This window comes from Pseudomonas sp. F2, from assembly GCF_057174385.1.
This window is the reverse complement of sequence record NZ_CM169904.1, coordinates 3556637-3613913: the sequence shown is the minus strand read 5'-3', so window position 1 is coordinate 3613913 and position 57277 is coordinate 3556637. Positions and strand designations below refer to the sequence as shown.

Here is a 57277-nt window from a genome sequence, read left to right as displayed (position 1 = left end):
GCGTTGTGGATGGGGCCGTCCGGCCTGATCGCGATCCTCGCCGGCTGGTTCACCACCGAGATCGGTCGCCAGCCGTGGGTGGTCTACGGGCTGATGCGCACGGCGGATGCTTCGTCCAATCACAGCTTCATGCAGATGAGCATCACCCTGATCATGTTCGTCGTGGTGTATTTCGCGCTGTTCGGTGCGGGGCTCGGCTACATGATGCGTCTGGTGCGCAAAGGGCCGAAAACCGACGAAGGCAAGGAAACCAACGAAGGTGGTCCCGGCCAGAAACGCACACCGGCGCGGCCGTTGTCCGCCGCCGATGACGAAGGCGCCGACGCTGACTCGCCGCGCAGCCTGGAAAAGGAGATTTGACTCATGGGTATTGATCTTCCGCTGATCTGGGCCGTGATCATCATCTTCGGCATCATGATGTACGTGGTCATGGACGGTTTCGACCTGGGGATCGGGATTCTCTTCCCGTTCATCCCGGGCAAGACCGACCGTGACGTGATGATGAACACCGTCGCCCCGGTGTGGGACGGCAATGAAACCTGGCTGGTACTGGGGGGCGCGGCATTGTTTGGCGCGTTCCCGCTGGCCTATTCGGTGGTGCTGTCGGCGCTGTACCTGCCGCTGATCTTCATGCTGATCGGCCTGATTTTCCGCGGCGTGGCATTCGAGTTCCGCTTCAAGGCCAAGGACGACAAACGTCACCTGTGGGACAAGGCGTTCATCGGCGGCTCGGTGGCGGCGACGTTCTTTCAGGGCGTGGCACTCGGGGCATTCATCGACGGTTTGCCGGTGGTCAATCGGCAATACGCCGGCGGTTCACTGGACTGGCTGACACCGTTCACCCTGTTCTGCGGCGCCGCGCTGGTGGTGGCCTATGCCTTGCTCGGTTGTACCTGGTTGATCATGAAGACCGAAGGCAAGTTGCAGGAGCAGATGCACAACCTGGCGCGGCCGCTGGCGTTCGTGCTGCTCGCCGTGATAGGTATCGTCAGCCTGTGGACGCCGCTGGCGCATCCGGAAATTGCCACTCGCTGGTTCAGCATGCCGAATCTGTTCTGGTTCATGCCGGTGCCGATTCTGGTGCTGGTCACCTTGTACGGGCTGATCCGCGCGGTGGCGCGCAACGCCAACTACATGCCGTTCCTGCTGACCCTGGTGCTGATTTTCCTCGGTTACAGCGGTCTGGGCATCAGCCTGTGGCCGAACATCGTGCCGCCGTCGATCTCGATCTGGGACGCCGCCGCACCGCCGCAAAGCCAGGGCTTCATGCTGGTCGGTACGCTGTTCATCATCCCGTTCATCCTGGGTTATACCTTCTGGAGCTACTACGTGTTCCGCGGCAAGGTCACCCATGAAGACGGTTACCACTAGACTGCCGCCCCGCACACCTGTGGGAGCGAGCCTGCTCGCGATGGCGTCCCTGGCGACGTCATCGCCTGATGGAGGAACGATGCAATGAACGGCAAACATTCCCTGCACGAGATTGAAGAAGCCGAAAAAAAGCCGCTGTGGCAGCGGCTCGGCTGGTTGGCCCTGATCTGGATCGGTAGCGTCGGCGCGCTGTTCATTGCCGCCAGTCTGATGCGCCTGTTCATGAGCGCGGCCGGCCTGACCACACACTGAGACATCCCGTCCCGTTGCCCTTGGGCACGGTTTTATGACCCTCTGTACCGCGGAGGGTTTTTTTTGCCTGATGGTTTACTTGCGGGCTTTGAGAATCACGAATTTCGGCGTGGCCGCCACTTGCTCAACGCCACGGAACAGCCGCGCCAGCTTGCTGTGATAACCCAGGTGCCGGTTGCCGACGATGTACAACGCACCGCCCACCACCAGTGCCTCGCGGGCCTGCTGGAACATGCGCCAGGCGAGGAAATCGCCGACCACTTGCTGTTGATGGAACGGCGGATTGCACAGCACCACGTCCAGCGATTGCGGCTCCTGCCCGGCCAGACCATCGCCGGCGCGCACGATCACTTCGCGTTCGCCGAGCGCGGCGCGCCAGTTCTCCGCAGCCGATTGCACGGCCATGAACGATTCGTCGACCAGCGTGTAGTGTGCGTCAGGGTTGCGCAGTGCGCTGGCGATGGCCAGTACGCCGTTCCCGCAGCCAAGGTCGGCGACCCGGGCGCTGCCAAGGTTTTGGGGCAGGTGCGGGAGAAAGGCCCGGGTGCCGATATCCAGACCTTCACGGCAGAACACGTTGGCGTGGTTGAGCAATTCGATGGCCGGCTCGTCGAGCTGGTAGCGCGACGGGTAGGGCGAGGTCGCCGGGGCTTTGGCTTCGGGTGTCGCGATCAGCAGGCGAGCCTTTTTTACCGCCAGTGAAGCGTGTACCGGGCCAATGTAACGCTCCAGCAGATCACCGGCGGCGCGCGGCAAGTGTTTGACCATGGCCGCTGCCACCACATCGGCGCCGGGGGCCAGTTGCCCTTGCAGACGGATCAGTTGCTCTTCCAGCAGTGCGAGCGTCTTGGGGACGCGGATCAACACCTTGTCGAACGGCCCGACCAACGGCTCACTCGCCGCAATCCCTCGCACGGCATCAAATGCCAGGCCGTTGCGTACCAGGTTCTTTTCCAGACCCTGGAACGCGAGAAACGAATCGCCGCTGCTGCTGACCTGAACCTTGCCCGCCAGACTCGCTGCCAAGGCCCCGAAGCTGTCATTGAGTACCAATACCCGAGTGTCTGCCGCCGGTTGTTGCGCGGCCAGATGATTGAGCAGGTACTCGTCAGCCGCATCGAAGGCTTGCAGAGGTTCATTCTGCTGCTCGGGCTGGCGGATCAGGTCGAGTTGGGCGAAGGGCGTGTCGAGCAAAGGCATGGGGCGGGGACTCTGATTAATCAACGGGTGGCCCGCTGCCTTGGGCATAGCGCGGCGGAACCGTCCGAGTGGACTGCGGCGTGCAGTGCACGTCATCACTCAGGAAGGTCGCAAATGGTACGTTTTTTTCCGGCCGATTGCCCGCGGGATTTAGTGTTAACTGGCGCTGAGCAGGCCCAATTGCTGGGCGGCAGAGACCGCTGAGATTTTGTTGCAAACGTCGAGTTTCAGGATGATGTTCTGCACGTGATAGTTCACCGTTCGCTCGCTCAGGCAGAGGATCCTGGCGATCTCATAGGCTGTCTTGCCAACGGCCGACAGCTTCAACACTTCCAGCTCCCGCGGCGACAGATGGGGTCGGGCTGGTTTTTCCGGTGGTTTGGGCAGGTTTCTGGCAAACAGATTACTAAGATGACTGGTCGCGTAAAACATGTAGCCAAAATGCTCGTACAACTCGAGTGGGCTTAGCGGACCATTTTTTCTGCACAGACTCAGTGTGCTGCACAACCCGGTGGCGTCATGGTGGAACGACTGCGACCAGCCATGCCGCAAACCGTGTTTCTGTTGAGCGCTCCACAATGCTGGTGTCTGCGAGAACAACGCTTCGCTCCAGACAACGGGTTGCATGGATTGGCTGCAATGCGTAACTATCGGGTCGATTTTGCTGTAGCTTTCCTGTTCATAAAGTTTGTTCCATTGCGTGGGGTAGTTATTGATTTGCAAGGCTTTAAAGTCAGCGTTCCGATTATTTGATGTCAAAGAGATGGCGCAAAAGTTGAAGCCTATGTTTTGAGCGAATCTCAGCAGGATCGGATAAGCGGTCTCTATTTCTCTTGCGAAAGTCAGTTGCTTTAATTGCGACTCCTTCCACATTTCCATCACAAACTCTCCGTGAGTCGTTTTACGCGCTGGGCTGTTTGGATCCAATGAATCCATCACGCAACCGAGTTTAGGACATGTCCTACAGTTGGCGTTGAACTTTTTTGCTCTTTGCAGAGAAGTTTGATTGCAAGAATGTTATTAGCCCGGAGTAGAGCGTTGTATTCAATGTGTCATTCAATTTCAGATTGAAATCTGAAAATTTCTCCATTGGTGTATCTGAGTTTGTGTCTCATTGGGTTCGCTAGCTAAATGAAAAGACATTACAAAAACAGTGGTGTTTACAGTGTCAGTTTGCGCGAAACTGTCTGGGTTCTTTACAGTGGAGTGGCCCATGACTGTCAGTGCAGAAAAGTTTACTGCCCAGACCTTGCTCGACGTGCAGCCCTTGACCCCCAGCCTGTTCACGTTGCGCACTACGCGCGATACAGGTTTCAGGTTCCGCGCAGGACAATTCGCGCGCCTGGGCGTGACCAAGGCGGATGGCAGCACGGTGTGGCGTGCCTACTCGATGGTTTCTTCACCCTTCGACGAGTTTCTCGAGTTCTTCTCTATCGTGGTGCCGGGTGGCGAATTCACCAGCGAACTGAGCCGGTTGCAGGTCGGCGATACCGTGCTGGTGGAGCGCCAGGCCTTTGGTTACCTGACGCTGGATCGTTTTGTCGACGGCCGGGATCTGTGGCTGTTATCCACAGGGACTGGCGTGGCACCGTTTCTGTCGATCCTGCAGGACTTCGAAGTGTGGCAGCGTTTCGAGCGAATTATTCTGGTGTACAGCGTGCGCGAGGCAAGGGAACTGGCCTATCAATCATTGATCGCTGAGCTTTCCACACGTGATTACCTGGCAGAGCATGCCCATAAATTACGGTTCATCCCCACGGTTACCCGCGGACAAGGGCCTGGCGCCTTGCACGGTCGCATCACCACGTTGATCGAAAGCGGCGAACTGGAACGTGAAGCCGGCGTGAAACTGACCCCTGAGCACTCGCGTGTCATGCTGTGCGGCAATCCGCAGATGATCGATGACACCCGGGCGTTGCTGAAGAAACGTCACATGAGCCTGAGCCTGACGCGGCGGCCCGGTCAGGTCGCGGTGGAAAATTACTGGTAAAAAAACGGCGCCATCAGGCGCCGTTTTCATTCATGAAACCGTCAAGGCCGATTGTTCTGCGCCTTGAGCAGATCGCGGATCTCGCCGAGCAACTCTTCTTCCTTGGTTGGAACCGGCGGCAGGGAAGGGGCTACGGCTTCTTCGCGTTTCAGGCGGTTGATGGCTTTGACACCCATGAAAATCGCAAAGGCGACGATCACGAAGTCCAGAATGCTCTGAATGAATTTGCCGTAAGCCAGTATCACGGCTGGGGCGTTGCCCTCGGCGGCTTTCAACGTGATGGCCAGATCACTGAAGTCCACCCCACCGATCAACAGGCCGATTGGCGGCATGATCACGTCGCCGACAAACGATGAAACGATTTTGCCGAAGGCTGCACCGATGATGATACCGACGGCCATGTCGACCACATTGCCTTTGACCGCGAAGGCCTTGAACTCACTTAGCACGCCCATAGGTTATTTCCTTGTTACAGATGAGTTTGGTGTACGCAGTGTAAATCAGCAAAACGCGTCCTGCGCGAAACACCTTCTTACAATGCCCGTTTTTATCGACACATGAATCAACGATTAGTTTGCAAAGTGCCACTAAACGCGCGCGAAATACGCCGTAAATCGCTGATCGCAAAGCCATTTTTTTCAATCGTCGAGTTACGAACTTTCTATTTATGTTCACCGCCATAGCCCTCTAGCCTCTGGTTTGCGCACCTGGATGCGCCCAAAAAAACCAGAGGAACCTGATATGAATTCCACTCTTGGACTGGGGGCTTTTCCCCATCGCCGTACTTTCGGCGTGCTCGCCGCCAGCTTGCTGACCTTCTCCGTGCACGCTGCACCCCTGACCCGGGATAACGGTGCCGCGGTCGGCGACAACCAGAATTCGCAGACCGCCGGTGCCACCGGCCCGGTGTTGCTGCAGGATGTGCAACTGATCCAGAAGCTCCAGCGTTTTGACCGTGAGCGCATTCCCGAGCGCGTGGTGCATGCCCGCGGCACCGGGGCTCACGGGACCTTCACCGTGACCAACGACCTCAGCGATTTGAGCAAGGCCAAAGTATTCGCCGCCGGCCAGGTCACACCGGTGTTCGTGCGTTTCTCCGCTGTGGTGCATGGCAACCACTCTCCGGAAACCCTGCGTGATCCACGGGGTTTTGCCACCAAGTTCTACACCGCCGATGGCAACTGGGATCTGGTGGGCAACAACTTCCCGACGTTCTTCATCCGCGACGCGATCAAGTTCCCGGACATGGTTCATGCCTTCAAGCCCGATCCACGTACCAACCTGGACGATGACTCGCGTCGTTTCGACTTCTTCTCCCACGTGCCGGAAGCGACCCGCACGCTGACCGAGTTGTATTCCAATTCGGGTACTCCGGCCAGTTATCGCGAGATGGACGGTAATGGCGTGCATGCCTACAAGTTGGTGAACGCCAAGGGCGAAGTGCACTACGTGAAGTTTCACTGGAAAAGTTTGCAGGGCATCAAAAACCTGACACCTGAACAAGTCGAGAAAGTGCAGGGTAAAGATTACAGTCATATGACTAATGATCTGGTCAGCCATATCAACAAAGGTGATTTCCCGAAATGGGACTTGTACATCCAGGTGCTAAATCCGCAAGATTTGTCCAAGTTTGATTTCGATCCATTGGACGCTACCAAGATCTGGCCGAATGTTCCTGAGCGAAAAGTTGGACAAATGGTGTTGAACCGTAATCCGGCCAATGTGTTCCAGGAAACCGAACAAGTTGCAATGGCCCCGGCCAATGTTGTGCCGGGTATCGAACCTTCAGAAGATCGTCTATTGCAAGGCCGAGTGTTTTCTTATGCCGATACGCAAATGTATCGTCTGGGAGCCAATGCTCTGCAGTTGCCGATCAACGCGCCAAAAGTTGCCGTCAACAATGGTAACCAGGACGGTGCGCTGAACTTCGGCGCCACGCAGTCTGGCGTGAACTATCAGCCAAGCCGCCTGCAACCGCGTGAAGAGCCGCAAAGTGCGCGTTACAGCCAGCTGGCGCTGTCCGGCAGCACCCAGCAGGCGAAGATCCAGCGTGAGCAGAACTTCAAGCAGGCCGGTGATCTGTACCGCTCGTTCAGCCAGCAGGAGCGTCAGGACCTGATCGCCAGTTTCGGCGGCTCGCTGGCGACCACCGATGACGAGAGCAAGCACATCATCCTGTCCTTCCTTTATAAGGCCGACCCGGAATACGGCACCGGCGTGACCAAAGTGGCCAAGGGTGACTTGAGCCGGGTCAAGGCGCTGGCAGCGAAACTGGTCGACTGATCTCGACGCCATGCAACGCGGGGCCTGATGCAGGCCCCGTTCTGCCCCAGGAGAGCATTTATGCGTCCCTTCCTTTTACTGTTGCTCGGTTGCTGGTCATTGACTGCGGTGGCCGAACAGAACCCCGAAGCGATCAAGGCCCAGTTGCAGGATTACTACTTCGATGCCGCCCGGCGTGGTGATGTGCCGATGCTCGAGACCTTCATCGAGTCCGGTTATTCCCTCGATACCCGCGACAGCAAGGGCTACACCGCACTGATTCTGGCGGCGTATCACGGCCAGGGTGCGGCAGTGGATCGTTTGCTGGTGGCGGGGGCTGATGCCTGTGCGCAGGATCAACGCGGCAACACGGCGCTGATGGGCGCGATCTTCAAGGGCGAGATGCAGATCGCCCGGCGACTGATGGCCACCGATTGCAGCCCCGATCAACGCAACGGCGCCGGCCAGACTGCGGCGATGTACGCCGGGTTGTTCAAGCGCATCGAACTGCTCGACGCGCTCAAGGCCAAGGGCGCCGACCTCAATGCCGAGGATCCGCTGGGCAATAGCGCCGCGCGTCTGGCCAACGGCGAAATCCGCACCGCCGTGCCGCGCTGAGCGGTGGTTGCGTTATCATCGCGGTTTTTGTCGGGGGATCCAGATGGCCAAGGCCAAGCGCATGTACGGCTGCACCGAATGCGGCGCAACCTTTCCCAAATGGGCGGGCCAGTGCGGCGAGTGCGGCGCCTGGAACACCCTGACCGAGACCATGATCGAGAGCGGCGGCGCCACGGCGCCCACCGGGCGTACCGGCTGGGCCGGGCAGCAGGCGCAGATCAAGACTCTGGCCGAAGTCAGCATCGAAGAGATTCCGCGTTTCTCTACCGCGTCCGGAGAGCTGGACCGGGTCCTGGGTGGCGGTCTGGTCGACGGCTCGGTGGTATTGATCGGCGGTGACCCGGGCATCGGCAAGTCGACGATCCTGTTGCAGACACTGTGCAACCTCGCCAAGAGCATGCCGGCGCTGTACGTCACCGGCGAAGAATCCCAGCAACAAGTGGCCATGCGTGCGCGTCGTCTCGGACTGCCGCAGGATCAACTGCGGGTGATGACCGAAACCTGCATCGAAACCATCATCGCCACCGCCCGCCAGGAAAAGCCCAAGGTGATGGTGATCGACTCGATCCAGACCATTTTCACCGAACAGCTGCAATCTGCTCCGGGTGGCGTATCTCAAGTGCGTGAGAGTGCGGCGTTGCTGGTGCGGTATGCCAAGCAGAGCGGCACGGCGATTTTTCTCGTCGGCCACGTCACCAAGGAAGGCGCGCTCGCCGGCCCGCGAGTTCTGGAGCATATGGTCGATACCGTGCTGTATTTCGAAGGCGAATCGGACGGGCGTTTGCGTTTGCTGCGGGCGGTGAAAAACCGTTTCGGCGCGGTCAACGAACTCGGCGTGTTCGGCATGACCGACAAGGGCCTGAAAGAAGTCTCCAACCCGTCGGCGATTTTTCTCACCCGTGCCCAGGAGGAAGTCCCGGGCAGCGTAGTCATGGCCACGTGGGAAGGCACCCGGCCGATGCTGGTGGAAGTCCAGGCGCTGGTGGATGACAGCCATCTGGCCAACCCGCGTCGGGTTACGCTGGGTCTGGACCAGAACCGTTTGGCGATGTTGCTGGCGGTATTGCACCGCCACGGCGGCATTCCGACTCACGATCAGGACGTGTTCCTCAACGTGGTCGGCGGGGTGAAGGTGCTGGAAACCGCGTCCGACCTGGCCTTGATGGCGGCGGTGATGTCGAGCCTGCGCAACCGACCGTTGCCGCATGATCTGTTGGTGTTTGGCGAAGTCGGTTTGTCTGGCGAGGTGCGTCCGGTGCCGAGTGGGCAGGAGCGTCTGAAGGAAGCGGCCAAGCATGGCTTCAAACGCGCGATCGTGCCCAAAGGCAATGCGCCGAAAGAGGCACCAGCGGGGCTGCAGATCATTGCCGTGACCCGCCTCGAACAGGCGCTCGACGCACTGTTCGAATAATCTTTCAGATACGCCACATACCCTGTGGGAGCGGGCTTGCCCGCGAAAGCGGTGCGTCAGTCGAAATCAATGTCGACTGACACGGCCTCTTCGCGGGCAAGCCCGCTCCCACAGGGATTTGTAGTGGTTTCTAGATTTCGATCAGTGCGCCCAGTTCGCGTTCAAGCTCGGCTTCGTCAGCCAGGTTGAGCTCGATCAACCGCCGCAAGCGCTGGATCGATTCCAGGCTGATATGCCGGCAGACAAACCCCAGTTGCCCGTGATCCTCATGGGCCAGATGCACATCCATCTGGATATCCACGTCATCGCTCAGATGAATGTCGACGAAGAAATCCTGTTCCTTATCCCCGAGCCAAGGCTCCGGCCGCTCGATCAGCAGCCCCTTGAGGGACAGATCGATCAACTTCACCGGCCATATGAATTGGCCCTGACTCAGCTCGGTTCTGGCATCGAACGCAATACGTTTGAAGCGACGGCGATTGGCTGGTTGTTCGCTCATGGCGCAATCCTCGGAAGCGTTCGCTGACTATAGACCCGACCGGCGGGTGGCTGCCAATCGACAAGCCGTCTAGACCAACGTCGGGGTATGGCCTTTGGCGCCGTAAGCGCTAAACTCGGGGTGGCTGTCTTTCTTGTCCACCCTGGCTGGAATAATAAAATGAAAAATAATAATAGCCTGCTACGCCACTTACCCTGGCTAGTGCTGGCAATCGTAGGAGCGTGCGCCCTGGGCGTAGTGGCATTGCGCCGAGGAGAGGCGATCAACGCCTTGTGGATCGTGGTCGCGGCGGTGGCCATTTATCTGGTTGCGTACCGTTACTACAGCCTGTTCATCGCCAACAAGGTGATGCAACTGGATCCGCGTCGGGCCACCCCCGCCGTGCTCAACAACGACGGTCTGGACTACGTGCCGACCAACAAACACATTCTTTTCGGTCACCACTTCGCCGCGATCGCCGGCGCAGGACCTCTGGTCGGCCCGGTATTGGCGGCGCAGATGGGCTACCTGCCCGGCACATTGTGGCTGATTGCCGGGGTGGTGCTGGCGGGCGCGGTGCAGGACTTCATGGTCCTGTTCATGTCGACCCGGCGCAACGGCCGTTCCCTGGGCGACATGGTCCGTGAAGAAATGGGCCGCATCCCCGGCACCATCGCCCTGTTCGGCTGCTTCCTGATCATGATCATCATCCTTGCGGTGCTGGCGCTGATCGTGGTCAAGGCCTTGGCCGAGAGCCCGTGGGGCATCTTTACCGTGATGGCGACCATCCCGATCGCGATGTTCATGGGCATCTATATGCGCTACATCCGCCCGGGCCGCATCGGCGAAATCTCGGTCATCGGCGTGTTGCTGCTGCTCGGTTCGATCTGGCTCGGTGGGCAGATTGCCGCTGATCCGGTGTGGGCCAAGGCTTTCAGTTTCACCGGTGTGCAAATCACCTGGATGCTGATCGGTTATGGCTTCGTCGCCGCCGTGTTGCCGGTGTGGCTGATCCTCGCGCCACGCGACTACCTGTCGACGTTCCTCAAGATCGGCACCATCATCGCTCTGGCGATCGGTATTCTGGTGACCATGCCCGAGCTGAAAATGCCGGCGCTGACCCAGTTCGTCGACGGCACCGGCCCGGTGTGGAAGGGCGGTCTGTTCCCGTTCCTGTTCATCACCATCGCGTGCGGTGCAGTATCCGGTTTCCACGCACTGATCTCGTCGGGCACCACGCCGAAGCTGCTGGATAACGAAACCAACGCCCGTTACATCGGTTACGGCGGCATGCTGATGGAGTCGTTCGTCGCGATCATGGCGATGGTCGCCGCTTCGGTGATCGAGCCGGGCGTGTACTTTGCCATGAACAGCCCGGCCGCGGTGGTCGGTGGTGACGTGGCATCGGTGGCGCAGATGGTCAGCAGTTGGGGCTTCGCGATCACGCCTGAGGCGCTGCAAGCGGTTGCCCATGACATCGGTGAAACCACCATCCTCGCCCGTGCCGGCGGTGCGCCGACCCTGGCGGTCGGTATCGCGCAGATCCTCCACAGTGTCCTGCCGGGTGAAAACACCATGGCGTTCTGGTACCACTTCGCGATCCTGTTCGAAGCACTGTTCATCCTGACCGCTGTGGACGCCGGCACCCGTGCCGGGCGCTTCATGCTGCAGGATCTGCTCGGCTCCTTCGTGCCAGCGCTGAAACGTACCGAATCCTGGACCGCCAACCTGATCGCCACCGCCGGATGTGTGGCGATGTGGGGCTGGTTGCTGTATCAGGGCGTGATCGATCCACTGGGCGGCATCAACACCCTGTGGCCGCTGTTCGGTATCTCCAACCAGATGCTGGCGGGTATCGCGCTGATGCTCGGCACCGTGGTCCTAATCAAGATGAAGCGCCAGCGCTACATCTGGGTCACCCTGTTGCCGGCCACTTGGCTGTTGATCTGCACCACCACCGCAGGCTTCATCAAGCTGTTCGACGCCAACCCGGCGATCGGCTTCCTGTCGCTGGCCAAGAAGTACAGCGATGCCCTGGCCGCCGGCCAGGTTATTGCGCCGGCCAAGAGCATCGAGCAGATGCAGCACGTGATCTTCAACGCCTACACCAACGCAACGCTCACCGCACTGTTCCTGTTCGTGGTCTTCAGCATCCTGTTCTATGCGCTCAAGGTCGGCATTGCCGCCTGGGGCAAAAAAGAGCGTACGGATAAAGAATCGCCATTCCAGGCCCTGCCGGACGCGTAACCAGAGGATTGCACCATGTTCAATGACCTGAGTCGCCTCGGTAAATACCTCGGTCAGGCCGCGCGCCTGATGGTCGGCATGCCCGACTACGACACCTACGTCGAGCATATGCAAACCAAACACCCGGACAAACCGGTGATGAGCTATGAGATGTTCTTTCGCGAGCGTCAGGAAGCGCGTTACGGTGGCAAGGGTGGGCCGAAGTGCTGTTGAGCTGACAGCCTGCGGCTGATGCAATCCCCCTGTGGGAGCGAGCCTGCTCGCGAATACGGAGTGTCAGTTGATGAATGATTTGACTGACACACCGCTTTCGCGAGCAGGCTCGCTCCCACATTTGTTTTTGTGTTGTTCATTCATTTTGTGAAGGGGATCTGTTTTGTCTTCTCCCATACCCGTAACGGTACTCAGTGGTTTTCTCGGTGCCGGCAAGACCACCTTGCTGCGCCATCTGCTGAAAGCCGAGCACGGTCTGAAAATCGCCGTGATCGAGAACGAATTCAGCGACGCCGGCATCGACACCCAGTTGCTCGGCGACGAGCCGGTGCAAGTCATGACCCTGGCCAACGGCTGCGTCTGCTGCACCATTCACACTGATCTGACAAAGGCCCTGTACCTGCTGCTCGAACGCCTGGACAGCGGCGAAATCGCCTTCGACCGGCTGGTGATCGAATGTACCGGTCTGGCCGATCCAGCGCCTGTGGCGCAAACTTTTTTCATCGATGAAGAGCTGCGCGAGCGCTATCTGCTCGACGGCATCATCACATTGGTCGACGCCGCCCACGCCGACCTGCACTTGACCCAGACCATTGCCCAGGCGCAGATCGGTTTTGCCGACCGCTTGCTGGTCAGCAAGACTGATCTGGTGGATGAGCCGACGTTCAATGCACTGAGCGAACGCCTGACGCGGATCAACCGCCGTGCGCCGATCCGCGTGGTCGAGCACGGCAACATCGATCTGGCGCAACTGCTTGATGTGCGGGGTTTCAACCTCAACGCCGATCTGGGAGGCGGGGTCAGCCTGCGTCCGGTGAGCAAGGCGCCTTCCATCGATCGCATCTCCAGCCTGGTACTGCGCACGGACCAGCCGCTGGATATCGATCGGCTCAGCGAATTCATGAATGAGTTGCTGGAAGAGCACGGCAAGCAATTGCTCCGTTACAAGGGGGTGCTGAACATCGCTGGCGAGGATCGCCGGCTGGTGTTTCAGGGCGTGCTGAAACTCTACGGTTTCGACTGGGACACCGAGTGGGCCGAGGGTGAGGCGCGGGAAAGCGTGATCGTGTTTATTGCCGATGATTTGCCGGAAGAGAAGATCCGGGCGGGTTTTGCCAAGGTGGCTTCTGCCTGATGGTTCTTCGGTGTCAGGGCTGACGCCATCGCGGGCAAGCCCGCTCCCACAGGTTTACAGGTGTACACATGATTTGTGAACGACAATAACCCTGTGGGAGCGGGCTTGCCCGCGATGGCGATTCAACCGACAACGTAATGCTTGATGGTTGGCTCCAGCAGCGTCTGCTCCAGATCATCCAGATGCCGGTTCATCAGTAGACTGGCCTTGACCCCATCTCCACATTCAACCGCCTCAAGCAGCGCCAAATGCTCCTGCCATGCGCAACAACTATGCGTCTGATGCTGACACCGCGCAATCGCCAGCGACGTCAACGGCACCAGGCTGCCAAGGAAATGCGCCAACGGTGCATTCCCCGCCATCTGTGCCAACTGCAGATGAAACTCGCCGGACAAACGAATCGCCGCCGCATGCCGTTCCTGAACCACGGCCAGGCGTTCGCGTTCGACCAGCGTGCGCAAGCGTTTCAAACCCTCCGCTGACGCATTCTGACAAGCCAGACGCACCAGCGTCGCTTCGGTCAGGCGCCGAGCGTGCAGGGTTTGTCGGGTCTGTTCTGCATCCGGTGCGGCGACCCGCGGCCGATGATTGGCGCGCAGCACAATCACCTGCTCATGGGACAACTGCGTCAGTACCCGGCGTACATCGGCGCGGCTGACGCCAAACATCTGCTTGAGGCTGTCTTCGGTGAAGCGGCTGGCCGGGTCGATTCGCCGGTCCAGAATCGCCTCGAACAGCCGCGGGTACAGAGCATCTGCCGGCGCTCGCAGGCGGGAGAAGGGCAGAGGTGCCGACATCTGACGAGTGTGCGGCGACGTGGCAAGACTGTTCATGGCCGGTCTCCAGTGTGAAGCATTCAGTGGCTGAGGTTGTCTTCCGGGATATTCAGTTCGATGCCCATCCGCTGGCCTTCGCGCAGGATGTGCCGACGCATTTCGGCGCTGGCCTGAGCACTGTTCTTGCTGCGGATCGCGCGCACCACCGCTTCGTTTTCTTCCAGGCGCTCGGCCAGATGCTCGGGCGAATTGCGCAGCACTTCGGCGCTTTGCTTGAGGGCATTGCTGGTCTGCTGCACCACGCTCTGGAAAATCGGGTTCGAGGTCAGGGTGAACAGCTCTTCGTGGAAGGCGATGTAGGCGCTGACGCCGGCTTCACTATCGCCCGCTTCAAGGGCTTCGCGCATGTCCATCAGGGTCAGGCGCAACTGCCCGACCTCTTTGCTGCTGATTGACTGCGCGACCAGGCCGACAATGAACGGCTCAAGGGTGTAGCGCAGTTGCAGCACGTCTTCGAGGCTGGCGCCGGCGACCGCGCTGTCGTGGCTCTGGCTGTCACTGAGCTGGGCGTCGAGCACTACCACGCCTTTGCCCGGCATCGAACGGACCAGGCCCAGGGTCTCCAGAACGATCACCGCTTCGCGCAGGCTCGGACGGCTGATGCCCAGTTGTTCGGCCAGTTCGCGCTGGCCCGGCAACATGTCGCCGGAGCGCCACTGACCACGGGCGAGGGCGGCGCGCAGTTTTTCTACGACTGAGTTGACGACGGTTGATGTGGTGATCACTTGTCTAGCTCCGTAAGCCCATAGGGGATGCCGCAAACAAGATCAAAAGATCGCAGCCTGCGGCAGCTCCTGCGGGGTTGAAAATCAGAACTCTTGCTGGTGCGCCGGAGTTCCGGTTTTACGCGGTTGAAAGGTGTAGCCCTGCTGACCGCTGAGTACTTTGTTTGCGCGTTGTACGTCGATGTCCTTTTCCCAGCGGGCGATGGCCACGGTGGCGACACAGTTGCCGATCAGGTTGGTCAGCGCCCGGCCGATGCCCATGAACCAGTCCACCGCCAGCACCAGCACCAGCCCGACCACCGGAATCGCCGGGATCGCTGTCAGTGTCGCCGCCAGAATCACCAGCGCCGAACCGGGAATGCCATGGGCGCCCTTGGAGGTGATCAGCGACACCAGCAGAATCGTCAGCAGGTCGGTCATCGCCAATGGCGTGCCGGTGGCGTTGGCGATGAACACAATGGCCAGCGTCAGGTAGATTGAAAAACCGTCGAGGTTGAACGAGTAGCCGGTGGGAATCACCAGCCCGACGGTCGAGCTGCCGATGCCCAGGTGTTCGAGTTTGCGCATGATCTGCGGCAGCACGGCATCGGAGGAGGCGGTGCCCATGACGATCAGCAGCTCTTCACGCAGATATTTGAGCAATGGCCACAGGCGCAGGCCCGAGGCGCGCATCACCACACCGAGGATCACGCTGACGAACGCGACGCAGGTCAGGTAGAACAAACCGACCAGACTGCCCAGGTGCTGCAGCGAATCGAGGCCGTACTTGCTGGTGGTGAAGGCGATGGCGCCGAACACGCCGATGGGCGCCAGACGCACGATCATGCCCATGATCCGGAAGATCACATGGCTCAGTTCGTTGATCAGTCGCGAGATCCCCGAGGCCGCTTCACCCACCAGATTCAGTGCGCTGCCGAACAACACCGAGAACAGCAGCACTTGCAGGATGTTGTTGTCGGCAAAGGCGCCGAGCACCGAGGTCGGGATCAGGTCCATCAGGAACTGCGTGGTGGTGTGCATGTGCTGGCCGCGTTCGGCGATGTCGCCCATGTCAGCGGCGGACAACTGCTCCAGATGGATATTCGCGCCGCTGCCGATCCCGGTGCTGAACGCGAACACCAGACCGATCACCAACGCGATGGTGGTCAGTACTTCAAAGTAGATCACCGATTTGAGGCCGATACGCCCGACCTTCTTCAGATCCCCTGCGCCGCTGATGCCGCTGACCACCACGCAGAACACGATCAGGCCGATCAGCATCTTGATCAGTTTGATGAAGCCGTCGCCCAAGGGTTTGAGCTGAGCGGAATATTCGGGAAGGGTCAGTCCGCAGATGATGCCGAGCACCAGTCCGAGAACCACTTGGAGGAAGATTGAACGCGAGCACCATCTGAGCATGGGAGGAATCCTGGTCGGTGTCCTGGTTGCCGTGTGCGGAGCACATCAGATTGAGGACTTAATTATTGTGGTCTTACCGGTATGTCCAGTGCAGGCGCAGTCTACGCGCGGGATTTCCTGAAATACAAGGGGCAGGGCGGAAATTGGCATGACCGGTCTGACCAGTGGTGCCCTGCCCGGTAATCCCGTGGATCCCGCGCGCGAAAAACCAGCCCGGCGCTGTTGCGCCGGGCTGGTTTGTACTGACGCTGGCGGATTTCAATCTGCTCAGTAAGGCGCGTTGCGCTTCAGGATATTGAGCTTGAAGTCGAGAACACCGGCGCTGCGGTTCGAGTTGGTGCGGACGAACGTGCCGACTCTGGGATCATGTTTGTTACGACTTTGCTCGGCGCACAACAGCGCGCCGCCTCGGGTCTGGATTCTGACAGTGGGCGTATCCGTGTCGATCTGATCCAGCGTGATGATATTGCCCTTGGCATCGAGCAGGTTGAATGTGGTCTGGTCCCCATCTTCGGTTGCATAAGAGTTCAGGAAGTCTTTTTCTTCACGGCTGATGGTTCTGTAGTAGTACTCGCCCGGCGTAAAGATATAAATAGTGTAGTAGTCATCAAGGCAGCGGAAGTAAAGGGTCAGTGCGTCCGGTGCAACATCTGGCTTGAGAAAGAGATAGTTTGAAACATCCAGGTGGTGGGAAAACGTAAAGGCTTCATAATCGGGACGTGGAGTCGTGACCTTTCTGCCATACGTCAACTTGGGAAAGTGTGGATAGCCATAGCGAGTGCTCAATGTTGCAATAAAGGATTTTTCCTGATTGGTGCTCATGGTATTACTCGATCTTTTGAATGCTGATAACTAAACAGCCGGGCTGTTCAGTGGCGTAAGTGTTGAATGCTGAAATGTTGATGTCAGATTTCGTCGGGATCACTGAGAAACGATGCATTGCGCTCGATGATTTTCAGTGTGAACGGCAGGCCTGTGTTATCCGTCTCGGCCATATAAATGTAGGGTGCGCCTCGTCGACGCAACGCTGTGATCTGGCCGGCGTTACGTGCCTTGAGTCGCACTCGCTGACGATCACCGCCCATATCCTGCAGGGTGATGATCCGGTTATCGTGGCTCAGCAAGTTGAAAGAGGTGGTATCGCTGCCCGCCGGCAGAAAAGCCCCTAACACCCCGGCGCGATCCTTGCTCAGGCAATATCCTGTGTGCGTGGCGTGATCGCGTATGTAAAGGTGGTAATAGTCATCAGTACAGCGGAAATAAATATTCATGGGTTGTACGTTTGTTACTTCCCTTTGGAAGCGGCAACCCAATAGGTGGGCATCATCGATTAATCTGGGAGTACCGGTGTAAAAACCGCCGGAAAATGATTTGTCGGTGCGCAAGACCGGCTCTTCATAAAGCGCTCCCAGGATATTCAGGTGGTGCTGGTCCAGCATTAATGTTGCGATAAATGACTTTTGCCTGTTCGTTGTCATGAACTCTTCCTTGAGTTTTTGATGGGTGTTTCTTCGTTTTGTGTGGATTTTTAGTTGCTGTTGCGCGTTCTGTTTTTAACACTAACAGCTAGGTTTTGTTGATGTCCTGTTTTTCTTTGAAGTTGTTGTTTCAAGTTTTAAGTGAGGCGGCAGCGACTTTCACGCAGACGAAAAAAAACCGGCCAATCACTTGGCCGGTTTTTCATGCTGCAGGTTTAATGTCGCATCAAGCGCCGTATACCGGCAGTTTCTTGCAGATGGCTTTGACTTTCTCACGAACGGCATCGATCACCGCTTCGTTGTTCAGGTCAGCCAGGATGTCGCAGATCCAGCCGGCCAGCTCTTTGCACTCTGCCTCTTTGAAGCCACGGGTGGTCACAGCCGGAGTACCGAAGCGCAGGCCGGAGGTGACGAACGGCGAGCGTGGGTCGTTTGGCACGGAGTTCTTGTTCACGGTGATGAACGCTTTGCCCAGCGCGGCGTCGGCGTCTTTACCGGAGATGTCCTGCTTGATCAGCGACAGCAGGAACAGGTGGTTCTTGGTACCGCCGGAAACCACGTCGAAACCGCGCGCGATGAACACTTCGGCCATGGCCTGGGCGTTCTTCACCACTTGTTCCTGGTAAGCCTTGAACTCAGGCTGCAGTGCTTCCTTGAAGCAGATCGCCTTGGCGGCGATCACGTGCTCCAGCGGGCCACCCTGGGCGCCCGGGAATACCGCGGAGTTCAGCTTCTTCTCGATGTCGGCGTTGGCGCGCGCCAGGATCAGACCGCCACGTGGACCGCGCAGGGTCTTGTGCGTGGTGGTGGTGACCACGTCAGCGAAAGGCACCGGGTTCGGGTAGACGCCAGCGGCGACCAGACCGGCCACGTGAGCCATGTCGACGAACAGGTAGGCACCGACTTTGTCCGCGATGGCGCGGAAGCGCGGGAAGTCGAGAATCTGCGAGTAGGCAGAGAAACCGGCCACGATCATTTTCGGCTTGTGTTCAACGGCCAGACGCTCGACTTCGTCGTAGTCGATCAGGCCATTGGCGTCGATGCCGTACTGCACGGCGTTGTACAGCTTGCCGGAGGAGGACACGCTGGCGCCGTGGGTCAGGTGACCACCGTGGGCCAGGCTCATGCCCAGAATGGTGTCGCCACCTTGCAGCAGGGCCAGGTAAACAGCGGCGTTGGCTTGCGAGCCGGCGTGCGGCTGAACGTTGGCGTAATCGGCGCCGAACAGCTCTTTGGCGCGGTCGATGGCCAGTTGTTCAACGACGTCAACGTACTCGCAACCACCGTAGTAGCGCTTGCCCGGATAGCCTTCGGCGTATTTGTTGGTCAGAACCGAGCCTTGAGCTTCCATCACCGCAGGGCTGGTGTAGTTTTCCGAAGCGATCAGCTCAATGTGCTCTTCCTGGCGCTGAGCTTCTTGCTCCATGGCGGCAAAGAGATCGGCGTCGTACTTGGCAATAGTCAAATCACGGCTGAACATGGCGGTCCTCAAGGATCGGGGGCAGAAAAGGGGGGCATTCTAACCCAATGGGTTTTGGATGGCATATGAAACGACATCATGTCGCAGACAAGTGGCGTTCATGACAGATGTGCGGTGCTTTTGCCGGCCTGAAAAGATCGCAGCCTTCGGCAGTTCCTACAGTAATCGGGGCCGATTGCGAATACTGTGACCGACATCAATCCCTGTAGGAGCTGCCGAAGGCTGCGATCTTTTCTTCAGTCAAACATGAACAGCGCATCATTGCTGAACTGCGCTTCAAACCGGCTCGCCGGCATCGGTCGGCCGAACAGATAGCCCTGCACTTCATCGCAACCGTGCTCGCGCAGGAAGTCCAGTTGCTCATGGGTTTCCACGCCCTCGGCGATCACCGCCAGATTGAGGCTGTGGGCCATGGCGATGATCGCACGGGCGATCTGCGCATCCTGTTCGCCGGACGGCAGGCCGTCGACGAAAGTGCGGTCGATCTTCAGCACGTCGATCGGGAACTGCTTGAGGTAGTTCAGCGATGAATAACCGGTGCCGAAATCGTCGACCGCGATACTCAGGCCAAGGTTTTTCAGCCCGGCGAGAATCTGCATCGCCTCGCTGACTTCGCGCATCAGGATACTTTCGGTCAGCTCCAGTTCCAGGCACGCCGGTGGCAGCCCGGTTTCGCGCAGGATGGTGGCGATGCGTGTACCGAGCTGGCCATCGGAGAACTGCCGCGCCGAGATGTTCACCGACACCTTCGGCACGCGCACGCGGTTCTGGTGCCAGGTCTTGAGCTGGCGGCAGGCTTCGCTGATGACCCAGTCGCCAACGTCGACCACCAGACCGAGCTCTTCCAGCACCGGAATGAAATCTCCCGGCGGCACCAGCCCGCGACGCGGATGACGCCAGCGCAGCAGCGCTTCGGCGCCGGTCAGGCGTTTGCCGTCGCCACTGAATTGCGGCTGGTAATACAGGACGAATTCGTTCTGCTCCAGCGCGTGGCGCAGGTCGCTTTCCAGCTCAAGACGCTCCAGCGCACTGGCGTTCATGTCGGCCTGATAGAACTGGAAGTTGTTCTTGCCACGCTCCTTGGCGTGGTACATCGCAGTGTCGGCGTTCTTCATCAACTGACTGAGTTCGTTGCCGTCCTGCGGACTCAAAGCAATGCCGATACTGGCGGTGACGAAGAACTCGCGGCCTTCCAGCACGAATGGGCGCACCAGACTGGCGAGGATCTGCTCGGCCACATGAATCGCCCGGTTCAGCGCCATTTCGCGGCTGGAGCGATGTTGCAGGAGCAGGGTGAACTCGTCGCCGCCCATGCGCGCCACGGTGTCGTCTTCGTCGACGCAGGCCAGCAGGCGCGTGGCCATGTCTTTCAACATGCGGTCGCCGGCGGCGTGGCCGAGGGAGTCGTTGATCGGCTTGAAGCGGTCGAGGTCGAGGAACATCAGCACCACCCACGACTTCTGCCGCTCGGCCGATTGCAGCGCGGTGTGCAGGCGATCCTGGAACAGCGTGCGGTTCGGCAGGTGGGTCAGGGCGTCGTAGTAGGCGAGGCGATGAATGCGTTGTTCGCTGGCCTTGCGCTCGCTGATGTCGCTGAAGAAACACACGTAACTGGCGAGGTCGCCTTCATCGTCGAGTACCGCCGTGATGCCGACCCATGCCGGGTAATGCTCGCCGTTACGCCGCTTGAGCCAGACTTCGCCTTCCCAAGTGCTGTGCTGGTGCAATTGCTTGAGCACGTAACGCAGGTGCGCGTCCTGTTGCTCGTCGACAGTGAGCATGTTCGGCAACTGGTCGAGTACTTCCGACACCGCGTAACCGCTGACCCGGCTGAAGGCTTCGTTGGCCTGCACGATATAGCCGGCGGGGTCGGTGATCAGGATCGCCGAAGTCGAGTGCTCGAATACCGTGGCCGCCATACGCAAATCTTTCTCGGCGCGGCGTTGCTGACTGATGTCGCGGCCGACGCCTAGCACGCCTTCGAACGCGCCGTGTTCGTCCCACACCAGCACCAGGCGCAGCTCGATCGGGATCTTGCGACCGTCGGCACGCAGGCAGTCGAACAGGAACATCTGCGTCTGCACCTGGCTTCGCAGCTGTGCGAGTTGCTCAGGCTTGTCGAGCGCTTTGCTGACCCGATCCATAAGGGAATAGATGCCGCTCAGTTGTTGCGGGTTGGCGATGGTCGATTGCCAGCCGTTCTGGAAAATCCACTCGGCGTCGTAACCCAGCACCGCTTGCACCGACGGGCTGACGTAGTTCAGCGACAGCTTGCTGTCGGTGGAGAAAATCACGTCGCTGATGCTTTCGGCGAGCATGCGGTAGCGCTGCTCGCTGTCACGCAGCGATTCACTGGCCTCGATCTGCTCGGTGATGTCCTTGGCCACGCCGATGATCCGCGTGACCTGATCGTGTTTGTCGCGGGCCAGCGCTTGCTCACGAATGTCGAAGCGCCGCCACTTGCCGTCACGATGGCGGAAGCGCAGCTGACATTGCAGCAACTGACTGTAACCGGCGTGCCGCTGCATCTGCCGTGAGCGGTGGTAATAGTCGGCGTCTTCCGGGTGCAGGAGGATTTCCCAGAAGTACTCGCCCATCTGGTGCAGCTCGGAGCGGTTGTAACCGAGGGTCTGGCCGAGGTGATGGTTGCTGAAGATCATCCGCTGGCTGATCACGTCCTGCACATACAGATGATCCGGCACCGTGCGCACCACGTCCGACCAGAAGCCTTCGCGCTCCAGCAGCGACAGTTCGATCAGCTTGCGGCTGGTGATGTCGTTGATGCTGAGGATCACCGCTTTATAGTCGTGCAGCTCCTCAGGCAGGCGCAGAACCATCCACAGGTGCTGATCGCGACCGTTGATGTCTGGCAGTCTGATTTCCAGTTCCAGTTGTTTCTGTTGCTGCAGAACCGCGTCGAGCACCTGGTTGCCGATGGCGCACTGGCTGTGCGGCTGGCCGTCGATCAGCAGTTGCCAGGCGTGCTCGCAGGAATGGACATTGAGCAGTTGCAGCGCGACCTGATTGACCTCGGTGACGCGCAGTTCTTGCAGCAGTTGCTGGCGCTGGGCCGGTTGGTCGAGCCAGGCCTTGAGCTGGTCGCTGGTCTGGATCTGCGCCTTGTCGAACACTTGCTTGAGGCCGGACAGATCGAGCACGCACAGCGCAACACCGGTGCCTTCGAAGATGTCCTGATAACGCCGGCGGCCTTCATGCAACTGGCGCTGGCGGCGACGCATGTTCAGCAGCGCGATCACCGGCAACATCGAGAACGCCAGGCCCAGCAGGCATTTGCCGATAAACGCTGGCAGCAGTTCTTCGAGCACCCGCTGACGGTCGAACAGCCCGCGCAACTGCCAGTCGCTGCTGCTCAGCGGTACGGTTAATACAGTGTTGGCCAGGTCGTCGGGGCTCAGCACGCCGGGCCTGGCTGAAGACAGCGCTTCGTCGCGGCTGATGATCTGGTGGTTGAGGCGGTTTTCCACCAGCCACAACGGGCGGATGCCGGTTTCACCCTGCTGGGTCAGCGAGTCGAAGAAGGTCGGGGTCAGGCGCAACACCCAGTAGCCGCGCGTGCTGCCGCTGGCCTGATGCAATAACAGATGCACCACCGAGCCGTCGTCGGCGTTGCTGAAGTAATGCGCCTGGGCGCGGCTGCGGCGCACCAGTTCAGCGAGGTAATCGGCGTCGTGGCTGTCGCTGGCGCTGTCGTTGAGGATTTTCCCGGATGGGCTGAGCAGGGCCAGGCTGCGCACGTCCGGCAGCGATTGCTGGAGCTTGCGCAGCAGCGCCTGCTGTTCGTCGGACGACTGCGGCTGTTCGACGATCGGTAGCAGGTTGAGGGCGATTTGCGCATTCAGCGACATGTTCAGGCTGACCTGCGAGGCGAGGTCGGCGGTGTAGTCGATGGTGTACTGGCGCTGGTTTTTCTGGGTCTCGCGCAATTGGTCGAGCAACTGCCAGAACAGCAATGCCAGCAGCAAAAGTACCAGCGTCGCCAAGGCACCCTTCAATGTTCCGCGCAGGGGCGAGCCGGTCCCCGGATTGGACGCGCTCACAGAAGCTGGCGGGGTAACGTTGGACAAGCTGAAATCCTGCGGTTTGGCTGGACTGGCGCGACGTGCACTATAAGCCGGACGCCCGAAGGGCGGCTAGCATGCCTTGAGTTGTGGCGAAGTGCCAGCCCCACTCGGCTGGACTGCCTTCCGTCATTCAGGTAGCTTTGCCGGTTACGCGGGAGCGTTCCAGCTCCTAGACTCAGACTTTTTCAGCGCGCACGCATTGATGACCATCAAGTGAACGACGCGCATCGGTCTGGCCGGGCATCGCCTGCGCTCCAATCATTCATCTGTCACTGACCCAAGGTTCTCCATGGCTCAATACGTCTTCACCATGCATCGGCTGGGCAAAGTTGTTCCGCCGAAGCGGGAAATCCTGAAAAACATTTCGCTGTCGTTCTTCCCCGGCGCCAAGATCGGCGTACTCGGCCTCAACGGTTCGGGTAAGTCCACACTGCTGAAAATCATGGCCGGCGTCGACACCGAGTTCGAGGGCGAAGCCCGTCCGATGCCGGACCTGAACATCGGTTATCTGCCACAAGAGCCACAACTTGATCCGACCAAGACCGTGCGTGAAGTGGTCGAGGAAGCGGTCAGCGTGATCAAGGACGCGCAAGCGCGTCTGGACGAGGTCTACGCTGCTTACGCCGATCCGGATGCCGATTTCGACAAGCTGGCTGCCGAACAGGCCAAGCTCGAAGCGATCCTGCAGGCCAGCGATGGTCACAACCTGGAGCGTCAACTGGAAGTCGCCGCCGATGCGCTACGTCTGCCGGCTTGGGACGCCAAGGTCGAACACCTGTCCGGTGGTGAAAAACGTCGTGTGGCCCTGTGCCGCCTGCTGCTGTCCGCTCCGGACATGCTGCTGCTCGACGAACCGACCAACCACTTGGACGCTGACTCCGTGGCGTGGCTGGAGCACTTCCTGCACGACTTCCCGGGCACCGTGGTCGCGATCACGCACGACCGTTACTTCCTCGACAACGTCGCCGGCTGGATTCTCGAACTCGACCGCGGCGCGGGCATTCCTTACGAGGGCAACTACTCGGGTTGGCTGGAAGCCAAGTCCGATCGTCTGGCCCAGGAATCCAAGCAGCAGTCGGCTCACGAAAAAGCCATGAAGGAAGAACTGGAGTGGGTGCGCAAAGGCGCCAAGGCCCGCCAGTCGAAATCCAAGGCTCGTCTGGCACGCTTTGAAGAAATGCAGTCGCAGGAATTCCAGAAGCGTTCGGAAACCAACGAGATCTACATCCCGGCCGGTCCACGTCTGGGCGACAAGGTCATCGAATTCAAGAACGTCACCAAGGGCTACGGCGATCGCGTCCTGATCGACAACCTGTCGTTCTCCATGCCGAAGGGCGCCATCGTGGGTGTGATCGGTGGTAACGGTGCCGGTAAATCGACCCTGTTCCGCATGCTGATGGGCAAGGAAACGCCGGATTCGGGCAGCATCGAAGTCGGTGAAACCGTGCAACTGGCCTGTGTTGACCAGAGCCGTGAAGACCTCGACGGCAGCAAGACCGTGTTCCAGCAGATCTCCGACGGTTCCGACCAGATCCGCATCGGCAACTACGAGATCCCGTCGCGCACCTACGTCGGTCGCTTCAACTTCAAGGGCGGCGACCAGCAGAAGTTCGTCAAGGACCTGTCCGGTGGTGAGCGCGGTCGTCTGCACCTGGCGCTGACCCTGAAGGAGGGCGGCAACGTCCTGCTGCTCGACGAACCGTCCAACGACCTCGACGTCGAAACCCTGCGTTCCCTGGAAGAAGCCCTGCTGGACTTCCCGGGCGCCGCCATTGTGATCTCTCACGATCGCTGGTTCCTGGACCGCGTCGCGACCCACATCCTGGCGTACGAAGACGACTCGCAAGCGGTGTTCTTCGAAGGCAACTACACCGAGTACGAAGCCGACCGCAAAAAGCGTCTTGGCGAAGCGGCTGCCCAGCCACACCGGGTACGCCACAAGAAACTGGCCTGATTCGGGTTGGTTGGATGAAAAAGCGGAGCCTTCGGGCTCCGTTTTTTTTGCCTGGGTTTCTTCAGCAATACCGGGTGCTTTCATCGCTGGCAAGCCAGCTCCCACAGGTTTTTTGTTGTACCTGGAATGTGTGGACGCCGCGAAAACTGTGGGAGCTGGCTTGCCAGCGATAGCGGTGTAACTGTTGGTGCGTCACTTCAATCTGATCTCCCCATTCAGGTGCAAAATCAGATCAAAAAACCGCCTGATTTATATCCTGTGCACCATTTAATTTCATAACTGCGACATTTTGCGCTGTTCCTGTGCGCAATTCGTTTGTTACAGTCCGGCTCAATCGCTTCCAACGACAATAAATTTGCCGAGACTTTTCCCATGATCGAATCCGTCGAATCCTTCCTCGCCCGCCTGAAAAAACGCGACCCGGATCAACCTGAATTCCACCAGGCCGTCGAAGAAGTCCTGCGCAGTCTGTGGCCGTTTCTCGAAGCCAATCCGCATTACCTGACCTCAGGGATTCTGGAGCGTATCTGCGAGCCGGAGCGGGCGATTGTGTTCCGCGTGTCGTGGGTCGACGATCAGGGCAAGGTTCAGGTCAATCGCGGTTTCCGCATCCAGATGAACAGCGCCATCGGCCCGTACAAGGGCGGCTTGCGTTTCCATCCTTCGGTGAATCTGGGCGTGCTGAAGTTTCTCGCCTTCGAGCAAACGTTCAAGAACTCTCTGACCTCATTGCCCATGGGCGGCGGCAAGGGCGGTTCGGACTTCGATCCGAAGGGCAAGAGCGACGCTGAAGTGATGCGTTTCTGTCAGGCGTTCATGAGCGAGCTGTACCGCCACATCGGCGCGGACGTTGATGTGCCGGCTGGCGACATCGGTGTCGGGGCGCGGGAGATCGGCTTCCTGTTCGGCCAGTACAAACGCCTGAGCAACCAGTTCACCAGCGTGTTGACCGGCAAAGGCATGACCTACGGCGGCAGCCTGATTCGCCCGGAAGCCACCGGTTTCGGTTGCGTGTACTTCGCCGAAGAAATGCTCAAGCGCCGCGGGCAGACCGTCGAAGGCAAACGCGTGGCGATCTCCGGTTCCGGCAATGTCGCGCAGTACGCGGCGCGCAAGGTCATGGACCTGGGCGGCAAGGTGATTTCCCTGTCCGATTCCGAAGGCACGCTGTACTGCGAATCGGGCCTGAGCGAAGAACAGTGGCAGGCGCTGCTGGAACTGAAAAACGTCAAACGCGGACGCATCAGCGAACTGGCCACGGCGTTCGGTCTGGAATTCCGTGCCGGGCAGTTGCCGTGGTCGCTGCCGTGCGACATCGCGTTGCCGTGCGCCACGCAGAACGAACTCGACGTCAACGCCGCGCGCACACTGCTGCGCAACGGCTGCGTGTGCGTCGCCGAGGGCGCAAACATGCCGACCACGCTGGAGGCTGTGGATATCTTTATCGAGGCCGGCATTCTGTTCGCCCCGGGCAAGGCGTCGAACGCCGGTGGGGTCGCGGTCAGCGGGCTGGAGATGTCGCAAAACGCCATGCGCCTGCTGTGGAACGCAGGCGAGGTGGACAGCAAGTTGCACGCGATCATGCAGTCGATCCACCACGCTTGCGTGCATTACGGCGAAGAGGACGGGCGGATCAACTACGTCAAAGGCGCGAACATCGCCGGCTTCGTCAAAGTCGCCGATGCGATGTTGGCCCAAGGCGTGGTTTAAGCCGGTTCGATGCGAATCACTTCAATCACCTGATCGCCAGCGGGGCGCTGCCACAGCACCTCGTCATTGAGGCGGGCGCCGAGCAGCGCCCGGCCCAGCGGCGAGCCCCAGTTGATCAGGCCCTGACTGGCGTCGGCCTGATCTTCGCCGACCAGTTGCACCCGACTTTCGGTGTCGTGCTCGTCGGCAAAGGTCACCCAACTGCCAATCTGCACTTTTTCGGTAGAGGTCGCGGGGGCAACGACCTGCGCGCTGGTGAGGCGTTGGTTGAAGTAGCGCAAATCTCTTTCGAGATCAGCCTGGCGCTGCTTGTCGGCTTGTTCGCCCTTGGCCGATTGTTCAGCGTGCAGGGCTTGCAGCTCGGTGACTTTGGCCTGCAGCTGCGCCAGCCCCTGCGGTGTGACGTAATTGGGCTGCGCGCTGACCTGCCGTTCGACGGGCTGGTCGGCTTGCGCAGCGGCATTGTCTTCGTTGACGAAAGCGCGGCTCATGGTGTCCTCCTGTGATAGGAATTGGGCCATGGTCGCCGGCATTTGGTTTCACTGGATGTCTGGAAACGACCTATTGCGAGCGATAAGCCCGTCCGGCGTCCTGATCCTTCTGTTGCTGCCAGACGCGCTCGCGCTCGTCCCAGTGTTCATTGCGATACTCTTCGCGATCCTTGTTCTCGAGCATCGCCTGACACTGGCGAAAGCCGTCGGTCCAGCCTTCGGCGTATTGCTTGTCTTTGAGGTAGCGCGGCACGTTCTTGCGAAACTCGCCACTGATCGAGCCGGCGGCTTGCCGGCCGCTGACGCAACCGTCATCGAAACCGTCGGCGAAGGCCGGTGGATAACCTTTGGCGATCAAGTCTTCATGGGTGGTCTGGCAACCCCCGAGCAACAGCAAAACACCCAACAGTCCCGCACACCGCCACATCGCACTCTCCCGCGCCGATTCTCGGCTGATAGGGAAAGTCTAGAAGGTGATTCGTTGATGGGGTGTGAAAGGAAGATCAAAAGATCGCAGCCTGCGGCAGCTCCTACAGGAAAAATGCATTCCCACTGTAGGAGCTGCCGCAGGCTGCGATCTTTTAATAGTGATACCACTTCACTTCGAGCATCACTTCGTTTTCCGGCGTCGCCACATGACTGAACTCACGCTGCGCACTCAGGCGCAAACCGAGGTTGCGCGACAATTCCCACTGCTGGTTCAGACTCAGGCTACGGCGCACTTCACCATTGAAGAAGTAATCGCCCTTGGCTTCCAGGCTGAGATTGCCCAGCGGGTTTTTCCACAACACGCCGGTATTGAAACCGCCGGCCGGGGAGACGAATTCGGCGAAGTCATTGTTGTGTTCAACGCGCACGGTGCCGAGAGCAAAACCCAATACGTCATCACCGAGCGCCCAAGTGCCGCCGCCGCCACCGTTGACGTGGCTGACCAGCGTCTCGTCATCATGCTTGCCCGGTACGCGCTCAAGGCCGCCAGTGACTTGCCACGACAGCGGCTGCAGCAACTCATTGCGCGGGGTCAGCGAACGAATGGTCGCCAGATCCAGTTGCTGGAATTGCCATTGGTTACCTTCGTACTGGCGCAGCTTCATCTGCAGGATTTCGATCTGCGCGCCGAGGGGGAAGCTTTCGGCGTTGTCGTTGAGGTCGTGATAGGCCATGCGCAAACCGTACTCGCCGAACGCACGGTCGCCCCGGGTGCCGATGCCGGCCTGCCAGGTGCGTGATTCGTGGCCGTCTTCGGGCAGGCCCGGTTGGGGGATCTGCAGCTCCGGCGCCGGGTTTTTGTTGATCGCCCGCAGCAGTTCGAAGCTGCGCTGAGCGCGTTGCGGATCACGTTCCTGACCGTTGGCGCGATAGCGTTCCAGGCGATACGCAGCATCGATGATCAGCGCCTGTCGACCCCGGGGCAGAGCCTTGAAGGTCGGGTCTTGCAACACTTGCTGATCGGCGCTGACGTTCAGCACCCATTGCTGTTCGTCACTGCTCAACGGCTGGGCACGGCTGAGCAGTTCACGTTCGCGGGATGGACGGTATTCGATACTTTCCACCAGTCCGGCTTCCTTCACGGCTTTGACCGTGTCGGTAGGGATAGCAGTCAACGGGAATTGCTCGGTCAGGCGCAGGCTTGGACGCGCCACCTGCAGCAGTTCGAGCAGGCGATAGGAGCAGTTTTCGTCGAAGAAGAAATAGTCGAACTGGATCTGCTTCAGCTCCCACACATGTTCGACCATGCGTGCGGTTTCTGCTTGCGTCAGGTTCAGCCGGTATTCCCACAGGTCGCGGTTTTCCAGGCTGCGGTACTCAGAGAGTTTTTCCTGATACGGCACCAGCGCGAACAGCCCCGGGTAGCCGCCCATCAAACCTTTCCAGGCGTAGAGGATGCTGTTGTCGGAGCCTTCGATGTAGGCGCCGAAGTTGATCGCGTAACTCAACAGCGAAGTCTTGTCGGCCTGCACATCGGCCTGATCGATGCGCAGCAGGGTGTGGCCGAACATCGACGACGGACTGTTGAGGTACGCCGCAGGAAAGATCATCACCGCGCTGTGCGGCGAGACGTCCTTGAACCATTTCTTGAATTCGGCGCAATCGGGGGCGGGCAGATCGGTCAGGTTGAGCTGCGCTTTCAGCCAGCGGGTGCGGGCCGGATAGACGCACTGCGCGTGCTGCTCGCCGAGACTGGCCGGGGCATACAGCGCTTGCACGGTGGCGGCCAACTCATGGTCGGGGTGTTCGTTGCCATCAGGCGCGAGAAAGAATTTCCTGTCGCTGACATAGCTGCGCCAGCCGCCGAGCTTGGCGGTTTCGTAATGACCGAGGGAAATCCAGAAGCGGTCGTTGGCCAGTTGCTGCAAACGTTGAGGGTCGATGTGAGGCGCGGCGGACAGCGGGGCGCAGACACAGAGCGCCAGCCAGGCAAGGCGTTTGAGCATAAGTGGCAACTTAAGTCGAAAAGAAAAAAAACCGGATCGGGCTGCGATCACTCCCTGTGGCGAGGGGATTTATCCCCGATGGGCTGCGAAGCGGCCCTCATACCTGCAAAACTCGGTGTATCAGATACACCCAATTGAATGGTTTCACGACTGCTACGCAGCCGATCGGGGATAAATCCCCTCACCACAGGTTCAGCGTCACATTCGAGTGATTGCACTCAAAACAAAACCCGCTTCCCGAAAGAAGCGGGTGGGGTCGAGCTTAAGCCTGAGTGGCGTACTTGGCCAGACGTGGGTCTGATTTCAGTACAGCCAGGGTGTTGGTATGCACGTCTTCGGCGGTCACGTCAGCCTTGCTGAAGATCTGCTGGAAGTGCTCGTGAGTGACAGCGGCGAAATGCGCACGGTCTTCCGGCGCCACGCCCAGTACCACAGCGTAAGTCGTCAGCGCTTCGCCGTTGCCTTTTGCCATGTCTTCGGACAGCTCGTTCATCATGCCATTCATGGCGAACCAGGATTTACCGCCGTAGGTCAGCGACGCGTTGGTCGAGCAACCGTTGGTGCCGGAAGTCATACCGAACGTAGCGTTACCGGAGGTGCCGTTGGTGGTGGATGCCAGGAAGTGTGCCGGGGTGCCACGCTGACCTTCGAACAGCATGTTGCCCCAACCGCAATCCGGACCGCCTGGCGCCTGAGCCATGGCGTTGATGGAAACAGCGGTGAAGAGAGTACCGAGAAGAATCCGTTTCATAGCTTTGTTCTCTTTGTGTGCATACCAATGGACAGGGTTCTGACACCTGACGGTGCCAGTGGGCCAGTATTCGTTCCAGCCGCGCAGTTTGGAGTTTAGGCACGTTCCTGGGGTTCCGTGAGTTTTTACAAAAGATTTGGCGATAACCCCGATTTGCCGGGGGGCGGGGCAGGGTCACCCGGTTGTCTATGCTTTGTCGTGTGGCGCGCCTTGCCAGTGGGGCACGGGCAGCGCCAGAATGCCGCTATCTGCCCCGCCTGATTGTTAAGGAAGCCCGATGCCTGATCCTGTTGCTGCCAGCTTGCGTCTAGCGCCCGAAGCGCTGACCCGTCCGTTTTCCGCTGAACAGTTCAGCTTCACTACCACCAATGATCTGGAGCCCTTTCGCGGTGTGCTTGGCCAGGAACGTGCGGTCGAAGCCTTGCAGTTCGGTGTGGCCATGCCACGCCCCGGTTACAACGTCTTTGTCATGGGCGAACCGGGCACCGGTCGCTTCTCGTTCGTCAAACGCTACCTGAAGGCCGAAGGCAAGCGCCTGCAGACCCCGGCGGACTGGGTCTACGTCAACAACTTCGATGAGCCGCGCGAACCCCGCGCGCTGGAGCTGCCATCGGGTACGGCGAGCGCATTCATCGGCGACATCAACGGCTTGATCGACAACCTGCTGGCGACGTTCCCGGCGGTGTTCGAGCACCCGTCCTACCAGCAGAAAAAAAGTGCCATCGACCGCGCCTTCAACCAGCGCTACGACAAGGCACTGGACGTCATCGAACGTCTGGCCCTGGAAAAAGACGTCGCCCTGTACCGCGACAGCAGCAACATCGCCTTCACCCCGATGCTCGAAGGCAAGGCGCTGGATGAAGCCGAGTTTTCGCAATTGCCGGAAGCCGAGCGCGAGCGTTTCCACGAGGATATTTCCGGTCTCGAAGAACGGCTGAATGAAGAGCTCGCGAGCCTGCCGCAGTGGAAGCGCGAGTCGAACAATCAGCTGCGTCAGCTCAACGAAGAAACCATCACCCTGGCCTTGCAGCCGTTGCTGTCGCCGCTGTCGGAAAAGTATGCGGAGAACGCCGCGGTCTGCGGTTACCTGCAAGCGATGCAGGTGTATCTGCTGAAAACCGTGGTCGAGCAACTGGTCGACGACAGCAAGACCGACGCCGTGGCGCGCAAGCTGCTGGAAGAGCAATACGCGCCGAGCCTGGTGGTCGGTCATCCGCACAGTGGCGGTGCGCCGGTGGTGTTCGAGCCGCATCCGACCTACGAAAACCTGTTCGGCCGCATTGAATACACCACCGATCAAGGGGCGCTTTACACCACTTATCGCCAGTTGCGCCCGGGCGCATTGCATCGCGCCAATGGCGGCTTCCTGATTCTTGAAGCGGAAAAAATGCTCAGTGAGCCGTTCGTGTGGGACGCACTCAAGCGCGCCCTGCAATCGCGCAAACTGAAGATGGAATCGCCGCTGGGCGAGATGGGCCGTTTCGCCACCGTGACCCTGAATCCGCAGCACATTCCGTTGCAGGTCAAAGTGGTGATCATCGGTGCGCGGCAGTTGTATTACACGCTGCAGGACCTGGATCCGGACTTCCAGGAGATGTTCCGCGTGCTGGTCGACTTCGACGAAGACATCCCGATGGTCGACGAAAGCCTGGAGCAGTTCGCCCAGTTGCTGAAAACCCGCACTTCGGAAGAAGGCATGGCGCCGCTGACCGCCGATGCGGTGGCGCGTCTGGCGACCTATAGCGCACGCCTGGCCGAGCATCAGGGGCGTTTGTCGGCGCGTATCGGCGACCTGTTCCAACTGGTCAGCGAGGCGGATTTCATTCGCCATCTGGCCGGTGATGAAATGACCGACGCCGGGCACATCGAGCGTGCGCTGAAAGCCAAAGCCACTCGCACTGGCCGCGTATCGGCGCGGATTCTCGACGACATGCTCGCCGGGATCATCCTGATCGACACCGACGGCGCCGCGGTCGGCAAGTGCAACGGGCTGACCGTGCTGGAAGTCGGCGATTCGGCGTTCGGTGTACCGGCGCGGATTTCCGCCACGGTGTACCCGGGCGGCAGCGGCATCGTCGACATCGAACGCGAGGTTAATCTCGGTCAGCCGATCCACTCCAAGGGCGTGATGATCCTCACCGGGTACCTGGGCAGCCGTTACGCCCAGGAATTCCCGCTGGCGATTTCCGCGAGCATTGCGCTCGAGCAATCCTACGGTTACGTCGATGGCGACAGTGCGTCGCTGGGCGAGGCTTGCACATTGATTTCGGCGTTGTCGAAAACCCCGCTCAAGCAGTGCTTCGCGATCACCGGCTCGATCAACCAGTTCGGCGAAGTGCAGGCGGTCGGTGGCGTCAACGAGAAGATCGAAGGCTTCTTCCGTCTCTGCGAAGCGCGTGGGCTGACCGGCGAGCAGGGCGCGATCATTCCGCAGGCCAACGTCGCCACGCTGATGCTCGACGAGAAGGTGCTGGCGGCCGTGCGCGCCGGGCAGTTCCATGTGTACGCGGTGCGTCAGGCTGACGAGGCTTTGAGCCTGTTGGTCGGCGAGCCGGCCGGTGAGCCGAATGCCGAAGGCGAATTTCCTGAGGGCAGCGTCAACGCACGCGTGGTTGAACGTCTGCGGGTGATTGCCGAGATGATCAGCGAAGAGGATCTGAAGGACGCGGAGAAGGAGTTGGCGCAAGAGGCGTTGGCAGAGGCCAAACCCGCCTGAGCCTTCATGCAGTAAATCTGTGGGAGCGAGCCTGCTCGCGAAAGCGCTGTATCAGACGACGAATAAGTTGCCTGACAGTCCGCATTCGCGAGCGGGCTCGCTCCCACAGTGTTTTTCCAGATTGATTTTTGCGCTGATCTTCGGGAAAAGTGCCACTACTCTGGCGTCAGAATTCACACAATGACCATTCGGCGCCTTCTGGTTCTATCCGGCTTGCGCGGCGGACTTTTCTTCTATTCTCAGCTCAAGGACATCGACAGTATCACTGGATCGAAACAGCCTTCGCGTGAAGGCTGAATACAGGTTTTACCGAGGGTCGCCGCCATGTCGCGCAACCTCTGCCTCACCCGTCAATGCCTGGGTCTTGTGACCCGTATCGAATGCGCCATCAAACCCCTGGCCGGCGATAACGGCATGTGGACCTTGCTCTTCGCCGCCGGCATGGCCGGCGAACAACCCTCCGCCATCAAGGCCCAGGGCCCGTTTCACGGGCCGGTCGCCGCCGAGTCGATTCTCGACACCATTGTGGAAAGCCTGACGATGCACGGCTACGAACTGGCCAACGATCCGCAGATCTGGAGCCTGCACCTGCAGGCACAGCTGCGCCAGATCAACGGTGGCCGTGGACGTCCGGTCGGCGTGTTCGACCATTAGGCGCAATCACCGCGCCGTGTCGGGCAACGGCGCCTTGTCGAGCTTGACCTCAAACCCGTATTGCACGGTATTGAGTTCAGTTCGTTGATAGGTCTCCACCTGCGTTGGACGGCCATAGAAGTAATGCACGCCGAACAGCGCCGGGCCTTGCGCACTCGCGTCGTGGCTGACCGAGAGAATCTGTTTCAGGTAGTTGCCGCTGTCGTCCTTGACGAAGAAACGCCAGGCGTTGGCCGGGAACCGTTTCAGGTCCACCACCAGAGTGTTGTTCTTGATCTCCAAGCCTTTGGGCAGGGCCTTGGTGTCGTAGGTTTTCTTGTCGACGCTCGCCAGAAACAGCGGCATCGAACCCACAGCAATTGCCGGAGTTTCCGGGAACAGGTTCAAATCGTAAGTGATGGTCGCTTGCAGCGGATCGACCTGATAGGCCTCGGCTGGCAGTTCGATCGGCTCGTCGAGTTTGCCGCTGCGTTTCTCGGTGAAGAACGTCACCGGGCTTTCTCCCGGGCTGAAATCATCGCCGAGCAATTCATCGTTGAAGGTACGCCGGTGGGAGAACTCGATGCGCGCGGCGCTCGGATCCTCCACGGACTGATGGATGCGGATGCCGGCCTTCAACGCTTCCTCGGTCAGGCTCGCGCCCTTGAGCCAGTTCGGCGCCAGATCGTCATAGACCACTACGTCCGGGTTCAGCGGCTGGATGGTTTTGTCCGTGGTGTGCTGATTGAAGGTGCGCACCGGCAGATCCAGCGCCTTGCGGGTCACGGTCGCCGATGAGAAATCCAGCACGCTGACTTCGAGGGTGTCGACGGGGCCGTTGAAGTAGACCTTGTTATAGCGGCGCGGATGCTGCTGTGCGAAGGCCTGCTGTTCGTCCTCAAGCTGTTTTTCCAGCGCCTCGCTCCAGGTTTTCTGCTGTTGCAGATGTGCCAGTTGTTTCTCGTAGAAGGCGACTTGTGCCGGGCTCTCATTGATTGAGCCGGCGCGCACCAGGTATTGCCCGGTGGTGTCGCGGGCCTGAACGATCAACGGATTGAGCTGCGCACCCTCGACCTCTGGGGCCAATGGCAGGCTGTTGCTGAATTCGATTTCGGCGTAGTTTTTTGCAAGCTTCAGCAGGGTAACGCTGAGGTTGTCGTCGGTACGGGTCTGGCCGACATCCTTCTGACTCAGGTTGAAGCTGAACAGGCGGCGCGGCGTGATGACTTCGACGTTACCCTGCAGGCTCACTGGCTGCGGTTGTGTCTTCTTGTCGACGTCCAGCCCCTCGATGAAAGGGTAGGTCACCGTCAGGTCATCGGGGTTGTTGACATTGGAACTGGACGGGCTCAACTGAATGCCGGGATCGGTTTCCGACCATTCCGGCTGATAGGTGATCACGCGCTTGTTGCTCAGGGTCACCGACTGCCATTCCACGCCATGCGGAAACAGAAAACCACCGGGAATGTTCAGGTTGAACGGGAACACCGGCTGCAGGTCGGTGAGGTAGTCGGAGCTGGCGTCTTTGTGCAGCACGAACAGTCCGTTGATGAATGTATCGACCAGCGCCTGCGGTGAAGGGTAGTGCTTGAGGATGCCGAGGGTGTCTTCGCCGTAGACGGTTTTCAGGGGAGGGCTGTCGAGCTTGAGTTGCGCGCGTTCGAGCAACAGCAGCGAACCGCCGAGTTCGGTCACGGCATCCTTGAGCTTCGGATCGGTGATGGCGTCCAGTGAATGTTCGAAGGTTTCCGTCTTCGCGTCGAGGCTGACCGAGGGTTTTTTCTCTTCGCCGGGAGAGCAGCCGCCCAGCAGCAGAGCGAGGCAAATCCCGGCAGTTTTCAACGGCAATCGCACATGCATTTCCAGTCGTCCTGTCCACTTTCGCTAGGCGGTCAATGGTTTGGACAGTAGCAGAAAAAAAATCATACACACACGCAGGTTGCGCTGACTGGAGGGGCGAGCCGGGCCGTTTCTGGCTGTCACGGTCGGCTGGTATACTCGCCGCCGATTTCAATCCTTATTGTGTGAGAGTCAATGGAACGCTTTATCGAAAATGCAATGTACGCCACGCGCTGGCTGCTGGCGCCGATCTATATCGGGCTGTCCCTCGGGCTGCTGGCGCTGGCATTGAAATTCTTCCAGGAAGTGTTTCATGTCATTCCCAACGTGTTCTCCATGGCCGAATCGGATCTGATCCTGGTGCTGCTGTCGTTGATCGACATGGCGCTGGTGGGCGGTTTGCTGGTGATGGTGATGATTTCCGGCTACGAGAACTTCGTGTCCGAGCTGAACATCGACGAAGGCAAAGAGAAGCTCAGCTGGCTGGGCACCATGGACTCCTCGTCGCTGAAGATGAAAGTGGCGGCGTCGATCGTGGCGATTTCCTCGATCCACCTGCTGCGGATCTTCATGGACGCCAAGAACGTCGATCCCGAGCACCTGATGTGGTACGTGATCATCCACATGACCTTCGTGATCTCGGCGTTTGCGATGGGCTATCTGGACAAGCTCACCAAGCACTGATCATTGATTGCTCGCTGCAAACGACACCGCCCGTCTGTTGCGAAACAGACGGGCGGTGTCGTTTGTGGCTTGTGCTTTGGTGCGCGCGGGCATATCCCTGTAAAGGTCCTGGCTCGCCATCGCACGAGGTGCCTTCATGAACCTGCAAGAGTTGAATGCGTTTGCCATCGCCAGAAAGGTCGATGAGCTGAACCTGATCTCCATGGAGGGCGGGATTTATCTGCTCGAAGCGCGGATGCATGGCGCCGCGTATCCGTTGAGTGATCTCAAGGGCGAGATGCTGCAGCTGCGTTCGGTGGAGCACGCGCGGGATTTGCTGCATAACTTCCCGGTGCTGCCGTTCAACCTCGTACATACCTCGGTGCACGATGAAATGTGCGGCCTGGGCGGCAGCGTCGATGAAAGCCTGAAAGTGCCGCTGGCGTGGCGCTCGGCCCTGTAGGCGTTGCGCGCCATCGCTGGGCATCTGTGCTAGTCTGCTCGCCCTTTTAGGTTCCGGGCGCGCCGGGACGCGCTGTGCACGCACGGCAAGTCTTGCGGCCGTCCGCACAGCGGAGCAGTGTCATGTCCGAAGTAAATCTGTCCACCGACGAAACCCGCGTCAGCTACGGCATTGGCCGTCAGCTGGGCGACCAGCTGCGCGACAACCCGCCACCGGGTGTCAGCCTGGACGCCATCCTGGCCGGTCTGACCGACGCATTCGCCGGCAAGCCAAGCCGTGTCGATCAGGAAGCCATGTCCGCCAGCTTCAAGGTGATCCGCGAGATCATGCAAGCCGAAGCCGCCGCCAAAGCTGAAGCGGCTGCTGGCGAAGGTCGTGCGTTCCTGGCTGAAAACGCCAAGAAAGACGGCATCACCACCCTGGCTTCCGGTCTGCAATTCGAAGTGCTGACCCAGGGCGAAGGCGCCAAGCCATCCCGTGAAGACACCGTGCGTACTCACTACCACGGCATGCTGATCGACGGCACCGTGTTCGACAGCTCCTACGATCGTGGCCAGCCAGCAGAGTTTCCGGTGGGCGGCGTGATCGCCGGCTGGACCGAAGCCCTGCAACTGATGAACGCCGGCAGCAAATGGCGCCTGTACGTGCCGAGCGAACTGGCTTACGGCGCTCAAGGCGTTGGCAGCATCCCGCCGCACAGCGTTCTGGTATTCGACGTCGAGCTGCTGGACGTTCTGTAATGCCTGGCCTGTCCCGGTGACAGGTCAATAATGTGGGAGCGGGCTTGCTCGCGAAGGCGTCCTTTCAGGCAATCATCCGTGCCTGACACACCGCTTTCGCCAGCAGGCTGGCTCCCACAGTTTTTTCCGCGCTACTCATATTTCGATCTTGTGATGCAGCTCATGGGTCGGGCGCAACGCCCGGGCATAGCAGAACAGGAACAGATTGCGCACCAGCTCCTTGAGCACCAGCGGCTCGCTGGAATTCAGGCTGCTGACGTCCAGGTCGCCCTGATCCTGCAGCTCATGCAGGGCTTCTTCTTCCAGAACCGCACAGACTTCGCCGGTTTCCCGATGCAGGATCCTGAGGTACGGGTGTGGGCGATCCAGCCAGGCATCGATCAAATAAGTCATGGGTCTCATCTCCTTGAAAGGTTTCAATGAGAATAATTCTTATTCGTCAAATAGCAAGTGCCTATTGGCGGAATGCGATTTTTTCCGGGTAAAGATTGCGTAAGGTCAAAACGGCTGGCGTCTGGCTATTACGCGAGTATGCGGGAGCAAAGCAGGAGAGGTCGGAGCTCCATCCCACGGCGGGCGCGGGATGGATGACAAGCGGATCAGACCTTTCTGACGAACTCGGACTTGAGTTTCATCGGGCCAATGCCGTCGATCTTGCAGTCGATGTCGTGGTCGCCATCGCACAGGCGGATGTTCTTGACCTTGGTGCCGACCTTGACCACCAGCGAGGTGCCCTTGACCTTCAGGTCCTTGATCACGGTGATGGTGTCGCCGTCCTGCAGGACGTTGCCGACCGAATCTTTCTTCACGGCATCATCGGACGCCACTTCGGTTTCGCCGTTGGCCGACCACTCGTGGGCGCACTCAGGGCAGATCAGCTGGGCACCGTCTTCGTAGGTGTATTCGGAATTGCATTTCGGGCAGGGTGGCAACGTGCTCACTAAGGCTCCTTGGGATGTGGATCGCTAAAAGTCGCACATTGTATAAGGTTTTAGCCTTTGATGGAGCCAAAAGCAGAAGATCGCAGCCTTCGGCAGCGCCTACAGGTGATTGATGTAAGAGCTGCCGAAGGCTGCGATCTTTTGATCTGCCTGGCGAATTCAGTGCGTGCGGGCGACCGCAAACTCGCTCAGCTCTACCAGTGCATCGCGGTATTCGCTGGCCGGCAGCGCGTCGAGGCACTTGATCGCACGGGCCACGTAGTCACGGGCCAGTTGCGCGGTGTACTCCAGCGAACCCGAGGCTTCCACGGCGATGCGGATGCTTTCGAGGTCTTCGATTCCGCCTTTCTGGATCGCCTGGCGTACCAGGGCAGCCTGTTCTGGCGTGCCTTCGCGCATGGTAAAGATCAGCGGCAGGGTTGGTTTGCCCTCGGCCAGATCGTCACCGACGTTCTTGCCCAGGGTCTCGGCGTCGCCCTTGTAGTCCAGCAAGTCGTCGACCAGTTGGAACGCCACGCCGAGGTGATCGCCGAAGGTGCGCAGGGCTTCGCTCTGCTCGGCGGTGGCACCGGCCAGTGCGGCAGCGCTGTGGGTCGAGGCTTCGAAGAGCATCGCGGTCTTGCCGCGGATGACTTCCATGTAGGTTTCTTCGGTGGTGCTGGCGTCGCGCACCTTGGACAGTTGCAGCACTTCGCCTTCGGCGATGATGCGCGTGGCCTGGGACAGGATCTTCATCACCGGCATCGAGCCCAGTTCGACCATCATTTCGAACGAGCGCGAGTACAGGAAATCGCCGACCAGCACGCTCGGAGCGTTGCCCCACATGGCGTTGGCGGTTGAGCGGCCACGGCGCATGCCGGACATGTCGACCACGTCGTCATGCAGCAGGGTCGCGGTGTGCAGGAATTCGATGGTGGCGGCCAGCAGGCGCAGGTCGTCGCCTTCGCGACCGAGGGCCTTGCCGCACAGCAGCACCAATAAAGGACGCAGGCGTTTGCCGCCGGCCGAGGTGATGTAATCGCCGATTTTCGATACCAGCGGCACTCGGGAAGTCAGCTGCTTCTTGATGATGCCGTCGACGGCGCTAAAATCGTCCGCCACCGCGCGGTAGAAAGCTTGGGGTTGCATCAGCGACAGTTGCTCCAGAAGGGTTGCGCGGCATGCTAGGACCCCCACCGGGGCCTGTCAAGGCGCGATGGACGGCCTCTTGCGTGACTCTCGATGCTTGCGTACAATCGCGCACCCTGAACTTCCTGGGCAGCACCTGCCTTACGCAATTGCACTTGGGCCGTTCCAGCCCCATGCAGCCATGCCAGCCAATACCTCTTCTTATAAAGAGCTGGGTGAGCAGGATTATCGGAGAAATACCATGTACGCAGTAATCGTTACCGGCGGTAAGCAATACAAGGTCGCTGAAGGTGAATACCTGAAGATCGAAAAACTGGAAGTCGCTACTGGCGAATCCGTGACTTTTGACCGCGTTCTGCTGGTCGCCAATGGCGACGACGTGAACATCGGCGCACCTGTTGTTGCTGGCGCAACCGTCAAGGCTGAAGTGATCTCCCAAGGTCGTCACGATAAAGTCCGCATCATCAAGTTCCGTCGCCGTAAGCACCACATGAAGCGTATGGGCCACCGCCAGTGGTTCACCGAGATCAAAATCACCGGTATTCAGGCTTAATTACAGCCTAATTCCTCACTAGGAGAATTGAACTCATGGCACACAAAAAAGCTGGTGGTAGTACCCGTAACGGTCGCGACTCAGAAGCCAAACGCCTTGGCGTGAAGATGTATGGCGGCCAGGTCATCAAGGCCGGCAACATCATCGTGCGTCAGCGCGGCACCCAATTCCACGCTGGCTACGGCGTTGGCATGGGTAAAGATCACACCCTGTTCGCGAAAATCGAAGGCGTGATCAAGTTTGAAGTAAAAGGCGCCTTCGGTCGTCGTTACGTGAGCGTTGTCGCGGCTTAATCGCGAGATCGCTGGAAGAGCCCTGTCTTGCGACGGGGCTTTTTCGTTTGTGGGGTGAGTCTCTTGCAAAACTGTTTGTATGGGCTGTCGGCGTGCGATGCAGGTCGTGTTTTGGGGTCGCTGCGCTCATTTTTGCAAGAGTCTTATGTCTTGATTGTTTTTCGGCTCGTCCGTATGGCGAGAGGCGTTGAGTTATGAAGTTTGTAGACGAAGTATCGATCCGCGTAAAAGCTGGCGACGGCGGCAATGGCTGCATGAGTTTCCGTCGGGAAAAATTCATTGAAAACGGCGGCCCGAACGGCGGTGACGGCGGTGACGGCGGTTCCATCTACATGATGGCCGACGAAAACCTCAACACCCTGGTCGACTACCGTTACACCCGGCACTTCGATGCCGAGCGTGGCTCCAACGGCGGCAGCACCGATTGCACTGGCAAGAAGGGTGAAGACCTGATCCTGCGCGTGCCGGTCGGTACCACCGTGATCGACTCGGCCACCCAGGAAGTGATTGGCGACCTGACCAAGGCTGGCCAGAAACTGATGGTGGTGCAGGGCGGCTGGCACGGTCTGGGTAACACCCGTTTCAAATCCAGTACCAACCGTGCGCCGCGCCAGACGACGCCGGGCAAGCCGGGTGAGCAGCGCGACCTGAAACTGGAAATGAAAGTGCTGGCCGACGTGGGTCTGCTGGGCTTGCCGAACGCCGGTAAAAGTACCTTTATCCGTTCGGTGTCGGCGGCCAAGCCGAAAGTTGCCGACTACCCGTTCACCACGCTGGTGCCGAACCTGGGTGTGGTCAGCGTCGACCGCTGGAAAAGTTTCGTCATCGCCGACATTCCGGGGCTGATCGAAGGCGCTTCCGACGGTGCCGGTCTGGGCATTCGCTTCCTCAAGCACCTGGCGCGTACGCGTCTGTTGCTGCACCTCGTCGACATGGCGCCGCTGGATGACAGTAGTGCACCGGACGCGGCTGAAGTGATCGTCAATGAGCTGGTCAAATTCAGTCCTTCGCTGGCTGAGCGTGATCGCTGGCTGGTGCTGAACAAATGCGACCAGATCCTTGAGGAAGAGCACGAAGAGCGCGTCAAGGAAATCGTTGATCGCCTGCAGTGGGAAGGTCCGGTCTACGTGATCTCGGCCATCGCCAAAGAAGGCACTGAGCGTCTGACGCGCGACATCATGCGTTACCTGGAAGACCGTGCCGATCGTCTCGCTAACGACCCGGCGTACAAGGAAGAGCTGGCCGATCTCGATCAGCGTATCGAAGACGAAGCCCGTGCACAGTTGCAGGCACTGGACGACAAGCGTGCCCTGCGCCGCAGCGGCGTGAAGTCGGTCCACGACATCGGCGACGATGACTGGGACGAAGAAGATGTGGATGATGAAGACGGTCCGGAAATCATTTACGTGCGCGACTGATTCGTTGCAGTAAACTTAAGCGCCGCTCAATCGAGCGGCGTTTTAGTATCTGGAAATCGCAAGTCACAAATAACGACATGGGCGGCGCTGGGTCGCGCTGCCCTCAAGCTAAGGTTGAAGATGATGCGGAGCAAGGTGACAGGTGCGCAGCGTTGGGTCGTGAAGATCGGCAGCGCTTTGCTGACAGCTGATGGCAAAGGGCTGGATCGCGCGGCAATGAGTGTCTGGGTCGAGCAGATGGTGGCCTTGCATGAGGCGGGTGTCGAGCTGGTGCTGGTGTCTTCCGGTGCTGTGGCTGCCGGCATGAGCCGTCTCGGATGGACCGCGCGACCCAGTGCGATGCACGAGCTCCAGGCTGCCGCGGCAATCGGTCAGATGGGGCTGGTGCAGGCCTGGGAATCGAGCTTTGCCGAGCATGGTCGGCACACGGCGCAGATTCTCCTGACCCATGACGACCTGTCCGACCGCAAGCGTTACCTGAATGCCCGCAGCACCCTGCGTGCGCTGGTCGAGCTGAAGGTCATTCCGGTGATCAACGAAAACGACACCGTGGTCACCGACGAAATCCGTTTCGGTGACAACGACACGCTGGCGGCGCTGGTGGCCAATCTGGTGGAGGCGGATCTGCTGGTAATCCTCACCGATCGCGACGGCATGTTCGATGCCGATCCGCGCAACAACCCTGATGCGCAACTGATTTACGAAGCGCGTGCCGATGATCCGACCCTGGATGCGGTGGCGGGCGGCACCGGCGGCGCGCTGGGGCGTGGCGGCATGCAGACCAAGCTGCGTGCGGCGCGTCTGGCGGCGCGTTCCGGGGCGCATACCATCATCGTCGGTGGGCGTCTGGAGCGAGTGCTTGATCGTTTGAAGGCGGGTGAGCGCATCGGCACGCTGCTGTCGCCTGAGCGCGGCATGCTGGCAGCGCGCAAGCAATGGCTGGCGGGGCATCTGCAGACTCGCGGCACGCTGGTGCTGGACGAAGGTGCGGTGTCGGCATTGTCGCAGGGCCACAAGAGCCTGTTGCCGGTCGGGGTGAAGCTGGTCCAGGGCAGTTTTCGCCGGGGCGAAATGGTGGTCTGCGTGGCGCCTGATGGTCGCGAGATTGCCCGTGGCCTGGCCAACTACAGTGCGCTTGAGGCGCAAAAAATCATCGGTCAGTCGTCGGATGCGATTGTCGGCGTGCTGGGCTACATGGCTGAGCCGGAACTGGTTCACCGTGACAACCTGATTCTGGTCTGAGGGAAATTACGCATGCGCATGGCAAAAGGATTGTTGGGGTTGTTGATGGCGTTGCCATTACTGGCTTCGGCGGAGGAAATCGGTCAGGTGTCGACGGTATTCAAGTTCGTCGGCCCGAATGACCGAATCGTAGTCGAGGCTTTCGATGATCCGAAAGTCGACGGCGTGACCTGCTACCTGTCTCGCGCCAAGACGGGTGGGGTGAAGGGTGGTCTGGGGCTGGCCGAGGACCGCGCCGAGGCGTCGATTGCCTGCCGTCAGGTTGGCCCGATCAAGTTCAAGGGCGAGCTGAAGGATGGCGACGAGGTGTTCAAGGAGCGCACGTCGCTGGTGTTCAAGACCATGCAGGTGGTGCGTTTCCTCGACAAGAAGCGCAACACGCTGGTGTACCTGGTCTACAGCGATCGCGTGATCGAAGGGAGTCCGCAGAATGCGGTAACCGCAATTCCGATCGTGCCGTGGGTGCCGGTGCAGCAGTAACAGCGCAAAACCAATTGCAGGGGTGAGCTTGCTCGCTCCTGCATTTTTTTTGCTCTGCGTTTATCAAATCACGGGCAATAAAAAACCGACCCTAGGGTCGGTTTTTTAATGACTACGTCGATTAGGCAGCTTCTTTCAGTGCCTTGACGTGGCCATTCAGACGGCTCTTATGACGAGCAGCCTTGTTCTTGTGGATGATGCCTTTATCGGCCATACGGTCGATAACTGGCACAGCCAGAACGTATGCAGCTTGAGCTTTTTCAGCGTCTTTTGCGTCGATGGCTTTAACTACATTCTTGATGTAGGTACGAACCATGGAACGCAGGCTGGCGTTGTGGCTGCGACGCTTCTCAGCCTGTTTTGCACGTTTTTTGGCGGAAGGTGAGTTGGCCACCGTCGAGCTCCTCGAAAGACTTTTTAGGAAATAGCAAACAAAATAGGCCGCGAATCATGCCGATGAAGAGAAGTCTTGTCAAGGGCGCTTGAAACGTTCCGCTAAGTGGTAGGTATGAAGAGGCGGGATATTTATTTCCGGCGCTTGACCTGTAAACTCGCGAGCTTTGGCTCTGTGCTGTTGCGGCGCGGAGTATCGCACAAGTGGGCGCATTGTTCGCCTGCTGTTTATCGACAGGCACTAATTTCCTCAATGAATCTGCTCAAATCGTTGGCCGCTGTCAGCTCTATCACGATGCTTTCCCGGATTCTGGGGTTCGTCCGTGACACGCTCATCGCTCGCACCTTCGGCGCCGGAATGGCGACGGACGCCTTTTTCATTGCCTTCAAATTGCCCAACCTGTTGCGACGAATCTTCGCCGAGGGGGCGTTCTCGCAGGCTTTCGTACCGATTCTGGCCGAATACAAAAGCCAAAAGGGCGAAGAGGCGACTCGCACCTTTATCGCTTACGTTTCCGGCCTGCTGACCCTGGTGCTGGCGCTGGTTACCGCGCTGGGGATGATCGCTGCACCGTGGGTAATCTGGGCCACGGCTCCCGGTTTTACCGACACGCCGGAAAAATTCCAGCTCACCTCTGATCTGTTGCGGGTGACGTTCCCTTATATATTGCTGATCTCCCTGTCATCGCTGGCCGGGGCGATTCTCAATACCTGGAACCGTTTTTCGGTGCCGGCCTTCGTGCCGACCTTGCTTAACGTCAGCATGATCGTGTTCTCGCTGTTCCTGACGCCCTATTTCGATCCGCCGGTGATGGCCCTCGGCTGGGCGGTACTGGTCGGTGGTCTGGCGCAGTTGCTCTATCAACTGCCGCACTTGAAAAAGATCGGCATGCTGGTGCTGCCACGCCTGAACCTGCGTGATACCGGCGTCTGGCGAGTGATGAAACAGATGTTGCCGGCGATTATTGGCGTCTCGGTGAGTCAGATTTCGCTGATCATCAACACCATTTTCGCTTCGTTCCTGGTGGCCGGGTCGGTGTCGTGGATGTATTACGCTGACCGTTTGATGGAGCTGCCGTCCGGCGTGCTCGGAGTGGCGCTGGGCACGATTCTGCTGCCGACATTGGCCAAGACCTATGCGAGCAAGGATCGCCACGAGTATTCGCGGATCCTCGACTGGGGCCTGCGCCTGTGCTTTGTGCTGGTGCTGCCGTGTGCATTGGCGCTGGGGATTCTCGCCGAACCGCTGACCGTTTCCCTGTTCCAGTACGGGCAATTCAGCGCGTTCGATGCGTCCATGACCCAGCGTGCGCTGATTGCCTATTCTGTCGGTCTGCTTGGAATTATCGTGATCAAAGTGCTGGTGCCGGGCTTTTATGCGCAACAGAACATCCGCACTCCGGTGAAAATCGCAATCTTCACACTGGTGTGCACGCAATTGTTCAACCTGATGCTGATCGGCCCGCTGGCTCACGCCGGTCTGGCGCTGGCGATCAGTGCCGGAGCCTGCCTCAATGCCGGGTTGCTGTTCTATCAACTGCGCAAGCAAAAGATGTATCAGCCGCAACCGGGCTGGTACACGTTCGGTTTCAAGTTGGTGGTAGCGGTGGCGGTGATGTCGGCAGTTCTGTTGCTGGGCATGCATTTCATGCCGGCCTGGGATCAGGGGCACATGCTGGAGCGCTTCCTGCGTCTGGGGGCGCTGGTGGTTGCCGGTGTGGTGGCGTATTTCGGTATGTTGCTGCTGCTCGGTTTCCGCCTGCGTGACTTCAATCGCAAGGCTTTGAGCTGAGGTTTCAGCCTTTAAATACGGGCGCGGGCCGGCAGTTTTGTCGGCTCGAGCACTTTGCGTTACGGTGTTGCCTGTCGTCGACCGTCGGGTGTGGTTATAATCGACCACTTTATGAGCAAGAAGCGCGTTATGCAGCTGGTTCGAGGCCTCCACAACTTGCGCCCCCAGCATCGGGGCTGCGTCGCCACTATTGGCAACTTTGACGGTGTTCACCGTGGTCACCAGGCTATCCTGGCCCGGCTGCGTGAGCGTGCGCTTGAGTTGGGCGTACCCAGCTGCGTGGTAATTTTCGAGCCGCAGCCCCGGGAGTTCTTTGCCCCGGAGACCGCGCCGGCACGTCTGGCCCGCTTGCGCGACAAATTGCAGCTGCTGGCTGCCGAAGGTGTCGACCGCGTGTTGTGCCTGGCATTCAACCAGCGCCTGAGCAAGCTCAGCGCCAGTGAGTTCGTCGATACTATTTTGGTGGACGGCCTCGGCGTGCAGCATCTGGAAGTCGGCGACGATTTCCGCTTTGGCTGCGATCGCCTTGGCGATTTCGATTTTCTGCTGCAGGCTGGCCAGGTCCACGGTTTTACCGTGGAAGCCGCGCAAACCGTCGAGCTGGATGGCATTCGCGTCAGCAGCACCCAGGTGCGCAATGCGTTGGCCGCCGCCGATTTTGCCTTGGCCGAACGCTTGCTCGGCCGTCCTTACCGGATTGCCGGTCGCGTGCTGCATGGTCAGAAACTGGCCCGGCAACTGGGTACGCCCACTGCCAACATTCAACTCAAGCGTCGTCGCGTGCCGTTCACCGGGGTTTACCTGGTGGATGTGGACATCGACGGCAAGACCTGGCCAGGCGTCGCCAACATCGGCGTGCGGCCCACGGTCCAAGGTGACGGCAAAGCCCACCTTGAAGTTCATCTACTGGATTTTGCCGGCGATCTGTATGACCGGCGTCTGACGGTGGTTTTCCACCAAAAGCTGCGTGAAGAGCAGCGTTTCGCCTCCCTGGAGGCACTGAAAACGGCGATCAACGCGGATGTCGCCGCCGCCCGTGCACTAGCCGCACCTAGCGCCCATCGCTAATGAAGAGCCTTAAATGACCGACTATAAAGCCACGCTAAACCTTCCGGACACCGCCTTCCCAATGAAGGCCGGCCTGCCACAGCGCGAACCGCAGATTCTGCAGCGCTGGGACAGTATTGGCCTGTACGGAAAGTTGCGCGAGATTGGCAAGGATCGTCCGAAGTTCGTCCTGCACGACGGCCCTCCGTACGCCAACGGCACGATCCACATCGGTCACGCACTGAACAAGATTCTCAAGGACATGATCATCCGCTCGAAAACCCTGTCGGGTTTCGACGCGCCGTATGTTCCGGGTTGGGACTGCCATGGCCTGCCGATCGAGCACAAGGTTGAAGTGACCCACGGCAAGAACCTGGGCGCGGACAAGACCCGCGAGCTGTGCCGTGCCTACGCCACCGAGCAGATCGAAGGGCAGAAGACCGAGTTCATCCGTCTCGGCGTCCTCGGCGATTTCGCCAACCCGTACAAGACCATGGACTTCAAGAACGAGGCCGGTGAAATCCGCGCCCTCGCCGAAATCGTCAAGGGCGGTTTCGTGTTCAAGGGCCTCAAGCCGGTGAACTGGTGCTTCGATTGCGGTTCGGCCCTGGCCGAAGCGGAAGTCGAGTACGAGAACAAAAAGTCCTCGACCATCGACGTGGCGTTCCCGATCGCCGACGAAGCCAAGCTGGCCGCCGCGTTCGGTCTGCCGTCGCTGGGCAAGCCTGCCTCGATCGTGATCTGGACCACCACCCCGTGGACCATTCCGGCCAACCAGGCGCTGAACGTTCATCCTGAGTTCAACTACGCGCTGGTGGATATCGGCGACAAGCTGCTGGTCCTGGCTGAAGAGCTGGTTGAATCCTGCCTGACCCGTTACGGCGTTGAAGGCACCGTACTGGCCACTGCGCCAGGTTCGGCGCTGGAACTGATCAATTTCCGTCACCCGTTTTACGACCGCCTGTCGCCGGTGTACCTGGCCGACTACGTCGAACTGGGCGCTGGCACCGGTGTGGTTCACTCTGCTCCGGCCTACGGTGTGGACGACTTCGTGACCTGCAAGAAATACGGCATGGTCAACGATGACATCCTCAACCCGGTGCAAAGCAACGGCGTGTACGTGCCGTCGCTGGAATTCTTCGGCGGCCAGTTCATCTGGAAGGCCAACCCGGCCATCGTCGACAAACTGACCGAAGTCGGTGCGCTGATGCACACCACCGTCATCGAACACAGCTACATGCACTGCTGGCGCCACAAGACCCCGCTGATCTACCGCGCCACCGCGCAGTGGTTCATCGGCATGGACAAAGAGCCTGTGTCCGGTGACACCCTGCGTCAGCGCTCGCTCAAAGCCATTGAAGACACCAAATTCGTGCCGGCCTGGGGCCAGGCGCGCCTGCACTCGATGATCGCCAACCGTCCGGACTGGTGCATCTCCCGTCAGCGCAACTGGGGCGTGCCGATCCCGTTCTTCCTGAACAAGGAAAGCGGCGAATTGCACCCACGTACCGTGGAGCTGATGGAAGAAGTCGCCAAACGCGTCGAAGTCGAAGGTATCGAAGCCTGGTTCAAACTCGACGCCGCCGAACTGCTGGGCGATGAAGCCCCGCAATACGACAAGATCAGCGACACCCTCGACGTCTGGTTCGACTCGGGCACCACCCACTGGCACGTCCTGCGCGGCTCGCACCCGATGGGCCACGAGAGCGGCCCGCGCGCCGACCTGTACCTGGAAGGTTCCGACCAGCACCGCGGCTGGTTCCACTCCTCGCTGCTGACCGGTTGCGCCATCGACAACCACGCGCCGTACCGCGAACTGCTGACCCACGGTTTCACCGTCGATGAATCCGGGCGCAAGATGTCCAAGTCGCTTGGCAACGTGATCGCGCCGCAGAAGGTCAACGACACCCTGGGCGCCGACATCATGCGTCTGTGGGTCGCGTCGACCGACTACTCCGGCGAAATGGCCGTGTCCGAGCAGATCCTGCAGCGCAGCGCGGACGCCTATCGTCGCATCCGTAACACCGCGCGCTTCCTGCTTTCCAACCTGACCGGTTTCAACCCGGCCACCGACCTGCTGCCGGCTGAAGACATGCTGGCGCTGGATCGCTGGGCGGTGGATCGCACGCTGCTGCTGCAACGTGAATTGCAGGAGCACTACGGCGAATACCGCTTCTGGAACGTTTACTCGAAGATCCACAACTTCTGCGTGCAGGAGCTGGGTGGTTTCTATCTCGACATCATCAAGGACCGCCAGTACACCACCGGCGCCGACAGCAAGGCACGCCGCTCGTGCCAGACCGCGCTGTTCCACATCTCCGAAGCGCTGGTGCGCTGGATCGCGCCGATCCTCGCGTTCACCGCTGACGAGCTGTGGCAGTACCTGCCGGGCGAGCGCAACGAATCGGTGATGCTCAATACCTGGTACGAAGGTCTGACCGAGCTGCCGGAAGGCTTCGAGCTGGGTCGCGCCTACTGGGATCGCATCATGGAAGTGAAGGTGGCAGTCAACAAAGAGATGGAAATCCAGCGTGCGGCCAAAGCCGTCGGTGGCAACCTGCAAGCAGAAGTGACGCTGTTCGCCGAAGACGCGCTGAGCGCCGACCTGGCGAAGCTGAGCAACGAGCTGCGCTTTGTGCTGATCACCTCGACTGCCAGCGTGGCACCTTTCGTTCAGGCTCCTGCGGACGCGGTAGCCACCGAAGTCAGCGGCCTGAAACTGAAGATCGTCAAATCGGCCTTCCCGAAATGCGCCCGTTGCTGGCACTGCCGTGAAGACGTCGGTGTGAACCCGGAACATCCGGAAATCTGCGGCCGTTGCGTGGACAACATCGATGGCGCCGGCGAGGTTCGTCACTATGCCTAACGCCGTTGGCCGTTTCGGACGGTTGGGCTGGCTCTGGTTGAGCTTGCTGGTTCTGGTCATCGACCAGGCCAGCAAGTTCTACTTCGAAGGCAAGCTCGAAATGTTCCAGCAGATCGTGATCATTCCCGATTACTTCAGCTGGACCCTGGCCTACAACACCGGCGCGGCGTTCAGCTTCCTGGCTGACAGCTCCGGCTGGCAGCGCTGGCTGTTTGCCTTGATCGCGATCGTGGTCAGTGCGGTGCTGGTGGTCTGGCTCAAGCGTCTGGGCCGCAACGATACCTGGCTGGCCGTCGCTCTGGCGCTGGTGCTGGGCGGTGCGCTGGGCAATCTGTATGACCGCATTGCCCTGGGCCATGTGATCGACTTCATTCTGGTGCACTGGCAGAACCGCTGGTACTTCCCGGCGTTCAACTTCGCCGACAGCGCTATCACCGTGGGTGCGGTGATGCTGGCACTGGACATGTTCAAATCGAAGAAAACCGGAGAAGCCGTTCATGACTGAACAGGTATTGGCTGAGCAACGCATCGGCCAGAACACGGAAGTCACTTTGCACTTTGCATTGCGCCTGGAGAACGGCGACACGGTCGACAGCACATTCGACAAAGCCCCGGCGACCTTCAAGGTCGGCGATGGCAACCTGCTGCCGGGTTTCGAAGCGGCATTGTTCGGCTTCAAGGCCGGCGACAAGCGTACGCTGACCGTTGAGCCGGAAAACGCCTTCGGTCAGCCGAACCCGCAAAACGTACAGATCATCTCGCGTTCGCAGTTTGTCGACATGGAACTGTCGCCGGGTTTGCTGGTGATCTTCAAGGATGCGGCCAATACTGAGCTGCCGGGTGTGGTGAAAGCGTTCGACGACGCGCAAGTGACCATCGACTTCAACCACCCGCTGTCAGGCAAGACGCTGACCTTTGACGTCGAGATCATCAACGTCAAAGCGATCTGAGTACACAGCAGAACCAGTGTGGGAATGGGCTTTTGTGGTGAGGGGATTTATCCCCGATGGGGTACGAATCGGCCCCGAATCCGATCACCGCGATCCAGAGCCGGAAGCGTTGACTGTTTTGACGATTGCTTCGCAATCGATCGGGGATAAATCCCCTCGCCACAACAGGCTCGCTCCCACAATGTTTTCAACCGTTTTCGCTATTTCTTGCGCGCAAGACACGAGGCACAGCATGCAAATCAAACTCGCCAACCCCCGTGGCTTCTGCGCCGGCGTGGACCGGGCGATCGAAATCGTCAACCGCGCCCTGGAAGTCTTCGGGCCGCCGATCTATGTGCGTCATGAAGTGGTGCACAACAAGTTCGTCGTCGAAGACCTGCGCAACCGTGGCGCGATCTTCGTCGAAGAACTGGATCAAGTGCCGGACGACGTCATCGTGATCTTCAGTGCCCACGGCGTTTCCCAGGCTGTGCGCAATGAAGCCGCCGGCCGTGGCCTGAAGGTATTCGACGCCACATGCCCGCTGGTGACCAAGGTGCACATCGAAGTCGCCAAATACAGCCGCGACGGCCGTGAGTGCATCCTGATCGGCCACGCCGGCCACCCGGAAGTCGAAGGCACCATGGGCCAGTACGACGCCAGCAATGGCGGCGCGATCTACCTCGTCGAAGACGAAAAAGACGTGGCCGAACTGCAGGTGCGTAACCCGGAAAAACTGGCGTTCGTGACCCAGACCACCCTGTCGATGGACGACACCAGTCGGGTGATCGATGCCCTGCGTACACGTTTTCCGGCCATCGGTGGTCCGCGCAAGGACGACATCTGCTACGCCACGCAAAACCGTCAGGACGCGGTCAAGCAACTGGCTGACGAATGCGACGTGGTATTGGTGGTGGGTAGCCCGAACAGCTCCAACTCCAATCGCCTGCGTGAACTGGCCGAACGCATGGCCACGCCGGCCTACCTGATCGACGGCGCTGAAGACCTGCAGAAAAGCTGGTTCGATGGCGTTGAGCGCATTGGCATCACCGCCGGAGCCTCCGCGCCTGAAGTGTTGGTTCGCGGCGTGATCCAGCAGTTGCAGGCCTGGGGCGCGACGGGGGCCGATGAGCTGGCCGGCCGCGAAGAGAACATCACCTTCTCGATGCCGAAAGAGCTGCGCGTCCGCTCGATCTGACGTTCTTCGTCTTCAGGCACAGCGCCTGCTCAGCCTTTGCGCTGGTCAGGCGCACCCGACCGGTTGCCGCCAGCACCACCTGGAGTTGGCTGACCGGCTCGCGTGCCGAGCAGATATGTAGCGTCCCCGCCTGAAACGCCCGCCCGGGCATCAGCGGTTGTCCCAGACTGCTGAAACGCACATAACGACTCACCGCCCAATTGCCGACGATCGGTATTCGTCCGTCACTCGCCTGCTCCACCAGCAGCGGATTGCTGCTGTCCTGCGGCCCCTTGCCGTTGAGATCCAGAATGATCCGCCAGCCCTGACTCCAGTCGCCATTGATGCCATGGATTACCACACTCTGGTTGCGGGTGATGGCCAGGGTGCGGGCGTTGCGAATGCCCTCGAGCAGCGACCGCGCTGCCTGCTCGCGATGAGTCGACTCGGTGAAGGCGGCGAACGCCGGACTGACCAGTGACAGAACAATTGCGCCAATCGCCAGTCCCATAAGCAATTCGATCAGGCTGAAACCCTGTTGCGGCATGACGACTCCCTCCGTGGAGCATGAAGCCCGGCACGATCCTTTTCGCCGGGCAGGGCAAATCAACCGACGCAGGCCGGTTGAATGTTCTAGTTTGTAGAAGCAGGTATAGCCGACGGCAACGGAGGGCATCGATGGATCATCGTACAAAAGGTTTCACGCTGCCCGAGTTGTTGGCTGCGGTCGCCGTGATGGTGATCCTCATCACCCTGGCGGTGCCGGGTTTCACCCGCTCGATCCAGAGCAGCAAGGCCGATACGGAAATGGGCGACCTGCAGCGTGCCATCAACTTTGCGCGGCTGGAGGCGATTGATCGCGGCGTGACCACACGCTTGCGCCCGAGCGCCGGCGGCAGCGTGTGGACCGGCGAATTGTCGGTCTACGACGGTACTGGCACTGCGGCCAATGTATTGCGGGTTGTTCCAGCAATGAGCAGCGGCGCGACTCTGACGCTACCCTCAGGAGTGTCCGCACTGGATTTCAATAATCTGGGTGGCCTGGCGGCGCCGTCGACAGCGGTGGCCATCAGTTACGTGCTGGGAACGCAAAGCAGGACGCTGAACGTGTGTCTGAACGGACGAATTCAATCGGGTGGAAGTTGCGGATGAGGGCAGGGAGCACACAGGCACAGGAGGGCATGTCGCTGATCGAAGTGCTGGTCGCGTTGCTGATTCTGACGGTCGGGATATTGGGCGCAGCCGCCGTGCAGCTCAATGCGCTCAAATACACCGACAGTTCACGGATGACCAGTCAGGCCAGCTTTATCGCCTACGACATGATGGACCGCATCCGCGCCAACGCTGCCGCCGACTACACGGTGACGCCGCCGACCTCGGGCAATCTCGGCGTGGCCCGCGATCAGGATCTTTACGACTTCACCACCAACATCGTCAATTTCGGCGGGCCCACCGCCACGGGCACGATCACCCTCAATCAGCGGGTGTACACCATCACCATCAACTGGAATGACTCGCGGGCCGCGAATGCCACCGGTACCACACGCAGCTTCGTTCTGACCAGTCGCGCCACGGTCGACCCGGTGGCCACGCCATGAAGCATGATCAGCGAGGGTTCGGCCTGATCGAAATGCTCATCGCGTTGGCGCTTGGGCTGATCATCGTACTGGGGGTGGTGCAGACGTTCCTTGCAGCCAAAAACACTTACGTCAGCCAGAACACCGCCGCTGCGATGCAGGAAGACGCGCGTTTTGTCCTGAGCAAGATGATCCAGGAACTGCGCATGGTCGGCATGTTTGGCTGCCTGGGCACGATTACTGACGCGAGTTCGGCAGGGGATTTCTACGCGGCGCAGGTTACGCCGATCAACTGGGACAACAGCAACCTCAAGCTGACCCTGGTCACCGCCGATGTTGGCGGCAGTGGCGGCACACCGACCTGGACGGTGCTCTCCGATTGCCGCAACAGCGCCACGGCCTATACCGGGTTGCGGGCGGCGGCGAGCGGGCAGATCGCCTTTCCGATCCGCCGTTTGATCTACAGCTTCAGCAACAACCAGATTCTCATGGGCACCGGCAGCGGCACCCCGACCCAACAGGTGCTGGTGAATAACGTCAGTGCCTTTAATGTGACCTTCGGCCTGGCCGCGTCCGCCACTGACGTCGCGGCTTCCTCTTACAGCGCCAACCCCAGTGATCCGGCGCGTATCCGCAGTGTGCGCCTGAGCCTGACCCTCACCGACCCGAACAATCGGGTGGCCAATCAAACCTTCAACGTGGTTGCCGCATTGCGCAACCGCTTGCAGTGAGGGCCGGGCTGATGAAAGTTGCATTCAACCAGCGGCAAAACCAGCGCGGAATGGCGCTGCTGGTCAGTCTGGTGTTCCTGTTGCTGTTGACCTTGATCGGGCTGTCCTCGATGCAGAGCGCCAACCTGCAGGAGAAAATGGCCGGCAGCGTCAGCCTGCGCAATCAGTCGTTCCAGACCGCCGAGGCCGCGCTGCGTATCGGCGAGAGTGCGGTGCAACTCGACAGCTACTCGCTGGCGGTGTGTGCCAATACCACGCAGTGTGCGCCGCCAGCAGAGTCCTCGGTGGTCAGTGCGGCGGGGCTCAATTCGACTTCCGGCGTAACGTGGATCGCAGCCGGTAACGGCTTTTATGGTGTACAGAACATCGGTACCACTCTGACGGCGGTCAACGTGCCGAGCAACACGTCGGCGACCCTGTATCGGGTCACTGCGGTCGGTATCGCTGGCACTTCGCGCAGTGTGGTGGAGAGTGTCTATGCGAAGTATTGAGCGCTGCCGGACACTGTTGACCGGCATGCTGCTGGGCTTGTATCTGGCGGCGCCGGCGTATGCGTTCACGCCGTCCGACTCGCCACTCTTGAGCGCAGCGGCGGTGCCGCCCAACGTGATGTTGCTGATCGACGATTCCGGCAGCATGAACAGCATCATTTACGCGGCAGGATTCGACCCGAACGTCACGCGCACCCCGGCCCGGCAGTGCAATGCGTTCCTTGGCCTGTGTTCGGCATTGAATGCGCCAGCGATTACCGGCGATCCGGTGTTTTTATCGAACCTGCCGACATCCGGCTGTTCCGGCGGCGCCTTCGCCTTTTACAACAACAGCATTGCACCGCTGTGCCTGAAACTGCCTGATCCGGTGGGCGGCGGCAATACGCGCTACACGGGGGATTACATTGCTTATGTGGTCAGTCTGGCGATCAACAACGGCACCCGCGACTTCACCACCGGGGCGATTCCCAACGACTACCGGATCAACGTCGCGCGCAACGTGTCCACCGCCCTGGTCACCAGCAACCGTAACTTGCGCATGGGCCTGTCGACCTTCAACCCGGTCACCAACAACAATCCCGGGAATGGTGGCTACATTGCCCGCGCCATCAGCGACCTGTCTCCGGTGTCCGGCAGCGTGACCCAGGCGCAGGCCGACACCAACTACAATGCGCTGATTTCCTCGATCAACGCTTTAGGTGCCGTGGCCAACACGCCGCTGGCGGAAACCTACTACGAAATCACCCGCTACATGCGCGGCATGGCGCCGTACTACAACAGCACGCCGACGACTTACACCAGTCCGATCCAGTACCGCTGCCAGAAAAACTACGGCGTGGTCATCACCGACGGTCTGCCGACTTACGACCGCACCTTCCCGAGCAACGATCCGTTGGGCGGCAGTCGTTTGCCGAACTGGGACGGCGTTAACAATGACGGCAACAACCCCAATGGCGATAACGAGGGTGACACGCTGTATCTGGATGACATTGCCAAGTTTGCGTTCGACATCGACATGCGTTCGACGGGGACAGACGCTGCCGGCAAAAGCTGGAACGCGGTGGATTTTCCCAAGCAGAACATGAATACCTACACCGTCGGTTTTACCGCCGACAACGACATGCTCTCGGACGCTGCCAGCTACGGGCAGGGCCGCTATTACCAGGCGACCGACAGCACCGGTCTCAACACCGCGTTGTCTTCGGCGTTGAGCGATATCACCTCCAAGGCCGGCTCCGGCGGCGCGGGAGTCACCAGCGGCACCACGCTGGCCAGTGGCACCAGTTATTTCCAGACCAGCTACGACCCCAAGGACTGGCGTGGCACGATCAAGTCATTCGGCTTCACTTCGGCGGGCGCGGTGAACACCTCGACGGCCCTGTGGACCACCGATACCACCATTGTCCCGGGCGCGACCGCACCGACCTATCAATCGTGGAACACTAGCAGCAACGCCGCCGTGACGCTGGCCTACGGCAACTTTTCCGCGGCCCAACAGACGGCGCTCAGCCAGAGCCTGCCCACCGGCATCAGCGGCAGCGATCTGGTGGAGTGGAGCAAGGGCACCAACAAGACCGGGCTCAAGGTGCGCAGCGTTTTGCTCGGCGACATCATCAACTCGCCACTGGTGCTGGCTTCGCCCAGTGATAAAACCGCCTCCGACCTGTCGGGCGACACCACTTACACCACGTACCTGACCACCAAGGCAGCGAACATGAATTCGAGTCTGGTGGTGAACGCCAACGACGGCTTCGTCAACGTGATCAACTCGGCCAACGGCACTCGACGTTATGCCTACATGCCGTCCAGCGTGTTGCCGTCCCTGCGGCTGATTGCCGATCCGGCGTACATCAATGGCGTCAGCCATAAATTTCTGGTGGACGGCCAGGTCGGTGTGTATGACGCGCAAATCAACAGCGCCTGGAAAACCCTGGCCATCGGCGGCACCGGTGCTGGCGGCAAGACTTTCTACGCGCTGCAACTGTTCGACGCGTCTGCGGGCAATGTGCTCAATGCCTTGTGGGAAGTCAGCGCACCCGCAACAGCGAACACAGCCAACGCATTTAATGATCTGGGTTATGCCTACGCGCGCCCGGAAGTGGCACGCTTGGCCGATGGTCGCTGGGCGGCGTTCATTGCCAATGGTTATGGCAGCAACTCCGGAGTGGCGGCTTTGTATGTGCTGGATGTGCGTGACGGTTCGTTGATCAAGAAGATCGTCATCGACAGCACCGAGACCACCAATGGTCTGTCGTCGGTCAAGCTCAAGGTCAATTCTTCGAACGTGGTGCAGGCCGCCTACGGCGGTGATTTGAAAGGGCGCCTGTGGAAATTCGATCTGAGCGCGACGTCGACCGACAGCTGGGGCGTGGCGTTTTCCGGCAAACCACTGTTCACCACGGCGGGCGGGGCGACTCAGCCGATCACCGCGCAGCCGCTGCTGGCGGACAATTCGCTGGGGGGCAAACAGATCTTCGTCGGCACCGGCAAATTCAACGAGACCGCCGACAAGACCAACAAGGATTTGCAGGCGTTCTACTCGGTGTGGGATGCCGACGGCGGTTCCGGACAGTTGACGGTCAGCAGCCTGCAGGCGCAGGCGGTGACCGGCGTGTTCTCCGGCAGCACCGGACAGTTCATCACCACCA

Annotated in this window: 54 protein-coding genes (2 of these 54 cut by a window edge); 33 read left to right on the top strand and 21 right to left on the bottom strand. The window is 59.7% G+C overall.

The window, feature by feature from the left end; all coding sequences use genetic code 11:
* The 3 genes from AC193Q_RS16220 to AC193Q_RS16210 all read left to right on the top strand — a co-directional run.
* Window positions 1–360 carry the 3' end of a cytochrome ubiquinol oxidase subunit I gene (locus AC193Q_RS16220; protein ID WP_041065206.1) on the top strand. 1083 nt of this gene lie to the left of the window's left edge, so only the last 360 of its 1443 coding nucleotides appear in the window; its start codon lies off the left edge, out of view; its stop codon occupies window positions 358–360.
* Window positions 361–363: 3 nt separating this feature from the next.
* Window positions 364–1371 (top strand): cytochrome d ubiquinol oxidase subunit II, encoded by a 1008-nt coding sequence (gene cydB, locus AC193Q_RS16215; RefSeq protein ID WP_007963753.1) that lies wholly within the window; start codon window positions 364–366, stop codon window positions 1369–1371.
* A gap of 84 nt (window positions 1372–1455) precedes the next feature.
* Window positions 1456–1623: a DUF2474 domain-containing protein gene (locus AC193Q_RS16210; protein ID WP_080963309.1), complete on the top strand. Its 168-nt coding sequence runs from the start codon at window positions 1456–1458 to the stop codon at window positions 1621–1623.
* 75 nt (window positions 1624–1698) lie between these two features.
* Here the strand turns inward: AC193Q_RS16210 and AC193Q_RS16205 are convergent, their stop codons facing one another.
* Together AC193Q_RS16205 and AC193Q_RS16200 are read right to left on the bottom strand one after the other, a co-directional pair.
* A complete protein-coding gene (locus AC193Q_RS16205; protein WP_483878605.1) occupies window positions 1699–2823 on the bottom strand; it encodes a methyltransferase in 1125 nt (374 codons plus the stop codon).
* 156 nt (window positions 2824–2979) lie between these two features.
* Window positions 2980–3702 (bottom strand): autoinducer binding domain-containing protein, encoded by a 723-nt coding sequence (locus AC193Q_RS16200; RefSeq protein ID WP_121187299.1) that lies wholly within the window; start codon window positions 3700–3702, stop codon window positions 2980–2982.
* Between the two features lie 334 nt (window positions 3703–4036).
* Between AC193Q_RS16200 and AC193Q_RS16195 the strand changes: the two genes are divergently transcribed.
* Window positions 4037–4813, top strand: coding sequence for a ferredoxin--NADP reductase (locus AC193Q_RS16195; RefSeq protein ID WP_047296696.1), 777 nt, complete (start codon window positions 4037–4039; stop codon window positions 4811–4813).
* Window positions 4814–4854: 41 nt separating this feature from the next.
* Here AC193Q_RS16195 and mscL read toward each other — a convergent pair whose 3' ends face one another.
* Window positions 4855–5268: a large-conductance mechanosensitive channel protein MscL gene (gene mscL, locus AC193Q_RS16190; RefSeq protein ID WP_121187295.1), complete on the bottom strand. Its 414-nt coding sequence runs from the start codon at window positions 5266–5268 to the stop codon at window positions 4855–4857.
* Window positions 5269–5554: 286 nt separating this feature from the next.
* Here mscL and katB point away from each other — a divergent pair, with 286 nt between their 5' ends.
* Genes katB through radA form a run of 3 tightly spaced genes read left to right on the top strand, consistent with a single transcriptional unit; the run spans window position 5555 to window position 9104 of the window.
* Window positions 5555–7096 carry a catalase KatB gene (gene katB, locus AC193Q_RS16185; protein ID WP_047296694.1) on the top strand — a complete coding sequence of 514 codons (1542 nt, stop codon included), beginning with the start codon at window positions 5555–5557 and terminating at the stop codon, window positions 7094–7096.
* A gap of 60 nt (window positions 7097–7156) precedes the next feature.
* Window positions 7157–7693: an ankyrin repeat domain-containing protein gene (locus tag AC193Q_RS16180; RefSeq protein ID WP_121187293.1), complete on the top strand. Its 537-nt coding sequence runs from the start codon at window positions 7157–7159 to the stop codon at window positions 7691–7693.
* 43 nt (window positions 7694–7736) lie between these two features.
* On the top strand, window positions 7737–9104 hold the full coding sequence (gene radA, locus AC193Q_RS16175; protein WP_003228407.1) for a DNA repair protein RadA: 1368 nt from the start codon (window positions 7737–7739) through the stop codon (window positions 9102–9104).
* 130 nt (window positions 9105–9234) lie between these two features.
* On the opposite strand, the gene AC193Q_RS16170 is transcribed toward radA, so the two are convergent.
* Window positions 9235–9603 carry a PilZ domain-containing protein gene (locus AC193Q_RS16170; RefSeq protein WP_041065221.1) on the bottom strand — a complete coding sequence of 123 codons (369 nt, stop codon included), beginning with the start codon at window positions 9601–9603 and terminating at the stop codon, window positions 9235–9237.
* 159 nt (window positions 9604–9762) lie between these two features.
* On the opposite strand from AC193Q_RS16170, the gene AC193Q_RS16165 reads away from it, so the two are divergent.
* From AC193Q_RS16165 to yjiA, 3 genes are all read left to right on the top strand, one after another.
* Window positions 9763–11829, top strand: a complete 2067-nt coding sequence (locus tag AC193Q_RS16165) for a carbon starvation CstA family protein (RefSeq protein WP_483878604.1) — start codon at window positions 9763–9765, stop codon at window positions 11827–11829.
* A 15-nt stretch (window positions 11830–11844) separates the two neighbouring features.
* On the top strand, window positions 11845–12042 hold the full coding sequence (locus AC193Q_RS16160) for a YbdD/YjiX family protein (RefSeq protein WP_003228401.1): 198 nt from the start codon (window positions 11845–11847) through the stop codon (window positions 12040–12042).
* Between the two features lie 163 nt (window positions 12043–12205).
* The gene (gene yjiA, locus AC193Q_RS16155) at window positions 12206–13177 is read left to right on the top strand and encodes a GTPase (protein ID WP_121187289.1); all 972 of its coding nucleotides are present in this window, start codon (window positions 12206–12208) and stop codon (window positions 13175–13177) included.
* A gap of 122 nt (window positions 13178–13299) precedes the next feature.
* Here yjiA and AC193Q_RS16150 read toward each other — a convergent pair whose 3' ends face one another.
* The 7 genes from AC193Q_RS16150 to AC193Q_RS16120 all read right to left on the bottom strand — a co-directional run bounded on the left by AC193Q_RS16150 (window position 13300) and on the right by AC193Q_RS16120 (window position 23179).
* A complete protein-coding gene (locus tag AC193Q_RS16150; protein WP_121187287.1) occupies window positions 13300–14010 on the bottom strand; it encodes a GntR family transcriptional regulator in 711 nt (236 codons plus the stop codon).
* Between the two features lie 23 nt (window positions 14011–14033).
* Window positions 14034–14738: a FadR/GntR family transcriptional regulator gene (locus AC193Q_RS16145; RefSeq protein WP_025108765.1), complete on the bottom strand. Its 705-nt coding sequence runs from the start codon at window positions 14736–14738 to the stop codon at window positions 14034–14036.
* An 84-nt stretch (window positions 14739–14822) separates the two neighbouring features.
* On the bottom strand, window positions 14823–16136 hold the full coding sequence (locus tag AC193Q_RS16140) for a C4-dicarboxylate transporter DctA (protein WP_095668274.1): 1314 nt from the start codon (window positions 16134–16136) through the stop codon (window positions 14823–14825).
* Window positions 16137–16403: 267 nt separating this feature from the next.
* Entirely contained in the window at window positions 16404–16958 is a 555-nt protein-coding gene (locus AC193Q_RS16135; RefSeq protein WP_121187285.1) for a hypothetical protein, read from the bottom strand.
* Window positions 16959–17041: 83 nt separating this feature from the next.
* The gene (locus AC193Q_RS16130; protein WP_095668276.1) at window positions 17042–17614 is read right to left on the bottom strand and encodes a hypothetical protein; all 573 of its coding nucleotides are present in this window, start codon (window positions 17612–17614) and stop codon (window positions 17042–17044) included.
* Window positions 17615–17840: 226 nt separating this feature from the next.
* Window positions 17841–19094: a serine hydroxymethyltransferase gene (gene glyA, locus AC193Q_RS16125; protein ID WP_041065242.1), complete on the bottom strand. Its 1254-nt coding sequence runs from the start codon at window positions 19092–19094 to the stop codon at window positions 17841–17843.
* A 236-nt stretch (window positions 19095–19330) separates the two neighbouring features.
* Window positions 19331–23179 (bottom strand): sensor domain-containing protein, encoded by a 3849-nt coding sequence (locus AC193Q_RS16120; RefSeq protein ID WP_121187282.1) that lies wholly within the window; start codon window positions 23177–23179, stop codon window positions 19331–19333.
* 286 nt (window positions 23180–23465) lie between these two features.
* Here AC193Q_RS16120 and ettA point away from each other — a divergent pair, with 286 nt between their 5' ends.
* Together ettA and gdhA are read left to right on the top strand one after the other, a co-directional pair.
* The gene (gene ettA / locus AC193Q_RS16115) at window positions 23466–25130 is read left to right on the top strand and encodes an energy-dependent translational throttle protein EttA (protein ID WP_047296679.1); all 1665 of its coding nucleotides are present in this window, start codon (window positions 23466–23468) and stop codon (window positions 25128–25130) included.
* 372 nt (window positions 25131–25502) lie between these two features.
* Complete coding sequence (gene gdhA / locus AC193Q_RS16110; RefSeq protein WP_121187280.1) at window positions 25503–26840, top strand: NADP-specific glutamate dehydrogenase; 1338 nt, start codon at window positions 25503–25505, stop codon at window positions 26838–26840.
* On the opposite strand, the gene AC193Q_RS16105 is transcribed toward gdhA, so the two are convergent.
* From AC193Q_RS16105 to AC193Q_RS16090, 4 genes are all read right to left on the bottom strand, one after another.
* A complete protein-coding gene (locus tag AC193Q_RS16105) occupies window positions 26837–27331 on the bottom strand; it encodes a GreA/GreB family elongation factor (protein WP_121187278.1) in 495 nt (164 codons plus the stop codon). The two genes, gdhA and AC193Q_RS16105, sit on opposite strands and share 4 nt — an antisense overlap.
* A 70-nt stretch (window positions 27332–27401) precedes the next feature.
* Window positions 27402–27758, bottom strand: coding sequence for a hypothetical protein (locus AC193Q_RS16100; RefSeq protein WP_121187276.1), 357 nt, complete (start codon window positions 27756–27758; stop codon window positions 27402–27404).
* A gap of 154 nt (window positions 27759–27912) precedes the next feature.
* A complete protein-coding gene (locus AC193Q_RS16095) occupies window positions 27913–29766 on the bottom strand; it encodes an Lnb N-terminal periplasmic domain-containing protein (protein WP_121187274.1) in 1854 nt (617 codons plus the stop codon).
* Window positions 29767–30028: 262 nt separating this feature from the next.
* Entirely contained in the window at window positions 30029–30517 is a 489-nt protein-coding gene (locus tag AC193Q_RS16090) for a DUF3015 domain-containing protein (RefSeq protein ID WP_007909797.1), read from the bottom strand.
* A gap of 277 nt (window positions 30518–30794) precedes the next feature.
* On the opposite strand from AC193Q_RS16090, the gene AC193Q_RS16085 reads away from it, so the two are divergent.
* Together AC193Q_RS16085 and AC193Q_RS16080 are read left to right on the top strand one after the other, a co-directional pair.
* Window positions 30795–33233, top strand: a complete 2439-nt coding sequence (locus AC193Q_RS16085) for a Lon protease family protein (RefSeq protein WP_095668280.1) — start codon at window positions 30795–30797, stop codon at window positions 33231–33233.
* Between the two features lie 324 nt (window positions 33234–33557).
* The gene (locus tag AC193Q_RS16080) at window positions 33558–33887 is read left to right on the top strand and encodes a PA4575 family protein (RefSeq protein WP_047296668.1); all 330 of its coding nucleotides are present in this window, start codon (window positions 33558–33560) and stop codon (window positions 33885–33887) included.
* Window positions 33888–33893: 6 nt separating this feature from the next.
* Here the strand turns inward: AC193Q_RS16080 and AC193Q_RS16075 are convergent, their stop codons facing one another.
* On the bottom strand, window positions 33894–35726 hold the full coding sequence (locus AC193Q_RS16075) for a hypothetical protein (protein ID WP_483878603.1): 1833 nt from the start codon (window positions 35724–35726) through the stop codon (window positions 33894–33896).
* 174 nt (window positions 35727–35900) lie between these two features.
* On the opposite strand from AC193Q_RS16075, the gene AC193Q_RS16070 reads away from it, so the two are divergent.
* From AC193Q_RS16070 to bamJ, 3 genes are all read left to right on the top strand, one after another.
* The gene (locus AC193Q_RS16070; protein WP_007963798.1) at window positions 35901–36389 is read left to right on the top strand and encodes a TIGR00645 family protein; all 489 of its coding nucleotides are present in this window, start codon (window positions 35901–35903) and stop codon (window positions 36387–36389) included.
* A 136-nt stretch (window positions 36390–36525) separates the two neighbouring features.
* A complete protein-coding gene (locus AC193Q_RS16065) occupies window positions 36526–36831 on the top strand; it encodes a DUF6482 family protein (protein WP_027612827.1) in 306 nt (101 codons plus the stop codon).
* Between the two features lie 122 nt (window positions 36832–36953).
* Entirely contained in the window at window positions 36954–37571 is a 618-nt protein-coding gene (gene bamJ, locus AC193Q_RS16060) for a BamJ family beta-barrel-assembly machinery protein (RefSeq protein ID WP_047296663.1), read from the top strand.
* Window positions 37572–37706: 135 nt separating this feature from the next.
* On the opposite strand, the gene AC193Q_RS16055 is transcribed toward bamJ, so the two are convergent.
* The 3 genes from AC193Q_RS16055 to AC193Q_RS16045 form a co-directional block, all read right to left on the bottom strand.
* Window positions 37707–37964, bottom strand: coding sequence for a PA4570 family protein (locus AC193Q_RS16055; protein WP_008078558.1), 258 nt, complete (start codon window positions 37962–37964; stop codon window positions 37707–37709).
* A 206-nt stretch (window positions 37965–38170) separates the two neighbouring features.
* Window positions 38171–38512 carry a zinc ribbon domain-containing protein YjdM gene (locus AC193Q_RS16050; RefSeq protein ID WP_041065279.1) on the bottom strand — a complete coding sequence of 114 codons (342 nt, stop codon included), beginning with the start codon at window positions 38510–38512 and terminating at the stop codon, window positions 38171–38173.
* Window positions 38513–38671: 159 nt separating this feature from the next.
* Window positions 38672–39640 carry a polyprenyl synthetase family protein gene (locus AC193Q_RS16045; protein ID WP_047296661.1) on the bottom strand — a complete coding sequence of 323 codons (969 nt, stop codon included), beginning with the start codon at window positions 39638–39640 and terminating at the stop codon, window positions 38672–38674.
* A gap of 241 nt (window positions 39641–39881) precedes the next feature.
* Between AC193Q_RS16045 and rplU the strand changes: the two genes are divergently transcribed.
* The 5 genes from rplU (at window position 39882) to AC193Q_RS16020 (ending at window position 43626) form a co-directional block, all read left to right on the top strand.
* The gene (gene rplU / locus AC193Q_RS16040) at window positions 39882–40193 is read left to right on the top strand and encodes a 50S ribosomal protein L21 (protein WP_003228361.1); all 312 of its coding nucleotides are present in this window, start codon (window positions 39882–39884) and stop codon (window positions 40191–40193) included.
* Between the two features lie 35 nt (window positions 40194–40228).
* Window positions 40229–40486: a 50S ribosomal protein L27 gene (gene rpmA, locus AC193Q_RS16035; RefSeq protein WP_003228360.1), complete on the top strand. Its 258-nt coding sequence runs from the start codon at window positions 40229–40231 to the stop codon at window positions 40484–40486.
* A gap of 194 nt (window positions 40487–40680) precedes the next feature.
* Window positions 40681–41904 carry an Obg family GTPase CgtA gene (cgtA, locus tag AC193Q_RS16030; protein WP_041065287.1) on the top strand — a complete coding sequence of 408 codons (1224 nt, stop codon included), beginning with the start codon at window positions 40681–40683 and terminating at the stop codon, window positions 41902–41904.
* A 123-nt stretch (window positions 41905–42027) separates the two neighbouring features.
* On the top strand, window positions 42028–43146 hold the full coding sequence (gene proB, locus AC193Q_RS16025; protein ID WP_041065290.1) for a glutamate 5-kinase: 1119 nt from the start codon (window positions 42028–42030) through the stop codon (window positions 43144–43146).
* A 12-nt stretch (window positions 43147–43158) separates the two neighbouring features.
* Complete coding sequence (locus AC193Q_RS16020; RefSeq protein ID WP_003228353.1) at window positions 43159–43626, top strand: CreA family protein; 468 nt, start codon at window positions 43159–43161, stop codon at window positions 43624–43626.
* A 121-nt stretch (window positions 43627–43747) separates the two neighbouring features.
* Here AC193Q_RS16020 and rpsT read toward each other — a convergent pair whose 3' ends face one another.
* Complete coding sequence (gene rpsT, locus AC193Q_RS16015; RefSeq protein ID WP_003228351.1) at window positions 43748–44020, bottom strand: 30S ribosomal protein S20; 273 nt, start codon at window positions 44018–44020, stop codon at window positions 43748–43750.
* 252 nt (window positions 44021–44272) lie between these two features.
* Between rpsT and murJ the strand changes: the two genes are divergently transcribed.
* From murJ to ispH, 6 genes are all read left to right on the top strand, one after another.
* Window positions 44273–45811, top strand: a complete 1539-nt coding sequence (gene murJ / locus AC193Q_RS16010) for a murein biosynthesis integral membrane protein MurJ (protein ID WP_483878602.1) — start codon at window positions 44273–44275, stop codon at window positions 45809–45811.
* Window positions 45812–45940: 129 nt separating this feature from the next.
* Window positions 45941–46879, top strand: a complete 939-nt coding sequence (gene ribF, locus AC193Q_RS16005) for a bifunctional riboflavin kinase/FAD synthetase (RefSeq protein WP_003228347.1) — start codon at window positions 45941–45943, stop codon at window positions 46877–46879.
* A 13-nt stretch (window positions 46880–46892) separates the two neighbouring features.
* Entirely contained in the window at window positions 46893–49724 is a 2832-nt protein-coding gene (gene ileS, locus AC193Q_RS16000; protein ID WP_483878601.1) for an isoleucine--tRNA ligase, read from the top strand.
* Window positions 49717–50229 (top strand): signal peptidase II, encoded by a 513-nt coding sequence (gene lspA / locus AC193Q_RS15995; protein ID WP_041065299.1) that lies wholly within the window; start codon window positions 49717–49719, stop codon window positions 50227–50229. Before ileS ends, lspA begins: the two co-directional genes overlap by 8 nt.
* Window positions 50230–50236: 7 nt before the next feature.
* On the top strand, window positions 50237–50674 hold the full coding sequence (gene fkpB / locus AC193Q_RS15990; RefSeq protein WP_179295010.1) for an FKBP-type peptidyl-prolyl cis-trans isomerase: 438 nt from the start codon (window positions 50237–50239) through the stop codon (window positions 50672–50674).
* Window positions 50675–50906: 232 nt separating this feature from the next.
* Complete coding sequence (gene ispH / locus AC193Q_RS15985) at window positions 50907–51851, top strand: 4-hydroxy-3-methylbut-2-enyl diphosphate reductase (RefSeq protein WP_086792860.1); 945 nt, start codon at window positions 50907–50909, stop codon at window positions 51849–51851.
* Here ispH and AC193Q_RS15980 read toward each other — a convergent pair.
* On the bottom strand, window positions 51808–52377 hold the full coding sequence (locus AC193Q_RS15980; protein ID WP_131671586.1) for a GspH/FimT family pseudopilin: 570 nt from the start codon (window positions 52375–52377) through the stop codon (window positions 51808–51810). The two genes, ispH and AC193Q_RS15980, sit on opposite strands and share 44 nt — an antisense overlap.
* Window positions 52378–52508: 131 nt before the next feature.
* On the opposite strand from AC193Q_RS15980, the gene AC193Q_RS15975 reads away from it, so the two are divergent.
* The 5 genes in view from AC193Q_RS15975 to AC193Q_RS15955 are tightly spaced (at most 11 nt apart) and all read left to right on the top strand, a layout consistent with a single transcriptional unit that may run on beyond the window.
* Entirely contained in the window at window positions 52509–52982 is a 474-nt protein-coding gene (locus AC193Q_RS15975; protein ID WP_095668286.1) for a GspH/FimT family pseudopilin, read from the top strand.
* Complete coding sequence (pilV, locus tag AC193Q_RS15970; protein ID WP_041065314.1) at window positions 52979–53428, top strand: type IV pilus modification protein PilV; 450 nt, start codon at window positions 52979–52981, stop codon at window positions 53426–53428. Before AC193Q_RS15975 ends, pilV begins: the two co-directional genes overlap by 4 nt.
* Window positions 53425–54138: a PilW family protein gene (locus AC193Q_RS15965; RefSeq protein WP_041065317.1), complete on the top strand. Its 714-nt coding sequence runs from the start codon at window positions 53425–53427 to the stop codon at window positions 54136–54138. The genes pilV and AC193Q_RS15965 overlap by 4 nt, the downstream gene beginning before the upstream one ends.
* Window positions 54139–54149: 11 nt before the next feature.
* Window positions 54150–54629, top strand: coding sequence for a pilus assembly PilX family protein (locus AC193Q_RS15960; RefSeq protein ID WP_041065320.1), 480 nt, complete (start codon window positions 54150–54152; stop codon window positions 54627–54629).
* Window positions 54616–57277, top strand: partial view of a pilus assembly protein gene (locus tag AC193Q_RS15955; protein ID WP_483878600.1) — the 5' portion only. Its footprint extends 428 nt past the window's final position; only the first 2662 of its 3090 coding nucleotides appear in the window; it begins with the start codon at window positions 54616–54618; its stop codon lies beyond the right edge, outside the window. The genes AC193Q_RS15960 and AC193Q_RS15955 overlap by 14 nt, the downstream gene beginning before the upstream one ends.

Coding starts and splice junctions, on each gene's coding strand:
- AC193Q_RS16075 (WP_483878603.1), bottom strand. CDS start 35,726: ATGCATGTGCGATTGCCGTTGAAAACTGCCGGGATTTGCCTCGCTCTG.
- ribF (WP_003228347.1), top strand. CDS start 45,941: ATGCAGCTGGTTCGAGGCCTCCACAACTTGCGCCCCCAGCATCGGGGC.
- AC193Q_RS16135 (WP_121187285.1), bottom strand. CDS start 16,958: ATGAGCACCAATCAGGAAAAATCCTTTATTGCAACATTGAGCACTCGC.
- AC193Q_RS16095 (WP_121187274.1), bottom strand. CDS start 29,766: ATGCTCAAACGCCTTGCCTGGCTGGCGCTCTGTGTCTGCGCCCCGCTG.
- AC193Q_RS15965 (WP_041065317.1), top strand. CDS start 53,425: ATGAAGCATGATCAGCGAGGGTTCGGCCTGATCGAAATGCTCATCGCG.
- ettA (WP_047296679.1), top strand. CDS start 23,466: ATGGCTCAATACGTCTTCACCATGCATCGGCTGGGCAAAGTTGTTCCG.
- proB (WP_041065290.1), top strand. CDS start 42,028: ATGCGGAGCAAGGTGACAGGTGCGCAGCGTTGGGTCGTGAAGATCGGC.
- AC193Q_RS16055 (WP_008078558.1), bottom strand. CDS start 37,964: ATGACTTATTTGATCGATGCCTGGCTGGATCGCCCACACCCGTACCTC.
- radA (WP_003228407.1), top strand. CDS start 7,737: ATGGCCAAGGCCAAGCGCATGTACGGCTGCACCGAATGCGGCGCAACC.
- AC193Q_RS16130 (WP_095668276.1), bottom strand. CDS start 17,614: ATGACAACGAACAGGCAAAAGTCATTTATCGCAACATTAATGCTGGAC.
- AC193Q_RS16195 (WP_047296696.1), top strand. CDS start 4,037: ATGACTGTCAGTGCAGAAAAGTTTACTGCCCAGACCTTGCTCGACGTG.
- lspA (WP_041065299.1), top strand. CDS start 49,717: ATGCCTAACGCCGTTGGCCGTTTCGGACGGTTGGGCTGGCTCTGGTTG.
- AC193Q_RS16205 (WP_483878605.1), bottom strand. CDS start 2,823: ATGCCTTTGCTCGACACGCCCTTCGCCCAACTCGACCTGATCCGCCAG.
- AC193Q_RS16045 (WP_047296661.1), bottom strand. CDS start 39,640: ATGCAACCCCAAGCTTTCTACCGCGCGGTGGCGGACGATTTTAGCGCC.
- AC193Q_RS16080 (WP_047296668.1), top strand. CDS start 33,558: ATGTCGCGCAACCTCTGCCTCACCCGTCAATGCCTGGGTCTTGTGACC.
- rplU (WP_003228361.1), top strand. CDS start 39,882: ATGTACGCAGTAATCGTTACCGGCGGTAAGCAATACAAGGTCGCTGAA.
- bamJ (WP_047296663.1), top strand. CDS start 36,954: ATGTCCGAAGTAAATCTGTCCACCGACGAAACCCGCGTCAGCTACGGC.
- AC193Q_RS16100 (WP_121187276.1), bottom strand. CDS start 27,758: ATGTGGCGGTGTGCGGGACTGTTGGGTGTTTTGCTGTTGCTCGGGGGT.
- katB (WP_047296694.1), top strand. CDS start 5,555: ATGAATTCCACTCTTGGACTGGGGGCTTTTCCCCATCGCCGTACTTTC.
- AC193Q_RS16070 (WP_007963798.1), top strand. CDS start 35,901: ATGGAACGCTTTATCGAAAATGCAATGTACGCCACGCGCTGGCTGCTG.
- AC193Q_RS16165 (WP_483878604.1), top strand. CDS start 9,763: ATGAAAAATAATAATAGCCTGCTACGCCACTTACCCTGGCTAGTGCTG.
- AC193Q_RS16020 (WP_003228353.1), top strand. CDS start 43,159: ATGCGCATGGCAAAAGGATTGTTGGGGTTGTTGATGGCGTTGCCATTA.
- AC193Q_RS16140 (WP_095668274.1), bottom strand. CDS start 16,136: ATGCTCAGATGGTGCTCGCGTTCAATCTTCCTCCAAGTGGTTCTCGGA.
- AC193Q_RS16160 (WP_003228401.1), top strand. CDS start 11,845: ATGTTCAATGACCTGAGTCGCCTCGGTAAATACCTCGGTCAGGCCGCG.
- AC193Q_RS16210 (WP_080963309.1), top strand. CDS start 1,456: ATGAACGGCAAACATTCCCTGCACGAGATTGAAGAAGCCGAAAAAAAG.
- mscL (WP_121187295.1), bottom strand. CDS start 5,268: ATGGGCGTGCTAAGTGAGTTCAAGGCCTTCGCGGTCAAAGGCAATGTG.
- cgtA (WP_041065287.1), top strand. CDS start 40,681: ATGAAGTTTGTAGACGAAGTATCGATCCGCGTAAAAGCTGGCGACGGC.
- gdhA (WP_121187280.1), top strand. CDS start 25,503: ATGATCGAATCCGTCGAATCCTTCCTCGCCCGCCTGAAAAAACGCGAC.
- AC193Q_RS16180 (WP_121187293.1), top strand. CDS start 7,157: ATGCGTCCCTTCCTTTTACTGTTGCTCGGTTGCTGGTCATTGACTGCG.
- glyA (WP_041065242.1), bottom strand. CDS start 19,094: ATGTTCAGCCGTGATTTGACTATTGCCAAGTACGACGCCGATCTCTTT.
- AC193Q_RS16150 (WP_121187287.1), bottom strand. CDS start 14,010: ATGAACAGTCTTGCCACGTCGCCGCACACTCGTCAGATGTCGGCACCT.
- pilV (WP_041065314.1), top strand. CDS start 52,979: ATGAGGGCAGGGAGCACACAGGCACAGGAGGGCATGTCGCTGATCGAA.
- AC193Q_RS16200 (WP_121187299.1), bottom strand. CDS start 3,702: ATGGAAATGTGGAAGGAGTCGCAATTAAAGCAACTGACTTTCGCAAGA.
- rpmA (WP_003228360.1), top strand. CDS start 40,229: ATGGCACACAAAAAAGCTGGTGGTAGTACCCGTAACGGTCGCGACTCA.
- cydB (WP_007963753.1), top strand. CDS start 364: ATGGGTATTGATCTTCCGCTGATCTGGGCCGTGATCATCATCTTCGGC.
- AC193Q_RS16065 (WP_027612827.1), top strand. CDS start 36,526: ATGAACCTGCAAGAGTTGAATGCGTTTGCCATCGCCAGAAAGGTCGAT.
- AC193Q_RS15960 (WP_041065320.1), top strand. CDS start 54,150: ATGAAAGTTGCATTCAACCAGCGGCAAAACCAGCGCGGAATGGCGCTG.
- AC193Q_RS15975 (WP_095668286.1), top strand. CDS start 52,509: ATGGATCATCGTACAAAAGGTTTCACGCTGCCCGAGTTGTTGGCTGCG.
- ileS (WP_483878601.1), top strand. CDS start 46,893: ATGACCGACTATAAAGCCACGCTAAACCTTCCGGACACCGCCTTCCCA.
- ispH (WP_086792860.1), top strand. CDS start 50,907: ATGCAAATCAAACTCGCCAACCCCCGTGGCTTCTGCGCCGGCGTGGAC.
- AC193Q_RS16170 (WP_041065221.1), bottom strand. CDS start 9,603: ATGAGCGAACAACCAGCCAATCGCCGTCGCTTCAAACGTATTGCGTTC.
- AC193Q_RS15980 (WP_131671586.1), bottom strand. CDS start 52,377: ATGCCGCAACAGGGTTTCAGCCTGATCGAATTGCTTATGGGACTGGCG.
- AC193Q_RS16085 (WP_095668280.1), top strand. CDS start 30,795: ATGCCTGATCCTGTTGCTGCCAGCTTGCGTCTAGCGCCCGAAGCGCTG.
- AC193Q_RS16105 (WP_121187278.1), bottom strand. CDS start 27,331: ATGAGCCGCGCTTTCGTCAACGAAGACAATGCCGCTGCGCAAGCCGAC.
- murJ (WP_483878602.1), top strand. CDS start 44,273: ATGAATCTGCTCAAATCGTTGGCCGCTGTCAGCTCTATCACGATGCTT.
- AC193Q_RS16090 (WP_007909797.1), bottom strand. CDS start 30,517: ATGAAACGGATTCTTCTCGGTACTCTCTTCACCGCTGTTTCCATCAAC.